Source organism: Streptomyces sp. NPDC047981 (assembly GCF_040653315.1).
In the GTDB taxonomy this organism is placed as follows: Bacteria; Actinomycetota; Actinomycetes; order Streptomycetales; family Streptomycetaceae; genus Streptomyces.
Genome location: NZ_JBEZNQ010000066.1, coordinates 1 through 43,689, shown reverse-complemented (window position 1 = coordinate 43,689; position 43,689 = coordinate 1). Strand labels below are relative to the sequence as shown.

Genomic DNA, 43,689 nt, shown 5'->3' with positions numbered 1-43,689 from the left:
GCGAGGCGGGCGACTTCCACGTGGGTGTGCTCGGTCTCGGCAGCGTTGCCGTGGCTGGTCATATCGGCCCGTAGCTGCTCGAGCTCGTGCGCGCTCCTGTGCCCGCCGCGCCCGTGTCCGCGGCCCCCGTGCACGCGCCCGTGTCCGCTGCCCCCGTGCACGCGTCCGTGCCCGCCGCGCCCGTGTCCGTACCGACCGGGGTCTGTCCCGAGCCGTTCGTGCCCGGTCCGTCCGTGTCGGTGGCCGACCTCGACCTCCGGGCGCCCGACGCGCCCGAGCCCGATGCCTCCGAGCCGGTGTCCCAGGCCTCCCCGGACCCGGCCCCGGACCCGGCCCCGGACGCGGACACCGACGCCGGCGCCGAGCCCGCGCCGCCCCGGACCCCCGCCGCGGTGCCGATAGCGGGCGGGGGACGGCGCGGGCCCGCCGACCCCGTCAAGGCGCTCATGCACCGTCACCGCGAGCTGTGCGAGCGGGCCGTCGACCCCCTGGAGATCGCGGCCGGGCTCGAAGCGCACGGCGTCACCGACCGGACCGCCGCGCGCTTCCGCCACCGGGACGTGTTCTCGCTCGCCGAAGAGTTGTACGCGCGCGTGCCGCGTGGCAACGGAGCGCCTCCCGCGCGCCCCGCGCACGAGCCGGAGGCGCGCGCCGGGTGGGCCGGCTGGACCCTGGCCGCCCTGGCGCCCGGCGCCGTCGCCGCCCTCGCCGTCACCGGACTCGCCCTCACCGAAGGGCCCGTGCGCCTCGCCGTCGGCGTGGCCGGGGCCCTCGGCCTGGCCGCCGCACTCGCCGTCGCCGTCCGGCGCGGCCCGCTGCGCGCCGCCGGTCGCACCGTCCCCGCCGCCCGCGTCTGGACCCTCTGGCTCCTCGCGTACGCGCTCGGCGGGGACGGTCTCCTGGACGCCACGCTCACCGGAGGCCCCGAGGGGCCCTGGCCCGTCACGCCCGGGCCCCTCCTCGGGCTCGCGCTCGCCGTGGTCCCCGCCGCCTGGTGCGCCCGGCTCTTCGCCGGCCGGGCCCGCCGCAGGCTCGTCGCCAGCCGCGGCCTGGAGGACTTTGCGGCGGGCACCCGCCCCCTGCTCCTCGCCGCCGTCGCGCTCCACCTGGCCGCCCTCGCGGGCCTGCTGAGCCTGACCGGCTTCGCCGCCGGGGCGCTCGCCCTCGGCACCCTGCTCCTGGTCGCCCGGCTCCTGGCCGTCCACGGCTTCCCCGAGACCGCCGCCGCCGGTCTCGCCGCCGCCTGCGCGGGCGAGGCCCTCGCCCTCGCCTGCGTCCTCGCGGCCCGGGTCCCCGGCTGCGGCTTCCTCGGCGCCCCGGTCCGCGCCCTGACCGACACCTGGGGTCCCGGAGCCGTACCCACCCTCGTCTGCGGCGTCGCGGCGCTCGCCCTGCTCGCCCAGGCCACCGCCACGCTCTCGCGGGCCTCGGCCCACGCCCACCCCGTCGGTCGGCGGCCCGTCACACCGCGCGCCTCCCGCTGACCCCTTCCCTTCCGGACCCCGACACCTCCGAACACCCATGGACCCGGCGCACCCGCGGAGCCGACGCCGCGGGCGCGCCCACCCCGCAGGACCCCCCTTCCAAGGAGACGAAAGAGACATGACCTCGCTATCCCCCGCCACGGCCGGTCGGCACGAAGGGGCCGCACGATGAGGGTGCTGCTGCTCGGAGCCAACGGATTCCTCGGACGTTTCGTCGCCGACCGGCTGCTCGCCGACCCGGCCGTGCACCTCACCGCACTCGGGCGGGGCGACGACGCCGACGTGCGGTTCGACCTCGCCGGGGGCAGCCCCGGTGCGCTCACCCGCTTCCTGGACGCCGTCCACCCCGGAGTCGTCGTCAACTGCGCGGGCGCCACCCGCGGCGGCGCCCGCGAACTGACCCGGCACAACACCGTGGCCGTCGCCACCGTCTGCGAGGCCCTGAGGCGCAGCGGCTGCGGTGCCCGGCTCGTCCAGGTCGGCTGCGCCTCCGAGTACGGCCCCTCCCAGCCCGGCTCCTCCACCGCCGAGGACGCCGTGCCCCGCCCCGGCGGCCCGTACGGCGTCTCCAAGCTCGCCGCGACCGAGCTCGTCCTCGGCTCCGGGCTCGACGCGGTCGTCCTGCGGGTCTTCTCGCCGGTCGGCCCCGGCACCCCGGCGGGCTCCCCGCTCGGCCGGCTCGCCGAGGCCATGCGCCGCGCGATGCAGGCGGGCGACGGCGAGCTCAAGCTCAGCGGCCTCGGCGTCCAGCGCGACTTCGTCGACGTACGGGACGTCGCCCGCGCGGTCCACGCCGCCTCGCTCTCCGCCGCCCAGGGCGTCGTCAACATCGGCACCGGACGCGCCGTCAAGCTCCGCGACGCCGCCGCCGTCCTGGCCAGGGTCGCCGGCTACGCGGGCACCCTGCACGAGCTCGACGGGCCGCCCCCGCGGCCGGTCATCGGCGCCCCGCGCACCGAGACCATCGCCGAACAGCTGGCCGCCGCGCCCTACCCGTACCCCGACGGCTGCGGCAGCTGGCAGCAGGCCGACGTGCGCACCGCGCGCGACCGGCTCGGCTGGCGCCCCCGGATCAACCTCGAGGAATCCCTCGCCGACATCTGGATGGAGGCGGCATGCCGCATCTGACCACGACCGAAGCCGCGGAAGCCGTTCAGGAGATGGGCTTCGGCGTCCCCGGCTACGCCCATCCGCTGCTCGCCCCGGTCGAGTGGGCCGAGCTGACCCGTCCCGGCACCCCGCTGCACTGGGCCGTGCTCGATGTCGCCCAGGGGCCGGGGGACCGGCCCGACCCGCACTGCCTGGAGGCCGCGGGCCGGCTCAAGAACGCGGGGGTCAGGGTGCTCGGGCACCTCGACCTCCGGCACGGTTCGCGCGACTTCGGCGAGATCGTCTCGGACGCCCACCGCTTCCTCGACTGGTACAAGGTCGAGGGCTTCTACCTGGACCGCTGTCCCACCGACCGGGCCGACCTGCCGGAGGTGCGGCGCGTCGCGGCCACCCTGGAGGCGGTCCTCGACGGCGAGGCCCACCTCGTCCTCGGCCAGGGCGCCCACCCGTACCCGGGCTACGCCGAGACGGCGGACCAGCTGGTCACCTTCTGCGGGCCGTGGACCGACTACCGCTGGTCGCAGGTGGCCGAGTGGACCGCCGAGTACCCGCCGGAGAAGTTCGTCCACCTCGTCCACGGGGTGCCGCGCAGCCATCTGGAGGAGGCGATGCGGATCGCCCGCTGGCAGGGCGCGGGCACGATCTTCTTCACCGACCGGACGGGCCGACCGGACCACAACGGACGGATCGGTGCTTTCCAGGCGCTGCCCGGCTACTGGGACGAAATCGTCTCGCGCCTTGGACCGGGTGTCTCGGAATGAGAAGGGCCGTGGCAGTGTTACGGGGAGAACAACCGTACTGACATACCGACCAACGGAGCCCCCGTGTCGCTGCCACCCCTGGTCGAGCCGGCTGCCGAGCTCACCGTAGACGAGGTCCGCAGGTACTCCCGCCACCTGATCATCCCGGATGTGGGGATGGACGGGCAGAAGCGGCTGAAGAACGCCAAGGTGCTCTGTGTGGGCGCCGGTGGCCTCGGTTCGCCGGCCCTGATGTACCTGGCCGCGGCCGGTGTGGGCACGCTCGGCATCGTGGAGTTCGACGAGGTCGACGAGTCGAACCTGCAGCGCCAGATCATCCACAGCCAGGCGGACATCGGCCGCTCCAAGGCGGAGTCCGCCAAGGACTCGGTCCTCGGCATCAACCCGTACGTGAACGTGATCCTCCACGAAGAGCGGCTCGAGGCCGAGAACGTGATGGACATCTTCAGCCAGTACGACCTGATCGTCGACGGCACGGACAACTTCGCGACGCGCTACCTCGTCAACGACGCGTGCGTGCTGCTCAACAAGCCGTACGTCTGGGGCTCGATCTACCGCTTCGACGGCCAGGCGTCCGTCTTCTGGTCCGAGTACGGTCCCTGCTACCGCTGCCTCTACCCGGAGCCCCCGCCGCCGGGCATGGTCCCCTCCTGCGCCGAGGGCGGCGTCCTGGGCGTGCTCTGCGCGTCCATCGGCTCCATCCAGGTCACCGAGGCGATCAAGGTCCTGGCCGGCGTGGGCGACCCGCTGGTCGGCCGGCTGATGATCTACGACGCCCTGGAGATGCAGTACCGCCAGGTGAAGGTCCGCAAGGACCCGAACTGCGCGGTCTGCGGCGAGAACCCGACCGTCACCGAGCTCATCGACTACGAGGCCTTCTGCGGCGTCGTGTCCGAGGAGGCCCAGGAGGCGGCGCTCGGCTCGACGATCACTCCCAAGCAGCTCAAGGAGTGGATCGACGACGGCGAGAACATCGACATCATCGACGTCCGAGAGATCAACGAGTACGAGATCGTCTCGATCCCCGGCGCGCGACTGATCCCGAAGAACGAGTTCCTGATGGGCACCGCCCTGCAGGACCTGCCCCAGGACAAGCGGATCGTCCTGCACTGCAAGACGGGTGTCCGCAGTGCGGAAGTCCTCGCCGTGCTCAAGTCCGCGGGCTTCGCGGACGCGGTGCACGTCGGCGGCGGCGTGATCGGCTGGGTCCACCAGATCGAGCCCGAGAAGCCGGTCTACTAGCAGTGCCGACGAGGAGGGCCCGGACCTGGCAGCAGGTCCGGGCCCTCCTCGTATGTCCTGCGGTCCTGCCTCAGGAGCAGCGCGTGCCGTACGCCGGGACCTTGCCGTCCAGGAGGTACGCGTCGATCGTCCGCGTCACGCACGCCGCCGTGCCGTACGCGCCGTGCCCCTCGCCCTCGTTGCTCACCAGGACGCCCACGCCCGCGCCCAGCTCCTTCGCCATCCGCTCGGCGCCCTCGTACGGGGTCGCCGGGTCGCCGGTCGTGCCGACGACCAGGATCGGGGCAGCGCCGGGCGCGCTCGCCGCCGGGTCGGCCCGCAGCCCCTTCACCGGCCACTCGGCGCACCAGCCGGCCGTGTCCCAGGCCAGGAACGCGCCGAAGACGGGCGAGGCCTTCTCGAACTCCGGCAGCACCGCCTTGACCTGCGCGGCCGTCGGGCGCGAACTGGAGTCGGCGCAGGAGATCGCCCGCTGGGAGTGGGACTGGGTGCCGTAGTGACCCGACTCGTCACGGTCGTTGTAGGCGTCGGCGAGCCGCAGCAGGCCCGATCCGTCGCCGGACTCGGCCTTCCCGAGGGCGGAGGTCAGCAGCGGCCAGCTGTCCTTGGAGTAGAGCGTGATCGCGATGCCGGTGAGCGCCAGGCCCTCGGTCAGCTTCCGGTCGCCGACCCGCAACGGCTCCCGGTCGAGCCGCTCCAGGAGACGCACGATCCGGGCGTTGCCCCGGGCGGGCGCCTCGCCGGTGCTCCGGAGGTAGTTGTCGAGGGCCCGCTGGAAGCCGATCGCCTGGTTGCGGGCGTGGCCGGTGGCGTCGGCCGTCGGGTCGACCACCGCGTCCAGGACGGTCCGGCCGACGCGGGCCGGGTAGAGGTGCGCGTAGGTGCCGCCGAGTTCGGTGCCGTAGGAGATGCCGAAGTAGTTCAGCTTCGCGTCGCCGAGAACGTGTCGGATCAGGTCCAGGTCGCGCGCGGTGTTCTCGGTGGTGGTGTGCGGGATGACCGCGCCGGAGCGGCGCGCGCACCCGGCGCCGAACGCGGCGCCGTCGGCGAGGTACGCCGCCTCCTCGGCCGCCGTGTCCGGGGTGACGTCCGTGCCGGCCTCGGCGGCGGCCAGCTCCTTGTCGTCGCGGCAGACCACGCCGGAGCTGCGGGAGACACCGCGCGGGTCGAAGGAGACCAGGTCGTAGCGGCTGTTCAGGTCGGTGTACTCCTGCGCCGCGAGGGGGAGGTAGTCGACGCCCGAGGCGCCGGGGCCGCCGAAGTTGAAGAGCAGCGAGCCGATCCGGCGGTCCTTGTCGCGGGCCTCCTTGCGGATCAGCGCGATGGTGAGGGTCTCGCCGCCGGGCTTGGTGTGGTCGAGCGGGACGCGGACCCCGGCGCAGCGCCAGTCGCCGCCCGGCCGTTCACCGCCCCTGGGCGCGTCGCAGCGCTCCCAGTCGAGGCGCTGCCCGGTGAGCGAGGCGGGGAGCGCGGGGGCACCGGGCCCCTTGGCGTCCGTGGAGGTACCGCCGCCGTCCGGCGCGGTGCCGGCGGGTGTCTCGGCGGTCGCGCAGCCCGCGACCAGCAGCCCGGTGACGGCCAGGGCCGCCACCCGTATCCGTATGGACAAAGCACAACCCCCGTGAGCCGGACCGGAAGCCGCCATCCTAGCCAGGCGCCCGGTCCCTGCTACGTGGCGGAGCGCTACTTGCAGACGGTGCCGGAGGCCGGGACCTTGCCGTCGAGGAAGTAGGCGTTGACGGTGTCCTGCACGCACGTGTTGCCGCTGTTGTACGCGCCGTGGCCCTCGCCCTCGTAGGTCAGCTCCACGCCGACGCCGTCGCCGAGGGCCTCCACCATCGCCCGCGTGCCCGCGTACGGCGTCGCCGGGTCACCGGTCGTGCCCAGCACGAGGATGGGGGCGGAGCCGGGCGCGGAGACGTCGGGGTGCTCCCAGGTGCCGGGGACCGGCCACTGCGAGCAGCTCGAAAGGGCCCACGCCATGTAGGGGCCGAAGACGGCCGAGGTCTGCTCGAACTCGGGGAGCCGCTCCTTGGCCTGGCCCAGGGTGTAGCGCTCCTTGTAGTCCACGCAGTTGATGGCCGCGTTGGCGGCCTGGATGTTGCTGTAACTGCCGTTCTGGTCGCGTCCGTTCATGGAGTCGGAGAGCGCGAGGAGGAGCCCGCCGTCGCCCCCGTCGGCCGCGTCGAGGCCCTGCTCCAGGTACTGCCAGAACTCCTTGGAGTACAGCGACTGCGCGATGCCGTTGAGGGCCTGTGTCTGGGTGAGCTTGCGGTCACCGATGCCGGGGATCGGCTTCTTGTCGAGCTGGGCGAGCAGGTCGAGGATGTAGGCCTCGATCTCGGCGACCGTCGAGCCGGGCAGCGTGCACTCGTCGCCGCGCGCCACGCAGTCCTTGGCGAAGTTGTCCAGGGCGAGCTGGAAGCCCTTGGCCTGGCCGAGGGCGCCCTCCTCGGTGCCTGCGTTCGGGTCGACGACCGCGTCGAAGAGGGCGCGGCCGACGTTCTCCGGGAACATGTGGGCGTACACGCCGCCGAGTTCGGTGCCGTACGAGATGCCGAAGTAGTGGAGCTTGTCGTCGCCGAGGACCTGGCGCATCAGGTCCATGTCGCGGGCGGCGTTCTCGGTGCCGACGTGGGGGAGGACCTCCCCGGACTCGTCCTCGCAGCCGGTGGCGTACTTCTTCTGCGCGTCGGAGAGGGTCCGTTCCTCGGCGGCGTCGTCCGGGGTGAAGTCCAGGGCGTAGTAGGCGTCCAGCTCCTTGTCGTCGAGGCAGTTGACGTCCGCGCTGCGGCCGACCCCGCGCGGGTCGAAGGAGACCAGGTCGTAGCGGGTGCGGAGCTTCTCGTAGTCGGGGGCGAAGGACGGCAGTCCGGTGACGCCGGAGCCGCCGGGGCCGCCGAAGTTGTAGATCATCGAGCCGATCCGCCGCTGCTGGTCACTGGCCTTGGCGCGGATCAGGGCCAGCTCGATCGTCTCGCCGCCGGGGTCGTCGTAGTCGAGCGGGGCGTCCATGAAGGAGCACTCCCAGGGGGTGCCGCCGGGGAGCGGGGAGGGCGCGGGGCCGCCGCCTTCGGCGGCGGAGGGCGGCGGGCAGGGTGCCCACTCCAGCTGCTGCGCCGCGAGGCCGGCGAGGTCCGTGGGCCGGTCCGACGCCTCGTCGTTGTCTCCGCCGTCCGAGCATCCGGCGGCGAGCAGCACGGTGGTCGCGGTGAAGAGGGCGGCGCGCTGCGCGGCGGAGATCGGCATAGGGCCATGGTCCGCCGGACCCCCGTCCCCCGCGCGGGCGAGTGGGCCAGCCGGGGGAGGGTCGGGCGGGTCGTACGGGCGCTACGCGGCGTGGACCAGCTGGATCAGGTTGCCGCAGGTGTCGTCGAAGACGGCCGTCGTGACGTTGCCCATGGCCAGCGGGTCCTGGGTGAACCGCACACCGCGCGCGGTCAGCCGGTCGAACTCGGCCTGTACGTCGTCGACGGCGAAGGAGGCCAGCGGAATGCCGTCGTTGAACAGCGCCTCGCGGTACGGCTGCACGGCGGGGTGTCCCTGGGAGGGCTCCAGGAGCAGCTCGGTCCCCTCCGGGTGCTCGGGGGAGACCACGGTCAGCCACAGGGCGGTGCCCAGGGGGATCTCGTGCTTCAGCTGGAAGCCGAGCACGTCGGTGTAGAAGGCCTGTGCCTTCTTCTGGTCGTCGACGTAGATCGGGGTGAGGTGGATCCTCATGGGGTGCTCTCCGGTGTCTCGGGGGTGCCCGGCCTGAGCCACCGGGTCACGATGCGCTCGAGGGGGCCGGTCTGGAGGTCGTGGAACTTGTAGCGGCCTTCGCGCCGCGTCAGCACCAGGCCCGCCGATTCCAGTACGGCCAGGTGCTGGCTGATCGCCTGACGCGACAGTCCCACGTCGTGCTTGGTCACCAGCCGGGTGCATATCTCGAAAAGGGTCTGGCCGTCCCGGTCCACCAGCTCGTCGAGGATGAGCCGGCGGGTGGGGTCGGCCAGCGCCTTGAAGACATCATCAGCCATGACCCCCACGATAGGCAAGTGATGACTTGCCTATCAACCGGAGGCCGGCCGGCGCACCCGGGCCCGCCCTGCCCGTACGGGCTGTACGGCTCGTACGGGCAGGGCCGCCCGTACGGCCTGACCTGCCTTTACGGCCTGTACGGCTCGTACGGCGCCCCTAAAGCACCCCCTACAGCGCTCCCCGCTTCGTCAGCCAGTTGAAACAGAGCCAGCCCGGCAGCACCGGCAGCCACAGCGTCAGGAGCCGGTAGAGCAGCACCGCCGGGGTCGCGACCTCGATCGGGAGGCCGACCGCGACCAGGCCGAGGGTCAGCGCGGTCTCGACCGCGCCGACACCGCCGGGGGTCGGCGCCGCCGAGCCGAGGGCGTTGCCCGCGAGGAAGACGACGGCCACGCTGGCGTAGCTCAGGCCCTGCGCGTCATGGCCGAAGGCGCGGATCGAGGCGTCCAGGCAGAGCACGAACACACCGGTCAGGAGCAGCATGCCGCCGATGCCCGTGAGCAGCTTCAGCGGACGCTGGAGCACGTCCAGCATGCGCGGCACGACGCCCGCGAACAGCGAGCGCAGCCGCGTCGAGACGAACTTCCGCATGAACGGGATCGCGGTCACGACGAGCACGAGCACGGCCACCGTCAACAGTCCCGCGATCACCGTCCGGGAGGGCGTGAACGACTGCGACTTCTCCGTACCCGTCAGATAGCCGAAGGCGAGCAGGAGCAGGATGTGCGCGCCGAGCCCGAAGAGCTGCGACGCGCCGACGCTCGCCACCGCGAGCCCCGGCCGCACCCCCGAGCGCTGGAGGAACCGGGTGTTCAGCGCGACGCCGCCGACCGCCGCGGGGGCGACGATCTTCACGAACGACCCGGCCACCTGGGCGACCACCGTGCGCCAGAACCCGACCCGCTCCGGGACGAAACCGAGCAGGCTCATCGCGGCCGCGACATAGCTCAGCGCCGAGAACAGCACGGCCGCCGCCACCCAGCGCCAGTCCGCCGAACTGATCGTCGACAGCGGCGTCCGGGCGATCTGCGAGAGCAGGAAGTAGGCGGCCACGGCTCCGGCGATGAGGCTGATGAGCGTGCGCGGCTTGATCCGCTCCAGACGGACCGGCTCGACCGGCGCCTGCGGCCGGATCAGCAGCACCTGACGGCGGATCTGCGCCAGCAGATCCTCCTCGCGGGCGTCGTCGAGCGCCTCGTCGAGGGCCCGCTTCTCGGCCTGCTTCTCCGCCTTCTCCAGCTTCCGGTCGGACTTGCGGTCGATCTTGGACTCGACCGCTCCGGCCGGGGTCTCGGCCGCGGCGGCCTCGACCCGGGCCCGCTTCGCCGCCTCCGAGGCCTCGAGGACGGCCTCGCGTTCCCGCTTGGACCGCTCGCGGGCCAGTCTCCTGAGCGTCGCGCGCGTGGAGCGGCTCAGCGCGATCGGCTGGAGAAGCGGCAGACAGTCGGCGATGGCGTCCGGGCCGAGCACGGCGACGGCCCCGGCCACCGCGCGCTCGGCGCCCACCCGCAGACCCAGGGTGGTGAGCAGCTGGGCGATGTCCATCCGCAGGATCAGGTCGCCCGCGGCGATCTCGCCGCCCCGCAGATCGGTCAGGATGACCTTGCCGGAACGATCCACCAGAATCGCGTCCCCCGCGAGCCTCCGGTGCGCGATCCGGCGCGACTGGAGCGCCCGCACCTGACGCCAGGCGCTGCGCACCAGCTCGTCGGTGATCTCCGCGTCGTCCAGCGAGTCCAGGGTCCGGCCGCCCAGGTGCTCGTAGACGAGCATCACGGCGTCCGGACCGAGCTCCGAGGTGGCGATCAGCTTGGGCGCGTTCGCCCCGGCGGCGATCGCCGCGTACGCGAGCAGCGCCTCCTGCTCCAGTGCCTGGCGCAGCGAGACGATCGAGCGTCGGGTGGTGATCGCCCGCAGGGTCAGCCTGCGCCACGCGCGGTAGAAGAAGCCGTGCGCCTGCTGCTCGCGGTCCACGACCGTGACGTCGAGCGGAGGCCCCTCCTCCAGGGTGACGATGTACCGGCGGCCCCGGTCCCCGCTGTCGGCGGCCTCCGGCACGCCCGCGCCCTCCGCGCGCAGCGCCGTGACCGGCTTGAAGCCGACCCGGCGTAGCCCGGCGAGCAGGGTCTGCCCGGTGGGGCGGACGTTGGGGGAGCCGACCGCGTAGAGCGTGCCGTACGCGACGGTCCAGCCGATCAGCACGGTCAGGATGATCGAGAACGCGGTGGTGTACCCGGCGACCAGCATCGTGAACGCGTCGAGCAGCAGCACCGCCCACAGGCTCACCCGCCAGCGCGGCCGGCGGGCCATGCCGACGGCCGTCATGTACGCGATGACGGGCGCGAGGTAGTTGTGCACCGGGTCGGTGAGACCGCCCCCGGTCGCGGGCTGGGTCAGCGCGTCCTGGATGGTGCCGGGCGCCGCCTTGGCGACCCAGAGGTCGGTGGCGAGGGTGACGCCGTGGGCGAGGACGGCGGCGAGGACTCCGTCGGCGATCCGCAGACCGTCGCGCTTGATCAGCCGTTCGATGGCGAAGGCGACCGGTACGAGCAGGACGGCGATGGAGGAGACGAGTCCGGCGATCTTGACGAAGACGTCGGGGGCCCCGCCCGCGCCCTTGTTGATGTCCTCCTCGAGACCGGAGGTCGTGCCGTGGGCGAAAGCGGCGATGGCGATGACCAGGGCGATGGCGAGGACGCCGATGAGCAGCCGCATCAGGTCCGAGGGCCGGTGCACACGGGCGGCGAGCAGGGGCTCGTCCTGGGAGACCCGCTCGCTCGGCTCGCCCTCGGGGACCGAGTCCGGGACGAGCTCGGGGGAGGGGCCGTGACCGAGGCCGAGACCGTGCGTCCGCGCGCCGTGGGCGGGCGGGCCGGGGGTCGGTGTGCCGGGGGCGGGCGTGCCGGGGCGCGCCTCCTCCTCAGGAGGCTGAGCGTCGTGCCCCATCACCATGTCCGTCTCTGCCTGTGTCGTACGCACCGCTTGTACCGACTGTTTGTCGTCCTGTTCGAATTGTTGTTCTTCTTGTTCGTCTTGTCGCTCTTGATCTCGTATCACCAGTCACCGCCCGCACGATGGTGGCATGAAGCGGAGCCCGACGGAGGCAACAGGGCGTTGTCGGTGGGGTGAGGCAGGATGGGGCGGATGAGCGTGGAGGAGCTTCCGGAGTACGCGGAACGGGTCCTGGAGGTCGCGGAGCTGATCCCGCCCGGCCGCGTGATGACGTACGGAGACGTGGCCGAGTGGCTCGGCGAGGGCGGCCCGCGTCAGGTCGGCCGGGTGATGGCCCTCTACGGCGGGGCGGTGCCGTGGTGGCGCGTGGTGCGCGCGGACGGCGCGCTGCTGCCGGGCCACGAGCTGCGTGCCCTCGGCCACTACCGCGACGAGGGCACGCCCCTGCGGCAGGCCGGGCGGTCCGCCGAGGGGCATGTGCCCAAGCTCGACATGCGGCGGGCGCGCTGGGACGGGGAAGGCGGCGGGACCGGCGGCTCGGCCGAAGGACCGGGCCTCGGCGCGGGCGGTGGCGCGGGCGGTGGCTCGGGCGGGCGTGCGGGAACTCACACGTGACAGCTTTGCCCATGGCCGGCCGGGCCGGACGGTCCGATGACGGTACGGAGGCCCGTACGGAGTACGGCACGGGTGCCCTCCGTATCCCGTAACGTCGTCGTTCGCCCCGTACACGTCCCCACCTCTCCACCACTTCGCTCAGGACCGGTCGATCCACGTGAGTACCTCCTCCACCACCCGGCGCACGCCGTACCAGGGGCGGACCACGGGCGCGTACCGACTGGTGCGCACCGCGCCGGCCCAGGCGGATCCCCCTGTCCTTGACGCAACACAGCGCGAAGTGGTTGACCACACCGGCGGACCGCTGCTCGTCCTCGCCGGACCTGGCACAGGGAAGACGACGACGCTGGTGGAGGCGGTCGCCGCCCGGATCGAGAAGGGCGCGGACCCGGAGCGGATCCTCGTCCTCACCTTCAGCCGCAAGGCGGCGGTCGAACTGCGCGACCGGATGGCGGCCAGGCTCGGCGGGAGCAGGCCGCCGCAGGCGACCACCTTCCACTCGTACTGCTACGCCCTGATCCGCGCCCACCAGGACGCGGAGCTGTTCGCCGAGCCGCTGCGGCTGCTGTCGGGTCCGGAGCAGGACCTCGCCGTACGGGAGCTCCTCGCCGGCCAGATCGACCTGGCGGAGGCGGGGCTCGCGCAGGTGCGGTGGCCCGACGAACTGCGGGCCTGTCTGACGACCCGGGGCTTCGCCGACGAGGTACGGGCGGTCCTCGCGCGCTCGCGTGAGCTGGGGCTCGGGCCGAGGGCGCTCGCCGAGTTCGCCCAGCGGGTGGGGCGGCCGGACTGGAAGGCGGCGGCCGGCTTCCTCGCGGAGTACCTGGACGTCCTGGACCTCCAGGGGGTCCTCGACTACACGGAGCTGGTGCACCGGGCGGTGCTGCTGGCCGAGCGGGTCACGTTGCCCGTGTACGACGCGGTCTTCGTGGACGAGTACCAGGACACGGACCCGGCGCAGGTCAGGCTGCTGCGGGCGCTGGTGGGGCAACCGGCAGGGGCCGCCCGCGGGGCGTCCGCGAGGGGCGGTGGCCGGGCGACGGGCGGGAGCACGGTGGTCGCCTTCGGCGACCCGGACCAGTCGATCTACGCCTTCCGGGGTGCCGACGTGAACGGCATCCTCGACTTCCCCGACACCTTCGCGGGCCCCGACGGGAGTCCGGCGCAGGTCCGGGTCCTGACCCGGTCCCGGCGCTCGGGCGCCGGTCTGCTCGCCGCCACCCGCGAACTCACCCGGCGCATGCCGCTGCCCCGGCTGCCCGCCGACAAGGTCCGCGCCCACCGCGACCTGGCTCCGGTGCGCGACGGCGGCCGTGTCGAGGTCTTCACGTACGCGACGGCCTCCACGGAGGCCGACAACATCGCCGACCTCCTGCGCCGCGCGCACCTGGAGGACGGGGTCCCCTGGCACGACATGGCGGTCCTCGTCCGCGCGACCTCCACCGTCCCCGGCCTCCGCCGCGCCCTCACCGCCGCCGGGGTCCCCCTGGAGACCGACACCGCCGACACCCCCCTGCGCCACGAACCCGCGGTGGCCCCCCTGCTCCTGGCCCTGCGGGCGGCGGCGGGGGCGGGGGCACCCGCCGGTGCGGAGACCGACGCGCCCGAGGGAGGCGACGCCGCCGACGCTGCGGAGGTCCCCGAGGACGGACCGCATGCCGCCGACGCTGCGGAGGTCCCCGAGGACGGACCGCACGCCACCGAACCCGCCACCGCGCGCGCGGCCGACCCCGCCACCGAACCCGTGGCCGCCTGGCTCGACACCGAGACCGCGCTCTCGCTGCTCGCCTCGCCGCTCGCCGCGATGGACCCCGCCGACCTGCGGCGGCTCGGGCGGGCGCTGCGGGACGAGGAGCGGGCCGGGGGCACCAAGGTGCCGCCGCCCTCCGACGTCCTGCTCGCCCGCGCACTCGCCGAGCCCGAGCGGCTCGTCGCGCACGACCAGTCGTACGCCCGGGGCGCCAAGCGGCTCGGCGAGCTGCTCCGGCAGGCACGCAACCGCCTCGCCGCGGGCGGCACCGCCGAAGAGGCCCTCTGGCTGCTCTGGAACGGCACCCCCTGGCCGGGCCGCCTGGAGCGGGCCGCGCTGCGGGGCGGCCCGGCCGGCCGTAACGCCGACCGCGACCTCGACGCCGTCTGCGCGCTCTTCGAGACGGCCGCCCGTGCCGAGGACCGCGTCGGCGGCCGGGGCGCCCTGAACTTCCTGGAGGAGCTCGACGCCCAGGACATCGCCGCCGACACCCTGTCCCGGCGGCAGGCCCGCCCGGACGCGGTCCGCCTCATGACCGCCCACCGCTCCAAGGGCCTCGAATGGGGTCTCGTCGTCGTGGCCGGGGTCCAGGAGGGCCTCTGGCCCGACCTGCGTCGCCGCGGCTCCCTCCTGGAAGCCGACCGCATCGGCCGCGACGGCATCGCCGAACCCCTCACCCCCGGCGCGCTCCTCGCCGAGGAACGCAGGCTCTTCTACGTCGCCGTCACCCGCGCCCGCGACCGGCTCGTCGTCACCGCCGTGAAGACCCCCGCCGACGACGGCGACCAGCCCTCCCGCTTCCTCACCGAACTCGGCCCCGAACCGAAGGACGTCACCGGACGCCCCCGCCGACCGCTCGCCGTCGCCGCGCTCGTCGCCGAACTGCGCGCCACGACGGTCGACCCGGCCGCGTCCGAAGCCCTCCGCGAGGCCGCCGCGCAGCGCCTCGCGCAGCTCGCCGGGCTCAGTGACGACGAGGGGCAGCCGCTCGTGCCCGCCGCGCACCCGGACCGCTGGTGGGGCCTGTTCGAGCCGACCCGCAGCCAGGTGCCGCTCCGCGACCGCGACCACCCGGTCGCCCTCTCCGGATCGGCCCTCGACCAGCTCGCCAACACCTGCGCCCTGCAGTGGTTCCTCGGCCGTGAGGTGAAGGCCGCCGCCCCCGCGACCGCCGCGCAGGGCTTCGGTAACGTCGTCCACGTCCTCGCGGACGAGGTCGCCTCCGGCCGTACCCCCGCCGACCTCGACGTCCTCATGGCCCGGCTCGACTCGGTCTGGGACGGTCTCGCCTTCGACGCCCCCTGGAAGTCCGCCCAGGAGAAGGCCCACGCGCGCGTGGCGCTGGAGCGCTTCCTGCGCTGGCACGTCATGGACCGGGGTGGCCGCACCGCCGCCGCCACCGAGCACGACTTCGACGTGACCCTCGAAGCGGGCGCGTACGAGGTACGGATCCGCGGCTCCATGGACCGCGTCGAGACCGACGAGCACGGCCGCGCGTACGTCGTCGACTTCAAGACCGGCAAGTCCGCGCCCACCAAGGACGAGGTGGCCCACCACCCCCAGCTCGCCGTCTACCAGCTCGCGGTGCGCGAGGGAGCCGTGGACGAGGTCTTCGACGGCCGCCGCCCCGACCCCGGCGGCGCCGAACTCGTCCAGCTCCGCCAGCCCGCTCCCAAGAAGGAGGGCGGGGACACCCTGCCGAAGGTCCAGGCGCAGGAGCCCCTCGCCGGCGAGTGGGTCGGGGACCTCCTCGCCACCGCCGCCGGCCGGGTCCTGGACGAGCGCTTCACCCCGAGCACGGGCCAGCACTGCACCCACTGCACCTTCCGCTCCGCGTGCAGCGCCCAACCGGAGGGCCGCCACATCGTGGAGTGACGGCAGGCGCGGTACGCCCCCGGAGTCGCGGGCGCGCGCCTCCGGGCTCACCCTGGTGGGTGAACGGGGAAAGCCGAGGAGGCTCGCCATGGCGCCGTCGACCCACCACAGGGCCCGTACCGCGGCGGCCGCCGTCTGCACGGCGGCGGCGGTCGCGACTGCCGGGTTCGCCGCGCCCGCCGCGTGGGCACAGCCGGTACCCGTGGCCGTCTCGGCGGCCGTCGCCGCCCCCACGCCCGACCCCTTCGCGGACCTCACCCCCGACGCCATCGCCGACCGTGCCGTCGACGCCACGCAGTCCGCGAGCTCGCTCCGGATGACCGGGCGGGTCGTGTCCGAGGGCCAGGCCCTCGACATCGACATCGCCCTCGACGACAAGAACAACTGCACCGGGGTGATGAAGGTCGAGGGCGGCACCGCCGAGCTGCGCCAGGCCGACCGCATCACGTACCTGAAGGGCGACGAGAAGTTCTGGCGCGCCTCCATGACCTCCCAGGGCGTGCCCCCGCCCCAGATCGACGCCACCATCGAACTCGTCAAGGGACGCTGGCTGAAGATCACGCCGGGGCAGGCAGGCAGCAGCGACCTGAGCGGGGTCTGCGACCTCGACGCGCTGCTCGCCGACCTCGGCGACGACAAGGGCCAACGCACAGGGCTGACCCGCGGGCCGGACGCCGAGGTCGACGGGACGCCCGTCGCGACCCTTGTGAAGAAGAAGCCGGGTGGTGAGACGAACACGGTCTCCGTGGCGCTCGAGGGCAAGCCGTACATCCTCAAGATGGTCAAGACCGGCGGCGAGGAACCCGGCTCGGTCGAGTTCTCCGACTACGACAAGCCCGTCGAGGTCGTCGTACCGCCGGCCGACGAGACCGTGGACCTGACCAAGCTGGACCCGGGCACGCGCGCGTGAGGCAGGTCCCGCCGCCGGCGCGGGTCGGCGCTGTCGGTGGTGCCGGTTAGCCTCTCTGGGGTGACCGCACGCATCACCGACCCCGAGCAGCTCAAGGAGCTTCTCGGCATCCCGTTCACCCCGGAGCAGACGGCCTGCATCATCGCGCCGCCCGCCCCGCAGGTCATCGTGGCCGGAGCCGGTTCCGGCAAGACGACGGTGATGGCGGCCCGGGTGGTCTGGCTGGTCGGCACGGGCCAGGTCGCGCCGGAACAGGTCCTCGGTCTGACCTTCACCAACAAGGCCGCCGGCGAACTCGCCGAACGCGTCCGCACCGCCCTCGTACGGGCCGGGGTGACCGACCCCGACGTCATCGACCCGGAGAACCCCCCGGGCGAGCCCCGTATCTCCACGTACCACGCCTTCGCCGGGCAGCTCCTGACCGACCACGGGCTGCGCATCGGCCTGGAGCCCACCTCCCGCCTGCTCGCCGACGCCACCCGCTACCAGCTCGCCGCGCGCGTGCTGCGCGAGGCGCCCGGACCGTACCCCGCGCTCACCAAGTCCTTCCCGACCCTCGTCAGCGACCTCCTCGCCCTCGACGCCGAACTGGCCGAACACCTCGTGCGGCCCGAGGACCTGAGGGCGTACGACTCCGAGCTCCTCGACACGCTCTCCCGGGCCAAGCTCACCAACGCCGACCTGCGCAAGGTCCCCGAGGCCGCCGCCGCCCGCCGCGAACTGCTCGACCTCGTCGTCCGCTACCGCGCCGCCAAGCGCTCCCGGGACCTGCTCGACTTCGGCGACCAGATCGCCCTCTCCGCCGAACTCGCCACCACGCGCGCGGAGGTCGGCGCGATCCTGCGCGACGAGTTCAGGGTCGTGCTCCTGGACGAGTACCAGGACACGTCCGTCGCCCAGCGGCTGCTGCTCTCCGGCCTGTTCGGCGGGGGTACGGGCCACGCGGTCACCGCCGTCGGCGACCCCTGCCAGGCGATCTACGGCTGGCGCGGCGCCTCCGTCGCCAACCTGGACGACTTCCCCGCCCACTTCCCGTACGCGGACGGCACCCCGGCCACCCGGCACGCGCTCTCCGAGAACCGGCGCAGCGGCGGTCGCCTCCTCGACCTCGCCAACGGGCTCGCCACGCCCCTGCGCGCCATGCACGCGGGCGTGGAGGCCCTGCGCCCCGCCCCGGGCGCGGAGCGCGACGGCTCGGTGCGGATCGCCCTGCTGCCGACCCACGCCGAGGAGATCGACTGGCTCGCCGACTCCCTCGCCCACCTGGTCCGCACCGGCAAGGAGCCAGGCGAGATCGCCGTCCTGTGCCGCACGGCGACCGACTTCCCCGCCATCCAGGCCGCACTCGTCGCCCGTGACGTGCCCGTCGAGGTCGTCGGGCTCTCCGGGCTGCTGCACCTCCCGGAGATCGCCGACCTCGTCGCCGTCTGCGAGGTCCTCCAGGACCCCGGCGCCAACGCCTCCCTGGTCCGCCTCCTGACCGGCCCCCGCTGGCGCGTCGGCCCCCGCGACCTCGCGCTGCTCGGCCGTCGCGCCCGGCTCCTCGTCCACCGTGAGCGCGCCGGGGACGACGGCGCCGACGAGCGGCTCGCGGCGGCGGTCGAGGGCGTCGACCCGGCCGAGGTCGTCTCGCTCGCCGACGCGCTCGACACCTTCCTGGACTCGGGCGGCGAGGACGACGGCCTGCCGTTCTCCGGCGAGGCCCGGGTCCGCTTCGCCCGCCTCGCCGCCGAGCTGCGCTCCCTGCGCTCCTCGCTCGCCGACCCCCTGATGGACGTCCTGCACCGGGTCCTCGCCACCACGGGCCTCGAGGTCGAGCTCTCCGCCTCGCCGCACGCGCTCGCCGCCCGGCGCCGCGAGACCCTGTCGAACTTCCTCGACATAGCCGCCGGCTTCGCCTCCCTCGACGGCGAGGCGACCCTGCTGGCCTTCCTCGGCTTCCTGCGCACGGCCGCGCAGTACGAGAAGGGCCTCGACAACGCGCTCCCGGGCGGCGAGAACACGGTCAAGGTCCTCACCGCGCACAAGTCCAAGGGCCTGGAGTGGGACGTCGTCGCGGTGCCAGGACTGGTCACCTCGCAGTTCCCGAGCACCAGGTCCCGCGAGTCGTGGACCTCCCAGCCGCAGGTCCTGCCGCACGCCCTGCGTGGTGACGCGGCGACGCTGCCGGGGATCGACACCTGGGACGCGGCCTCCCTGAAGACCTTCAAGGAGGCGATGCGCGACCACCAGCACACCGAGGAGCTCCGCCTCGGCTACGTGACCTTCACCCGCCCCCGCTCCCTCCTCCTCGCCTCCGCCCACTGGTGGGGCCCGTCCCAGAAGAAGCCCCGCGGCCCGTCGGCCTTCCTGCACGCCCTGTACGACCACTGCGCGGCGGGCTTCGGCGAGATCGAGGCCTGGGCGGACGAGCCGGAGAAGGACGCCGAGAACCCCACGCTCCAGGAACACACCCAGGACGAGGCCTGGCCCCTCCCGCTCGACGAGGAGTCCTTCGTACGGCGCCGCAGGGCCGCTGAGCACGTCCTCGCGGCGCTGCGAGTCCTTGCTCCGGGGGAGGCGCTGCCCGGGCAAGGGCCCGTGCCCCACGACCCCGAGGACCTGTGGCCCGACGAGGAGCCGCTCTGGGAGGAGGAGCCTCCGTGGGACGAGGACCCCTTCCGGGACGACGAGCCGCCCCGGGACGACGAGCCGCCCCGGGACCACGAGCACGACGCGATCCCGGCCCCCCGCGCACCCGAGCAGGCCCTCTCCCTGGAGGACCAGAAGGCGATCGCCTCCTGGGACCGCGACCTCGCCTCCCTCACCACCGAACTCCGCCGCACCCGCGCCACCACCCGCGACGTCCTCCTGCCCGCCTACCTCTCCGCCTCCCAGGTCCTCCGCCTCGCCGAGGACCCCGACGGCTTCGCCCAGGAGCTGGCCCGGCCCATGCCCCGGCCCCCGCAGCCCGCCGCCCGGCGCGGGACGCGGTTCCACGCCTGGGTGGAGTCCCGGTTCGACGAGCTGCCGCTCCCCATGCTCGGCCCGGACGAGCTGCCCGGCGGCGAGGAGTTCGCCGGAGAGCCGGAGATCGCGGACGAGCGTGACCTGGAAGCCCTCAAGGAGGCCTTCGCCGCCACGGCGTACGCCCGGCGCACCCCGTATCGCGTCGAGGTCCCCGTGCACCTGTCCCTCGCGGGCCGGGTCGTCCGGGGCAGGATCGACGCCGTCTACCGCGACCCGGACACCGGCGCCTTCGAGATCGTCGACTGGAAGACCAGCCACCTCCGCACCGCCGACCCTCTCCAGCTGGCGATCTACCGGCTCGCCTGGGCCGAGCAGCACGGCCTGGACCCCGACGAGGTCACCGCCGCCTTCGTGTACATCCGGACGGGCGAGGTGGTGCGCCCGCGGGCGCTCCCCGGCCGCACGGAGCTGGAGGGGATCCTGCTGGGCCGGCGCACCTCCGGCGCCGGATAGGCTCAGGAGCATGAGCGAGACCCCGGACAGCGCCGTCCAGACCGTACGCACCCAGGCCGTGCGCGCGTACATCGAGCAGCACCGCGCCGCCTTCCTCGACGACCTCGTCGACTGGCTGCGCATCCCCTCCGTGTCGGCGCAGCCCGCCCACGCCGAGGACGTCCGGCGCAGCGCGCGGTGGCTCGCGGACAAGCTGTCCGAGACGGGGTTCACGACGGTCGAGGTCTGGGAGACCGCGGGCGCGCCCGCGGTCTTCGCCGAGTGGCCCTCGGACGACCCGGACGCCCCGACCGTGCTGGTCTACGGACACCACGACGTCCAGCCCGCCGCCCGCGAGGACGGCTGGCACACCGACCCGTTCGAGCCGCACGTCACCGACGGCCGGATGTACGCGCGCGGTGCCGCCGACGACAAGGGTCAGGTCTTCTTCCACACCCTCGGGGTCCGCGCCCACCTCGCCGCTACCGGGCGCACCGCGCCCGCCGTCAACCTGAAGCTGATCGTCGAGGGTGAGGAGGAGTCCGGTTCGCCGCACTTCCGCGCCCTCGTCGAGGACCGCGCGGACCGGCTGGCCGCCGACGCGGTGATCGTCTCCGACACCGGCATGTGGTCCGAGACCACCCCGACGGTCTGCACCGGCATGCGCGGCGTCGCGGACTGCGAGATCGAGCTGTACGGCCCCGACCAGGACATCCACTCCGGTTCCTTCGGCGGCGCCGTGCCGAACCCGGCCACCGTCGCCGGCCGCCTGGTCGCCGCCCTGCACGACGAGGACGAGCGGGTCGCCATCCCCGGCTTCTACGAGGGCGTCACCGAGCTCTCCGACGCCGAGCGGGCCCTCGTCGGCGAGCTGCCCTTCGACGAGGCGGCCTGGCTGGCCACGGCCAAGTCCCACGGCACCCTCGGCGAGGCGGGCTTCTCCACCCTGGAGCGGGTCTGGGCCCGACCCACCGCCGAGGTCAACGGCATCGGCGGCGGCTACCAGGGCCCGGGCGGCAAGACGATCGTCCCCGCCTCCGCCCAGCTGAAGCTCTCGTTCCGGCTGGTCGCGGGACAGGACCCGGACAAGATCGAACTGGCCGTACGGGACTGGCTCGCCGCCCGCGTCCCGGCCGGCATCCGGTACGAGATCGTCTTCGGCGCCCCGACCCGGCCCTGCCTCACCCCGCTCGACCACCCGGCCCTCAAGGCCGTCGCGGGTGCGATGAGCCGGGCGTTCGACGGCGCCAAGGTCCGCTACACCCGCGAGGGCGGCTCGGGCCCCGCCGCCGACCTCCAGGACGTCCTGGGCGCGCCGGTGCTGTTCCTCGGCGTCTCGGTGCCGTCCGACGGCTGGCACGCGCCCAACGAGAAGATCGAACTGGACCTGCTCGTCAAGGGCGTCGAGACCGCCGCCCACCTGTGGGGCGACCTGCCCGCCGCCCTGCGGACCGCCGCGCGATGAACCCACACAACGATCCGGGGGAGTTGGAAGTACCTGTGTCCACCTTGAACAGCAGGTTCGCGGACCGGCCGATCTCGCTCACCGCCCCGAGCGGCATCGACCGAGCCGCCCACCACCGCCTCGACGAGGCCTGGCTCGCGGCGGCCTGGAGCCACCCCACGACCCGGGTCTTCGTGGTGTCCGGCGGTCAGGTGCTGATCGACGAACCCGCGGACAGCACCGACGGGCGGACGGAGCTCGTGATGACCCCGGCCTTCGAGGCCCCGGTCACCGAGACGCACCGCTACTTCCTGGGGACGGACGACGACGGCGTCTCGTACTTCGCCCTGCAGAAGGACGCCCTGCCCGGTCGCATGGACCAGTCCGCCCGCCCGGCGGGGCTGCGCGAGGCGGGTCTGCTGCTCTCGCCGCGCGACGCGGGCCTCATGGTGCACGCCGTGGCCCTGGAGAACTGGCAGCGGCTGCACCGCTTCTGTTCCCGCTGCGGCGAGCGCACGGTCATCGCGGCCGCCGGGCACATCCGCCGCTGCCAGGCCTGTGGCGCGGAGCACTACCCGCGGACCGACCCCGCCGTGATCATGGCGGTGACGGACGCGGAGGACCGGATCCTCCTCGGCCGCCAGGTGCACTGGCCGGAGGGGCGGTTCTCCACCCTCGCCGGCTTCGTCGAGCCCGGCGAGTCGATCGAGCAGGCCGTGGTGCGCGAGGTCTTCGAGGAGGCCGGTGTCACGGTCGGCGAGGTCGAGTACATCGCCAGCCAGCCCTGGCCGTTCCCGTCCAGCCTGATGCTGGGCTTCTTCGCGCGCGCCACGTCGTCGGAGATAGACGTGGACGGCGAGGAGATCGAGGAGGCCCGCTGGTTCTCCCGCGAGGAGCTGGCCGCCGCCTTCGAGTCGGGCGAGGTGATGCCCCCGTACGGCATCTCGATCGCCTCCCGGCTGATCGAGCTCTGGTACGGCAAGCCGCTGCCGAAGCCGGGCGACGTCGTCTGACCGGCCCCGTGCCACGAAACAGCCCCCGTCCGGGACTCCGGACGGGGGCTGTTTTCAGCCAGGCGGGCTCGGGCGCTCAGACGCCGACCTTCTGCTTGACCTGCGCGAGCGAGGGGTTCGTCAGCGTCGAGCCGTCGGCGAAGAGGACGGTCGGCACGGTCTGGTTGCCCCCGTTGGCCTTCTCGACGAACGCGGCGGACTCGGGGTCCTGCTCGATGTTGATCTCCGTGTACGCGATGCCCTCGCGGTCGAGCTGGCTCTTCAGCCGACGGCAGTAGCCGCACCACGTGGTGCTGTACATCGTCACAGTGCCCTGCATCTCCTGGCGCTCCTCTGTTCGCGGGGTGGGTGCCGAGGAAAAGAACGTACGCGGTGCGGCCCGCATTCCCGAATTCGTATGACCGGAGCCCCCGGCCTGTGGACAACCCGCCGCATCCACCCCCGGCGACCTGGCAGCATGGCGGAGTGACAGCAGCAACGCACTCCACTCTCTTCCCGCAGGTCCCCGAGTCGGCCGACGCGGTGCTCGACGGGCTCGACCCGGAGCAGCGCGAGGTCGCCCTCGCCCTGCACGGTCCGGTGTGCGTGCTGGCGGGAGCCGGCACGGGCAAGACGCGGGCGATCACGCACCGCATCGCCTACGGGGTGCGGGCGGGGATACTCCAGCCCGGCAGTGTGCTGGCCGTCACGTTCACCAACCGGGCCGCCGGGGAGATGCGCGGGCGGCTCCGGCAGCTCGGCGCGGGCGGCGTACAGGCCCGCACCTTCCACTCCGCGGCCCTCCGCCAGCTCCAGTACTTCTGGCCGAAAGCAGTCGGTGGCGATCTTCCCCGGCTCCTGGAGCGCAAGGTCCAGCTCGTCGCCGAGGCCGCCGCGCGCTGCCGCGTCCGGCTCGACCGGAACGAGCTGCGGGACGTGACCGGCGAGATCGAGTGGGCCAAGGTCACCCAGACCGTCCCCGCCGACTATCCGGCCGTCGTCGCCAAGTCCGTCCGTGAGGCGCCCCGCGACCCGGCCGAGATCGGGCAGATCTACGGGATGTACGAGCAGCTCAAGCGCGACCGCTCGGTGATCGACTTCGAGGACGTGCTGCTGCTCACGGTCGCCATCCTCCAGGACCGGCACGACATCGCCGACCAGATCCGCCGCCAGTACCACCACTTCGTGGTCGACGAGTACCAGGACGTCTCCCCGCTCCAGCAGCGCCTCCTCGACCTCTGGCTCGGCGACCGCGACAGCCTCTGTGTCGTCGGCGACGCCAGCCAGACGATCTACTCCTTCACCGGCGCCACCCCCGACCACCTGCTGAACTTCCGCACCCGGCACCCCGAGGCCACGGTGGTCAAGCTCGTCCGCGACTACCGCTCCACACCCCAGGTGGTGCACCTCGCCAACGGCCTGCTGAGCCAGGCCCGCGGCCGGGCCGCCGAGCACCGCCTGGAGCTGGTCTCCCAGCGCGAGCCGGGCCCCGAGCCCGCCTACACCGAGTACGCCGACGAGCCCGCCGAGGCCGAGGGAACCGCCCGGCGGATCCGCGACCTGATCGCGGCCGGCGTCCCGGCGGGCGAGATCGCCGTGCTCTACCGGATCAACGCCCAGTCGGAGGTCTACGAACAGGCCCTCGCCGACGCGGGCGTGCCCTACCAGCTGCGCGGCGCCGAGCGCTTCTTCGAGCGCCAGGAGGTGCGGGAGGCCGGCATCGCCCTGCGCGGCGCCGCCCGCGCCGGGGGGAACGACTCCCTGCTCGACGACGCCGAGGGCCTGCCCGCCCAGGTCCGCGCGGTGCTCTCCACCAAGGGGTGGACCACCGAGCCGCCCGCCGGTTCCGGTGCCGTCCGCGACCGCTGGGAGTCTCTGGCCGCCCTGGTCCGGCTCGCCGAGGACTTCGCCCGCGCCAAGTCCGATGCCACCCTCTCCGACCTGGTCGCCGAGCTCGACGAGCGGGCCGCGGCCCAGCACGCCCCGACCGTCCAGGGCGTCACCCTCGCCTCGCTGCACGCGGCGAAGGGCCTGGAGTGGGACGCCGTCTTCCTGGTCGGCCTCACCGAGGGCATGATGCCGATCACGTACGCCAAGACCGACGAGCAGGTCGAGGAGGAGCGTCGCCTGCTGTACGTCGGAGTGACCCGTGCCCGGCTCCATCTCTCGCTCTCCTGGGCGCTCTCCCGCTCGCCGGGCGGCCGTGCCTCCCGCCGGCCGACGCGTTTCCTGCAGGGGCTGCGCCCCGGCTCCGGCGGCCTCGGCGCGAGCGGCGGCGCGGTGCGCGGCGGCTCGGTCGAGCGCGCCACGGGCGGCGTCGGTGGCGTCCGGCGCAAGCATCGGGGCCCGGTGCGCTGCCGTGTCTGCGGCGCGACGCTCACCGAGGCAGGTGAGATGAAGCTGATGCGCTGCGAGGACTGCCCCTTCGACATGGACGAGGGTCTCTACGAGCGGCTGCGCGACTGGCGCTCCGAGCAGGCCAGGGAGCTCGGCCAGCCGGCGTACTGCGTGTTCACCGACAAGACCCTGATGGCGATCGCCGAGCGGGTGCCGACCACCGACGGGGAACTCGTCGGAATCTCCGGAGTGGGCGCGCGCAAGCTGGGCCGGTACGGCGCCGACGTTCTCGCCCTCTGCGCGGGCGAAGTGCCAGGTGGGACGGGTGGAGGAGTCGACGAGGAGAGCTGAGGAAAACTCGTCGGAAAAATAGTTTGCGCCTGCCCCGGCAAGCCCCATAGGTTCTTAACCACGGAAACAGCGGCTTCTTCGAAGCCCTGTCTTCGTGCTGTACTTGTCCAAGTGAACATGAGGGTCCGGCTCACACCGAGCCCTCCGAGACGCCGAGAGGAGGCGATTCCAGTGATCAGCAACATCAACAGCACCACCGTCAGCTTCGTCAGCACCGACAAAATGACCGATCGCTCGGTCGTCTCCGCCTGCTCGCTCGGCCTCTCCGCCTCGGCGTTCTTTGGCAATGGTCTGCGTGGCACCGGTCTGTCCGGCGCCATTTCGGCCCCCGCCGCTTCCCTGCGGCCGGCCGCCGATCTTGCGGGTCTTCCTGTCATGGAGCGCAGCGAGCGACCGACCGAGGCACTGGAAGCAGGAGTAGCGGCAGGCAAGGCCAAGGCCTATGCCTTCGCGGCGACCGGTGCCGGACACCAGACGAAGCAGACGCAGCAGCACCACACGATGTGGGCCTTCCGTGGGCTCGAACCCTGGAGTGATCCAGCCTGACCTGATCAGGCCGGCGCCTTCAGGGCCGCGGAACCCCACCCGGGATCCGCGGCCCTTCTGTTTGTCCCCGAACGGGGGCGACGGAACGAAGGGGCCTCGGAACCAGCACCACCGGTACCAGCCGACACACCGGCCAACAGGCCGGAACGACCAGACGAGGAAACACCACCGTGCAACTCGAAGCGCACGCCCCGTCCGTACCGCCTTCCGAAACGATCATCCCGCCCGGCCTCACGAAGGACTCCACCTTGACCCCCCTCACCGCGCTCACCGCGCTCGACGACGCCATCGAGAACCTCGGCGTACCCGTCCCCTGCCGTTCGTACGACCCGGAGGTCTTCTTCGCCGAGTCCCCGGCGGACGTCGAGTACGCCAAGTCCCTCTGCCGTACCTGCCCGCTGATGGAGGCCTGCCTCGCCGGTGCGCAGGAGCGTCGTGAGCCGTGGGGCGTCTGGGGCGGCGAGCTGTTCGTCCAGGGCGTGGTCGTCGCCCGCAAGCGGCCGCGTGGTCGCCCGCGCAAGAACCCGGTCGCGGCATGAACGTCAGCGGCACCATCGACCGACCCCTCACGCACGATCCCCAGAAGCAGGCCCCGATGACCTCTTCCACCAGCGAGCCCTCCGGCTCCGCGACCCCAGACGTCACCATCACCGGCGCGAACGCCTCGCGTCAGAACAGGACCCGTGAGATGCAACTCATTCCAGAAGCCCTGGCTCGTGCGCATATGCACGACCGCCGGCGGGAAGCCGAAGCGGAACGCCAGGCCGTGCGCCTGGTCGCCGCTCGGCGCATGCAGCGGCGCGCCGAGCGCGTGTCGCTGCGCGCCCGCCGCGCGCTGGCCATGGCCGTCATGCACTGATCCGAGAGATCCCCGCGGGGGCCGGTCCGAACGGACCGGCCCCCGCGGTGCGTTGCGGCGCGCACCGGCCCTTGTCGGACTATCGTCAGAGAGATGAACGACGCCCGGCATCCCGAGGAGCCCATCGTCTGCGCCCGCTGCGGCACGACCGCGGAGACGCTCCCGGTGACCTGGACCTGCTCGGTCGAGAACGGCAGCCGCGAGTACATCTGCGACCGCTGCGCCCGCGAGAACATCCGCTCCATCGAGGGCAGGCTCGACTCCACCTGGTGGTGACGGCCGGCCGGCCCTCGCCTCACTCCGCTTCGAGCTCGGCCTCTGCCTCCGCCTCTGCCTTCGCTTCCGCCTGCGCTTCGACGAAGCCCGGCAGCCACTCCTCCAGCTCGTCCCGCAGCCGCACCGTGGCGTTCAGCTGACAGAGCACGCCGATCGTGCTCAGCGTCACACGGTGTATCAGCAGGTACGAGGGCGGCAGATTCAACTGCCTGCCCAGCTGGTGCGCGGGGGAGCGGGGATCGGCGATCCGGGCGGCCTGGGTCCGCATCCAGCCGCGCGCGAAACCGAACGCCGCGACCTCGGCCGGCTCGATGATCGGGAGCAGGTACTCCAGCACGGCGTCCGGGTCGAGGTCGATCGACTCCTTGACGAAGCCCTCCTCGCGCAGCAGCTCGTAGACCGTCTCGGCGTCGCCCTCCAGGGTCAGCCGCAGACACGTGCCGATCGTCTCCGGCAGCCCGCCCGGCAGCCGGTCCACCGTGCCGAAGTCGAGGACGCCGAGCCGCCAGCTCTCCGGACCGTCCTCCTCGTCCCCGCCGACCGGCAGCAGCCGGAAGTTGCCCGGGTGCGGATCCGCGTGCAGGAGCCCGGTGCGGGCCGGACCGGAGAAGAGGAAGCGGGCCAGGAGCTGACCCGCCCGGTCCCGCTGCTCCTGCGTGCCGTCCGCGATCACCTCCGAGAGCGGGATCCCGTCGATCCACTCGGTCACGAGGACCTGCTCGCTCTGGTGCACCACGCGCGGCACCACGACATCGGGATCGTCCGCGAACACGTCCGCGTGGCTCTGCTGGGCGTGCGCCTCCAGGGCGTAGTCCAGCTCCTCGGAGACCCGGTCGCGCATCTCCGTGATCAGCGGCTTGATGTCCATGCCCGGGATCAGCGGGCCGAGCAGCCGGGCGAACCGGCTGAGCTGGGTCAGGTCCGACAGCAGGGCCTCGCCCGCCCCCGGGTACTGGACCTTCACCGCGACCTCGCGGCCGTCGTGCCACACCGCCCGGTGCACCTGACCGATGGAGGCGGCCGCCGCCGGCTTGTCCTCGAACTCCAGGAACAGCTCGCGCCACTCCTCACCGAGCCGTTCCTCGAGGACCGCGTGGACCGTGCGGGTCGGCATCGGGGGAGCCGCGTCCTGAAGCTTGGTCAGTGCCGCCCGGTAGGGCCCGGCGACCTCCTCGGGGAGGGCCGACTCGAAGACGGACAGCGCCTGCCCGAACTTCATCGCCCCGCCCTTGAGTTCCCCGAGCACCTTGAACAGCTGCTCGGCCGTGCGCTGTTGCAGTTCGCGGGCGACCAGCTCCGCGGACTTGCCGCCGATCCGCTTGCCCAGGCCCCAGGTGGCACGTCCGGCGAAGCCGAGGGGCAACGCGGCCAACCTTGCGGTCCGGGTGACCGCCTTCCGGGGAAGATCAGACATACGCCCCTCCAAATCCCAGACTGCCGTGCCACACAGGACCGTTACCCCGCCATTGTGTCCTGCGGCGTTCCGGCCCCCGAGGCATGCTCCCCCTCTCCGCGGCGTCCGGCGCCGCACGGACACGCCGGGTGCGGCCTCATCCGCTCCACGCGCCACTCCAGCAGCGGCAGCGACACCTCCCAACGGGCTCCCGTGCTCGACGGCAGCTCGCCGTCCAGGAAGGCCAGCACATGGGCCGCGGCAAGCCCGGCGACCGTCGCCGCGAGACCCAGATCACAGGCCGGCACCTGCGCGGGCGGGCCCGAGCGCCACTGCGCGAGCATGCGGGGCCAGGCAGGCTCGCGGTCCGTCCGCTCCTCCTGCGCGCACCGGGCGCAGGCCGTCCCGCCGGGCAGTACCAACGGCCCGACCACTCCCGTGGCCTCCACCACCCCCGCGTACAGGTGCGGGGTGCCCGTCGCGATCCAGCCCTCGGCGGGGACCGGGTCGGGGAGATAGGCGGCGAGGCCGTCCCGGGGCGTCACCACGACGAGGGAGAGTCCCGGCTCCCGGCCGAGCTCACCCGTGACCCGCCGGAGTGGCCGGGGCGGCCGCCCCCCGGGCGCCGAGCGCGCCACGAGACGGTGCGCCGCCGCGGCCCTGCGCTCGCCCACCGCCTCGGCGGGCAGTCCGCCCGGCGCCACCTCCCAGGGCCGGACCGCGCCGGAGTCCAGCACGTCCACCCGGCCCACGCCCGAGGCCGAGAGCAGCGCGGCGACCATCGCGCCGACCCGTCCCGTGCCCCGGACCTGGACCCGTGCCGCCCGCCGCGCGGTCACCCGCCGCAACGCCCCGTCCGGCTCGGGATGGGCCACGGAGAGTGAGGCGAGGTCGGCGCGGAGCGGGTCGAGCGGGTCGTCCGGGGAGGCGGCGGCGCCGGTCATGCCCGGCCTGCCCGCCGAGGCGTCCGCGATCAGCCCCGCCCGGGCGAGCCGCCCGAGCAGCTCCTCCAGCACGCCGTCCCGCAGCCCGAGGGCCCTGGCCTCGGCGCGCAGCAGCTCGACCCCACGGGTGCCGTCGAGGAGCCCGAGCAGGCTGCCCGTGGCCGTGTCGATCGGCCCCACCACGACCGCGTGCGCGGACGTGGCTCCGAACTGCACGCTCCGCAGATCGCGCCAGGCCCTGCGCAGCGCGGGTTTCAGCATCGGATGCATTTCCGCCCCCGTGATCTTGATCGTCGATTCATTCGCCCGAGCGACAGATTGCCCGGGCGTCGAACCGGATGCGGAAAGTTGTCCACAGGGGCGGGGAGCTAATCATTCAAATGGTGCAGGGTGTGACCGGATCGCCGCCGAACCGTCCCGGAGGCAGGACTTCCCCCGCTGACAGCGGGTAACGTCGGGGCCGTGCCCGCCGACCCACAGCGCAGCGTGACCAACAAGCCGCCCCGCGGTTCGGGGACGAGTGCCGTCGAGGTCCGCAGAAGCTCCCGGCGGAGCAGAACCGTCTCCGCCTACCGCGAGGGCGACCGGACCATCGTGCTCATCCCGGCCCGGATGTCCGAGGCGGAGGAACAGCGCTGGGTGACGGTCATGCTGGACAAGCTCGCCGCCCAGGAGAGCAAGCGGCTCCTCGGGGACAGCGAGCTCACCGAACGCGCCGAGCGCCTGTCGGACCAGTATTTCGGCGGCCGGGCACGGCCGGCGTCCGTGCGCTGGGTGACCAACCAGAACACCCGCTGGGGCTCCTGCACCCCCTCCGAGGGCAGCATCCGCCTCTCGCACCGGCTCCAGGGCATGCCCGAGTACGTCGTCGACTACGTCCTCGTCCACGAGCTGGCCCACCTCCTGGTCCCCGGCCACGGACCCCGGTTCTGGCGGCTCCTGGAGGCCTACCCGCGCACCGAGCGTGCCCGGGGCTACCTCGAAGGGGTCGTCGCCGCGGACCGCCTGCCCCACCTCCCCGCCGCGCGCGGAGAGTAGCGGCGGACCCGCGCGGGTCCTGTACCGAATTCGTACCGGCTTGGCTCAATGTCGTTCACAGCCGATAGCCTGACGCGACGCAGCCACATTTCGGGATGGGGGACGGTCGTTACGCATGGCCAGGGAATTCCAACGCGGCCACAAGGCCAAGATCAGTGATCTGACACCGGGCACGGACCTGTACGTGGGCGTACAGATCAGCGCGCCCGGACTGACCTTCGACATCAGCTGTTTCGGTCTCGACGCGAACGAGCAGCTCTCGGACGACCGGTACTTCATCTTCTTCAATCAGCCGAAGTCCCCGGAGGAGTCCATCCAGCTGCTCGGCGCCCAGTCGGGCGACACCGAGTCCTTCCGGGTCACGCTGGACCGGATCCCGGCGAACATCCACAAGCTGTCGTTCACCGCGACCATCGACGGCGCCGGCCAGATGTCGCAGATCGGCCCCGGCTACATCCGGATCGTGGCCGGCGGCGAAGAGGTCGTCCGCTACCCGTTCACGGGCACGGAGTTCTCCACGGAGCGCGCCGTCATGCTCGGCGACTTCTACCTGAAGGACGTCTGGCGGTTCGCGGCGATCGGCCAGGGCTTCGACGGCGGCCTGGACGCGCTGCTGCGGAACTTCGGCGGCGAGGTCGCCGAGGAGCAGCCCGCCGCGCAGCCCGCGCAGGCCGCCCCCGGGTTCGCCCCGCCGGCGCAGGCCGCCGCGCCGCCCGCGTTCGGCGCGCCCGCCGCGCCCCAGGTGCCCCAGCCGGCCCCGCAGTTCGGCGCCCCGCCGGCCGCACCGGCTCCGGCACCGCACGCCCCGGTCCAGCCCATGCACGCGGCGCCCACCATGGCCGCCCCGATGGCCCCGCCCGCCCCGGCGCCGGCGCCCGCGCCGTACGGCCAGCCGCCCCAGGCGCCGCAGTTCGGCCAGGTCCCGGGCCAGGTACCCGGCCAGGTCCCGGGCCAGGCTCCGTACGGGCAGCCCCCGGCCCCGCAGTTCGGTCAGGCCCCCGGCCAGGCCCCGTACGGACAGCCGGCAGGCGTCCCGCAGGGTGTTCCGGCCACGGGCGCCGGGCTCGCCGCCGCGCTCCAGCCGTACAAGGAGACGCCGACGGGCTCCCGTTGGACCCCGCAGAACCAGCAGCTCATGCGGGTCGACCTGCAGATGGGCGGCAACCCCGTCCTCGCCCGCCAGGGCAGCATGGTCATGTACCAGGGCAAGGTCGACTTCAGCCACAAGGGGGCCGGGTTCACCGGCCGCATCGTCGGCAACGCGACCGGCCAGGAGATGCAGCTGATGCGCTGCACCGGCCGCGGCCAGGTCTTCCTCGCCGAGGAAGGCGCCCACCTGCACCCGATCGAGCTCCAGGGCGACGGCATCTGCGTCTCCGCGGAGAACGTGCTCGCCTTCGACGAGTCCCTCCAGTACGAAGTACGGAGGATCGAGGGCCACGGCATCCCCGGCGGCGCCCTGTTCACCATGCAGTTCCAGGGCACCGGCACCGTCGTCGTCAAGACGCACGGCGTCCCCGTCGTCCTGCCCGTCACGCCGACCACCTTCGCCGACTGCAACGCGGTCGTCGCCTGGTCGTCCGCGGCCCAGGTGATCCTCTCCAGCCAGGTCCGGCTCCGCCGCAACGCGTACCCCGGACACAGCGGAGAGACCGTCAACCTCCAGTTCCGGGGCGCTCCCGGCAACTTCATCGTCGTCCAGCCCTACGAGGTCTGAGGGAGCCCGAAGAAATGAACCAGCAACTCGCGGGCTTCGCCCCGACCCCGATGGCGGCCAGGATGGAGAACCACGGCCGCGCGATGCTCAAGGTCGCCATGGCCTCCGGCCAGGACCTCTACGCGCGCACCGGCTCGATGGTCTCCTACGAGGGCTTCGTCACCTACGAGCCCAACCCGCCCGCCGCCCGCCAGGTCGCCCAGCAGTGGATGACCGGCGAGGGCGCGCCCATCATGAAGTGCTCCGGCGACGGACTGCTCTACCTCGCCGACTACGGCGCGGACGTCGTCGTGATCAACCTCCAGAACGACTCGCTCTCGGTCAACGGCACCAACCTGCTCGCCTTCGACGCGCACCTCCAGTGGGGCGTCGAGAAGGTCAAGGGCCTCGCCAAGTTCGCCGGACAGGGCCTGTTCAACGTCGAGATCGCCGGCACCGGCTGGGTCGCCCTGACCTCGCGCGGCACGCCGATCGTCGTCGACTGCGGCCGCGGCGAGGACGAGACGTACGTCGACCCCGACGCGCTCGTCGCCTGGTCGCCGGCGCTCAAGGTCAAGGGCAAGCGCAGCTTCAAGGCCTCCTCCCTGATCGGGCGGGGCAGCGGCGAGGCGTACCAGATGGCCTTCTCCGGCCAGGGCATCGTCGTCGTACAGCCGAGCGAGGACAGCACCGACCGCCTGCGGATCCGGGGCTGAGGGGGAGCGAGAACACACCATGCAGAGCCCGCTTTTCAACTACGCCGAGCAGCAGAGCCAGGATCGGTACGTCATCCAGAACCCGCAGATGCTGCGGGTCTCCCTCACGGGGTCGGACGACGTCCTCGCCCGCAAGGGCGCCATGGTCGCCTACCAGGGACTCCTCGACTTCGACGGGGAGTACAAGACGCCCAGCCAGCGCCGCGCCCAGGCCCGCACCGGTGAGGGCCTTGACCTCATGCGCTGCTCGGGACAGGGCACGGTCTACTTCGCCAACCTCGCCCAGTACATCCACGTCGTGGAGGTCGAGCAGGAGGGGCTGACCGTCGACAGCTCCTACGTCCTGGCGCTCGACTCGACCCTGCACACCGAGGTCATCGCCGTGGACAGCCAGTACGGCGTCTCCGGCACCGGCAAGTACCAGCTCAACATCTCCGGCCGCGGCAAGGTCGCCCTGATGACCTCCGGTCAGCCGCTGATGATGCACGTCACGCCGGACAAGTACGTCAACGTCGACGCGGACGCGATCGTCGCCTGGTCCACCGGGCTGCGGGTGCAGATGCAGTCGCAGACGACGAACTCCAGCGTCCGCCGCCGGCGCGGCAACACCGGCGAGGGCTGGGAGCTCAACTTCCTCGGGCAGGGCTTCGCCCTGGTCCAGCCGAGCGAGGTCATGCCGCCGCAGAACGCCGCCATCGGGCAGGGCCTCGCCGCCCAGTTCGGCGCCGGCCAGCACGGCTCGCACGCCCAGAACCAGAACAACGCCTGGAACTGAGCGGCCGCACGACGGCACAGGTAAGGGGCGGTCGCCCGGGCGACCGCCCCTTACCGCTGTCCGCAGCAGCCGATCACAGCCGCGCGCGGGTGGCCTCCATCAGCCGCACGACGGAGGTGTCGGCCACCGCCGCCACCTCGTCGTACGCGTACCAGCGCAGGTCGAGGGACTCCTCGCTGATCGCCTCCACCGCCCCGGCCGGTGCCAGCGCCGCGTACTGCACGTCCAGGTGCCAGTTGCACGGCGCCGGAATCGGATGGCGGTCGAGCCGCACCGGGCCACCCGGCAGCAGCGTCAGACCGGGGATCCCGGACTCCTCCGTCGCCTCCCGCAGGGCCGCCTCCGTCAGCGTCGCGTCACCCGGCTCGCAGTGACCGCCCATCTGCAGCCACAGGCCCAGCTTCTTGTGCAGCGTCAGGAGCACCCGGCCGCGCTCCGGATCCACCACCAGCGCGCTGGCCGTCAGATGACCGGCCTCGCACGCCTTCCACATGGCGTCCGGGTACGCCGCCAGGTGGTCCAGATAGACCCCGCGCAGCTCCTCCTGGTCCCCGTACTCCTTCAGGACCAGGACCGCGTCGTCGTGCAGGCTCACTTCTCGCCGTCGCTCTCGTCGTCGCCCTCCGGCTTCGGGGTGGTGCCCCCGGCCGCCTCGCCCAGCATCTTGTCGAGCTCCGAGAAGTCCAGCTGCTCCCGGTGGACGAAGCCGTCCGGGTCGTCCAGGTCGGACGCCGTCGGCAGCATGTCCGGGTGCTCCCACAGGTGGTCGCGGCCGTCGACACCCCGCGCGTCCGTGAGCGAGGCCCACAGCCGCGAGGCGTCCCGCAGCCGGCGCGGACGCAGCTCGAGCCCGATCAGCGTGGCGAAGGTCTGCTCGGCGGGACCGCCGCTCGCCCGGCGTCGGCGCAGCGTCTCACGCAGCGCGTCCGCCGAGGTCAGCCGGGACTTCGCGGCCTCGTGCACCACCGCGTCCACCCAGCCCTCGACCAGCGCGAGCGCCGTCTCCAGACGGGCGAGCGCGGCCTTCTGCTCCGGGGTGTCCTCGGGCTGGAACATGCCCTGCTGGAGCGCCTCCTGCAGCTGCTCCGGGTGCGTCGGGTCCAGCTGGCCGACGGCCTCCTCCAGCTTCGAGGTGTCGACCTTGATCCCGCGCGCGTATCCCTCGACCGCGCCGAACAGGTGCGAGCGCAGCCACGGGACGTGGGCGAAGAGCCGCTGGTGGGCGGCCTCCCGCAGGGCCAGGTAGAGCCGCACCTCGTCCTTGGGGACGCCGAGGTCCTTGCCGAAGCTCTCGATGTTCAGCGGCAGCAGCGCCGCCTTGCCGGCCGGACCCAGCGGCAGACCGACGTCCGTGGAACCGACGACCTCACCCGCGAGCGCGCCGATGGCCTGCCCGATCTGCTGGCCGAACATGGCGCCGCCCATCGACCGCATCATGCCGATCAGCGGGCCCGCCATGGCCTGCATCTCCTCGGGCAGCACATCGCCCATGGCCGTGCCGACCCGCTCGGCGACCGGGTCGACCAGCTGCTGCCAGGCAGGCTGCGTCGCCTCGACCCACTCCGCGCGGCTCCACGCCACGGCCGTGCTCGCGCCGGAGGGCAGCGAGGTCACGCCGTCCAGCCACAGGTCCGCCAGCCGCACGGCCTCCTCGACGGCGGCCTTCTCCGCCGGACCCACACTGGCGTCCTTGACGCCGTCGGGCGTGCCCTGCGCGACCACCTGGCGGGCGATCTGCTTGGCCATGTCCCAGTTCACCGGGCCGCCCTCGTACGAGAGCATCTGGCCGAGCTGCTGGAAGGCCGCGCCCAGGTCGTTGGGGTTCAGCGAGCCGAACATCGCGGCGAAGGGATTGTCCGCGCCGCCCGGTCCGCCCATGCCCGGCAGACCGCCGAAGCCGAACGGATTGGCCCCGAACGGGTTGCCGCCGCCCTGGCCACCGGACCCCTGGCCACCTCCGGCGGGGTCCTTCTTCTTGCCCTCGTCGCCGTTGTCCGGCTCCTCCGGCGGAAGGCCGAATCCGAATGGGGTGTCACTCACAGGTTTCCTCGGCTCGTAGGGCCGCCGGCTTCCTGCCGACGGCGGCTTTCCTGGCGCGGCTCGATGCCCGACTCCACACCACCAGCGTAGACATCCGGGCCGGATCTGGGCTCGGTGCTCCGCCGGGCCGTGGCCTGCGGCAGGATGGACGCCACCTGGTACGTACGCGTCATTCGGGTACGTACTGAAGACAACCGCTGGAGACGCCCGGTGAGTTCCCCAGATCCTCAGGTTCGCGCACCGCGAAACATGTCAACCCGGTCCGCCGGGCGCGGCCCCGTGGTCGCGGTCACCGGCGCCGCCTCCGGGGTCGGTGACCTGCTGACCAGGCGCCTCGCCGCGTCCGAGGAGATCAAGCAGGTCATCGCCATCGACGAGCGCCGCGGCGAGGTCTCCGAGGCGCAGTGGCACATCCTCGACGTCCGCGACCCGGCCATCGCCGAGAAGCTGCGCGGCGCCGACGTGGTCGTGCACCTCGCGCTCGACCTCGACCTGGAGTCGGACGCCGCCGCCCGAACGGCCTACAACGTGCGCGGCGCGCAGACCGTCCTGACCGCCGCCGCGGCGGCCGGCGTGCACCGGGTGGTGCTCTGCACCTCCGCGATGGTCTACGGCGCGCTGCCCGACAACGACATCCCGCTCTCCGAGGACGCCGAGCTGCGGGCGACCGCCGAGGCCACCGGCGTCGGCGACATGCTGGAGATCGAGCGGCTCGGCCGCCGCGCGCCCCGCGCCCACCCCGGTCTCCAGGTCACCGTCGTCCGGCCGGCCGTCCTGGTCGGCGGCACGGACACGGCCCTGACCCGCTACTTCGAGTCGCCCCGGCTGCTCGTGGTGGCCGGGTCCCGCCCCACCTGGCAGTTCTGCCACGTCGACGACCTGGTCAGTGCCCTGGAGTACGCGGCCCTGGAGAAGGTCGAGGGGGAGTTCGCGGTCGGCTGCGAGGGCTGGCTGGAGCAGGAGGAGGTCGAGGAGCTCTCCGGGATCCGGCGCATGGAGCTGCCCTCCGCCGTCGCCCTCGGCGCCGCGGCCCGGCTCCACCGGATCGGGCTCACGCCCTCCCCGGCCGGGGACCTCGCGTACACGATGCACCCCTGGGTGGTCAGCGTCGGACGGCTGCACGACGCGGGCTGGCGGCCCAAGTGGACCAACGAGGAGGTGCTCGCCGCGCTCCTGGAGGAGGTCGAGGGCCGGCACACGGTGGCGGGCCGCAGGCTCGGCCGCAAGGACGCCACGGCGGCCGGCGCGGCCGGCGCGACGGTGGCGCTGCTCGGCACGGCGGCGCTGGTCCGCCAGATGCGGAAGCGGCGCGGGATGTAGCGCAGAGCCACTGGGCCGGACTGTAGGACCCTCCTACGGAGGGGTGGGTCCACCGGTCGAAAACGCTATTCCACGATGTCCGTCCGGTGCGGCACCATGGGCTCCATGGCACGCACCCACGACCACCCCGGCGAGCAGACGGCGGCCGACCCGATCAAGCTGCTCGCGATCCGCGACACCCCGCTCTCGCTCGACGAGGTCTTCCGGGCCGTCGGCGACGACGCGGCCGGCGGCACGACGCTCTTCGTGGGCACGGTGCGCAACCACGACGGCGGGGCGGACGTCGACGAGCTGGGGTACTCCTGCCACCCCTCCGCCCTCGACGAGCTGCGCAAGGTCGCCGAGAAGGTCGTCGCCGACCATCCGGTCCGCGCCCTGGCCGCCGTCCACCGCGTGGGCGACCTCCAGGTCGGCGACATCGCGGTCGTCGTGGCCGTCTCCTGCCCCCACCGGGGCGAGGCCTTCGCGGCCAGCCGCAAGCTCATCGACGACCTCAAGCACCAGGTCCCCATCTGGAAGCACCAGCGGTTCTCCGACGGCACCGAGGAGTGGGTCGGCGCCTGTTAGCAAGGCGCCGCGCCGACGCGTTGTAGTCGAACGCCCGATTTGCGTAACCGGCCCCCTGGCAGCAGCGTTGATGCTGCAGATCGTTACTCTGCTGATCGACCGGTTCCGGTCGGTTGCGGTCGCTCATTGGGGATGGGAGGTCGGGATGGCAGCGCTCGCGTGGTTGCTGATTCCGCTTTTCGCAGTCGTCGGCGCGGCGATATGGGGAAGCTGGGCCCAGAGGAGCAAGACCATCGGAGACGTGGCCGAGCTCGCCGGCTACGCACGGTTCAGGGACGCCATGGAGCGCTCCCACGCCGGCATCGACGGTGCCGCCCGCGAGCTGACCCCCGAGATCGAGATGGCCCCGGCCGCGGCCGCGCCCCCGTCCGCCGTACGCAGTAGCCACGTCTCCGGCTGAGCCCCGCTCGCCGGCCCGCCTCGTACGGACCCGCCCCACGGGTGCACTCACAGGCCGGTCCCGTACTGTCGTTCCATGCCACGCCGCACCGCGACGATGCTCGCCTCCACTCTGGTCCTGATCACCCTGCTCTGTGTGGGCGTCCTGGTCCCGGTCCCGTACGCGGAGATGAGCCCCGGTCCGACGGTCAACACCCTCGGGGAGGCCCGCGGCGAGCCGGTGCTCCAGATCTCCGGTCACAAGACGTACCCCACCGACGGGCACCTCAACATGACGACCGTCCGCGTCACCAGCGCGGACTACCGGATGAACGCGGTCGAGGCGGTCTACGGCTGGCTCGCCCACGACAACGTGGTCGTCCCCAAGGAGACCCTCTACCCGGACGGGAAGACGGAGGAGGAGTCGAGCCAGGAGAACGCCGAGGAGTTCAGCCAGTCCCAGGAGAGCGCCAAGGTCGCCGCCCTCGGAGAGCTGGGCATCCCGGTGACCACGCGGGTCGTCGTCGCCTCCGTGGTCAAGGACAGCCCCGCCCAGGGCGCCCTGCACGCCGGGGACGTGATCAAGGCCGTGGACGGTGTCCCGGTCAAGGAGCCCGGCGACGTCGCCAAGCAGGTCACCACGCACAAGCCCGGCGAGAAGGTCGAGTTCACGATCGTCCCCACCAAGGAGGCGGCCGCGGCCGAGAAGGCCGGCAAGGAGCCCACCGCCACCCAGAAGGTCACCGTCACGACCGTGAAGTCGCCGGAGGGCGACCGGGCGATCGTCGGCATCCAGGCGGGCACCGACCACGTCTTCCCGTTCACGATCGACATCAAGCTCGCGGACGTCGGCGGACCCAGCGCCGGTCTGATGTTCGCGCTCGGCATCGTCGACAAGCTGACCCCGGAGAGCCTCACCGACGGCAAGTTCATCGCCGGTACCGGAACCATCGACGACAAGGGCAAGGTCGGCCCGATCGGCGGCATCCAGATGAAGCTCGTCGGCGCCCGCAACGCCGGCGCCGAGTACTTCCTCACCCCGGCCGACAACTGCGAGACCGCCGCCTCCGACATCCCCGACGGCCTCACCCTCGTCAAGGTGGACACCATCGACGACGCGACGAAGTCGCTGGAGAAGATCCGCAAGGGCGACACGAAGAACCTGCCCAGCTGCTCGAAGAGCTGAGAAGGCCGACGAGAAGGCCTGACGGGCAGGCCCGACGAGAAGGCCTGACGAGAAGGCCGTACGAGAAGGCGACGAGAGGGGCGCCCCGGTCCGGTGACCGGGGCGCCCCTCTCACGTCCGCACGCGGCTCAGGACTCGAAGGTCGCCGCCAGGGCCTCCGCGAGGCCCGGGACCAGGTCGGCCCCCGTGAGGACCTCGTTCGGCGAGTCCTTCGCGCGCAGCCGGATCGCCGCCTCCCGAGCGCCGTTGCGGAGCACGGCCACCGTCATCCGGACCTCCTGGCGGTCGGGGTGCCTGGCCACCCACTTCGCCAGGGCGGCCTCGTTCAGGCCCTCGGGCACGGAGGCCTCGGCCGACGGCGGGAGCATCAGCCGCTCCACGGTCAGCGCGCAGCCGGCCACCGCGTCGGGCCAGGCGATGGTGCCGAGGAAGTCGTCGAGGGGCTTCCCCTTCGGCAGTTCGTCCTGCTCGATGGGGGTGTAGGCGGCCGCCTCCGCGCCTTCGAGGCCGAGCTGGGAGGCGAGCCCCGGCTCCTGGGCGCGCAGTCGGGCGGTGTCGACCAGTGCGAAGAGCCGGGCCGGACGGTCCCAGCCGAGACCGGAGGCGTACTCGTCGATCTCGAGCACCGCGCGGGTGAGGGGGCTGGCGGCCATGGGGGTGCCGGAGGGGGAAACGTTGGACATGGACAACATCCTGCCTCCTCCGCCCCCGAAGACGGGAACTAGGTAAAGCCTCAGTAAGTTGCATCAGTGGGCTCTACGATCGCGGGGCCTGCTTATCGACGCATCAACCCGAGGGGCGCACGTTGGCTTTCCAGATGCCGGACCGCGGAGGCGGCGGAGGTCCGTCCGGGCCAAGGATCAGAGTCGGCCGGCCGTCCCGGCGCGCCCGCACGCTGCTCATGACCCTGGGCGTGCTCGCCGTCCTGGCCATGGTCTTCGTCATGTTCGCCGGGTTCTGGACCGACTGGCTCTGGTACCGCTCGGTCCAGTACTCGTCCGTGTTCACCACCACGCTGTGGACCAAGATCGGCCTCTTCGCCGTCTTCGGTCTGCTGATGGCGCTCGCCGTCGGGCTGAACATCTGGCTCGCGCACCGGCTGCGGCCGCCGCTGAGCGCGATGTCGCTGGAGCAGCAGAGCCTCGACCGGTACCGGATGGGCCTCGCGCCGTACAAGAAGTGGGTGCTCCTCGCGATCACCGCCCTGGTGGGCCTGATCGCGGGCGCCTCGGCCTCCGGCCAGTGGCGTACCTGGCTCATGTGGGTCAACGGCGTGTCGTTCGGCCAGAAGGACCCGCAGTTCGGGCTCGACGTGGCGTTCTACGCCTTCGACCTGCCCTGGTACCGCTTCCTGCTGGCCTTCGGCTTCGCCGCCACGATCCTGTCGCTGATCGCCGCCGCCCTCACGCACTACCTGTACGGCGGGCTGCGCGTCACGAGCCCCGGCGCCCGCGCCACCGCCGCGGCGACCGGGCACCTCTCGGTGCTCCTCGGTGTCTTCGTCTCCCTGAAGGCCGTCGCGTACTGGCTCGACCGGTACGGCCTCGCCGTGAAGTCCAGCGACTTCAAGGCGGCCGGGAACTGGACGGGCCTGCGGTACGTCGACGCCAACGCCTATCTGCCGGCGAAGACGATCCTCTTCTGCATCGCCGCGATCTGCGCCGTGCTCTTCTTCGCGACGCTCTGGCGCCGCACCTGGCAGCTGCCGGTGATCGGCTTCGGCCTGATGGTCCTCTCGGCGATCCTGATCGGCGGCCTGTACCCGGCCATCGTGCAGAAGTTCCAGGTGCAGCCGAACGAGCAGGCCAAGGAAGCGCCGTACATCCAGAAGAACATCGACGCGACCCGCAAGGCGTACGCCATCGACTCGACCAAGCCGGAGAACTACTCCGGCAAGTCGACGACGAAGAACAAGGACACGCTGCGCGCCGACGCGGACACGGCGGCGAAGTACCGCCTGCTCGACCCGAACATCGTGTCGCCGACGTTCCAGCAGCTGGAGCAGAAGCGGAAGTACTACCAGTTCCCGACGACCCTCGACGTCGACCGCTACCAGGGCCAGGACACCGTCGTCGGCCTGCGTGAGCTGAACATCAAGGGCATCCCGAAGCGGAACTGGATCAACGACCACTTCACGTACACGCACGGCTACGGCGCGATCATGGCCACGGGTACGCAGACGGACGCCAACGGCTCGCCCATCTTCACCGAGGCCGGACTGCCGACCACGGGCCAGCTCGGCCCGTACGAGCAGCGGATCTACTACGGCGAGAAGACCGACCAGTACTCGATCGTCGGCGGCCCGCAGAAGGAGCTCGACTACGAGGACAACGGCGAGAAGACCACCAGCTACAAGGGCGACAGCGGGGTCAACCTCTCCAACACCTTCAACCGCGCCGCGTACGCGGTGGCGTTCAGCGAGCCGCAGATCCTCTACTCGGGGGCCATCGGCGAGGGCTCGCGGATCCTCTACAACCGCACGCCCAAGGAGCGCGTCGAGGCGGTCGCACCCTGGCTGACCATCGACGGCGACGCCTACCCGGCGGTCGTCGACGGCCGGATCCAGTGGATCGTCGACGCGTACACGACCACCAACGGGTACCCGTACGCCTCGCGCACCACGCTGGGGGAGACCACGGCCGACGCGCTGACGGTCGGCAACCAGCAGCGCGCGGTGGTCGCCCAGCAGAACCAGGTCAACTACATCCGCAACTCGGTGAAGGCCACCGTCGACGCCTACGACGGCACGGTGAAGCTCTACGAGTGGGACACCAAGGACCCGGTCCTCAAGACCTGGATGAAGGCGTTCCCGGACACCGTGGAGCCGCGCGAGGCGATCAAGGACAGCCTCATGCAGCACCTGCGGTACCCGCAGGACATGTTCAAGGTCCAGCGTGAGCTGCTGACCCGGTACCACGTCACCAACCCGGCGCAGTTCTACAGTGGTTCGGACGCCTGGCAGGTGCCGGACGACCCGACCAACAAGGACGGCAACGCGGTTCCGCCGTACTACCTGAGCCTGAAGATGCCCGGGGACAGCCAGCAGCGCTTCTCGCTGACGACGACGTTCACCCCGAACGGGCGGCCCAACCTGGGCGGCTTCATGGCGGTCGACGCCGACGCCAAGAGCAAGGACTACGGGCGGATAGAGCTGCTGCGCGTGACCTCCGACGTCCCCGGTCCCGCGCAGGTGCAGAGCAAGCTCAACGGCCTCCCGGACGTTGCCCAGTTCGTCCGGGACATGAAGGGCGCGGACTCCGACATCCAGTACGGAAACCTGCTCACGGTCCCGCTCGACGGCGGCTTCCTCTACGTCGAGCCGGTCTACGCCCAGGGTCGCAACGCGCTCTACCCGCTGCTGAAGAAGGTCGCCGTCTCGTACGTCGACGCGGACCAGCCGGAAGGTGACACGACCAAGGACACCACCGTGTTCAAGGACAACCTCACCGACGCGCTGAACGCCGTCTTCGGGGTGGAGGGCACCACGCCTCCGCAGCCGGAGCAGCCGGGCACCAAGCCGCCGACGACGCCGACGACGAACGACGCCGCGCTGAAGCAGGCCATCGCCGACGCCCAGAAGGCGATGGACGACGGTGAGGCGGCGCTGCAGAAGGGTGACTGGGCCGCCTACGGCAAGGCCCAGGAAGCCCTGCAGGAGGCGCTCCAGAAGGCGGCGGAGGCCGGCGCGAAGCTCACGCCGTCCGACCAGAAGCCGGGCGACCAGAAGCCGGGCGGTGACGCGCCGAAGCCCGGGGCGACGCCGTCCACGAGCCCGCCGAGCGCGAACCCGTCGACCAGCCCGTCGACGAGCCCCCCGAGCGGCTGACCCGTCCGTTCGGGCCCCACTCCGCGTCGTGATACCTTTAAGGAACCGACGCGGGGTGGAGCAGCTCGGTAGCTCGCTGGGCTCATAACCCAGAGGTCGCAGGTTCAAATCCTGTCCCCGCTACTGCGAACAAGGGCCCGGATCCTTCAGGATCCGGGCCCTTGTCGTTGTGTCACGGGGTCGCGCGACGCCCCGAAGAGCGGTGGAGAGGGGGTGAGTTGGGGCCAGACGTGTTTGACTTGTCTCTCTGTGGGCATGTCGACAAAACGCTGAAGTGACCTCACTGGCTGCGGTATACCAGGTGTACGCGCGTTGCGGGTGGTGCGACGATGGTTTTTATGGGGGACAGGGCAACTCTGTTGGAGACAGGGCGGTTTGTGCAGCGGCATGCCCGACGGGCCGCGGACGACATCATCGAGGCCGCGGAGGCCGTCGATGCGGCCGTCGACACCACCACCGCCGAGAGCGAGACGGAGACCGAGACCGAGGCACGTCACCGGCGCGCCGCCGAGAACGGCGACGCCGCTTCGATGAGCGTGCTCGGCGCGCTGCTGCTGCGCCGCGGTGACCTCGACGGCGCCGAGCCCTACCTGCGTGGCGCCACCGCCGAGGGCGACCGCGCCGCCGCCAACAACCTGGGCGTCCTGCTGCACCAGCGGGGATATGCGGAGGAGGCCGCCGGCTGGTGGCGGGTGGCCGCCGTCGCGGGCTCCGCGCCCGCCGCCCACGCGCTCGGCCGCCACCACCGCGAGCGCGGCGACGAGCCCGCCGCCGAGTACTGGCTGCGCCAGTCCGCGGAGCAGGGCCACGCCCTCGGCGCGTACGCCCTCGCCGACCTCCTGGAG

General features: G+C 72.5%; 36 protein-coding genes and 1 tRNA gene. 26 read left to right on the top strand and 11 right to left on the bottom strand.

The window, feature by feature from the left end:
• The first annotated feature begins 392 nt into the window (after nt 1-392).
• From AB0E14_RS30140 to moeZ, 4 genes are all read left to right on the top strand, one after another.
• The gene (locus tag AB0E14_RS30140) at nt 393-1,484 is read left to right on the top strand and encodes a hypothetical protein (RefSeq protein ID WP_362425126.1); all 1,092 of its coding nucleotides are present in this window, start codon (nt 393-395) and stop codon (nt 1,482-1,484) included.
• Between the two features lie 168 nt (nt 1,485-1,652).
• Nucleotides 1,653-2,612: an NAD-dependent epimerase/dehydratase family protein gene (locus AB0E14_RS30135; protein WP_362425117.1), complete on the top strand. Its 960-nt coding sequence runs from the start codon at nt 1,653-1,655 to the stop codon at nt 2,610-2,612.
• The gene (locus AB0E14_RS30130; protein WP_362425115.1) at nt 2,600-3,355 is read left to right on the top strand and encodes a spherulation-specific family 4 protein; all 756 of its coding nucleotides are present in this window, start codon (nt 2,600-2,602) and stop codon (nt 3,353-3,355) included. The genes AB0E14_RS30135 and AB0E14_RS30130 overlap by 13 nt, the downstream gene beginning before the upstream one ends.
• 63 nt (nt 3,356-3,418) lie before the next feature.
• On the top strand, nt 3,419-4,597 hold the full coding sequence (gene moeZ / locus AB0E14_RS30125) for an adenylyltransferase/sulfurtransferase MoeZ (RefSeq protein WP_362425113.1): 1,179 nt from the start codon (nt 3,419-3,421) through the stop codon (nt 4,595-4,597).
• 70 nt (nt 4,598-4,667) lie between these two features.
• On the opposite strand, the gene AB0E14_RS30120 is transcribed toward moeZ, so the two are convergent.
• From AB0E14_RS30120 to AB0E14_RS30100, 5 genes are all read right to left on the bottom strand, one after another.
• Nucleotides 4,668-6,206: an alpha/beta hydrolase gene (locus tag AB0E14_RS30120; protein ID WP_362425111.1), complete on the bottom strand. Its 1,539-nt coding sequence runs from the start codon at nt 6,204-6,206 to the stop codon at nt 4,668-4,670.
• Nucleotides 6,207-6,280: 74 nt separating this feature from the next.
• Complete coding sequence (locus AB0E14_RS30115; RefSeq protein ID WP_362425108.1) at nt 6,281-7,846, bottom strand: alpha/beta hydrolase; 1,566 nt, start codon at nt 7,844-7,846, stop codon at nt 6,281-6,283.
• Between the two features lie 81 nt (nt 7,847-7,927).
• Nucleotides 7,928-8,317 (bottom strand): VOC family protein, encoded by a 390-nt coding sequence (locus AB0E14_RS30110; protein WP_362425106.1) that lies wholly within the window; start codon nt 8,315-8,317, stop codon nt 7,928-7,930.
• Nucleotides 8,314-8,616, bottom strand: coding sequence for a metalloregulator ArsR/SmtB family transcription factor (locus AB0E14_RS30105; protein WP_362425103.1), 303 nt, complete (start codon nt 8,614-8,616; stop codon nt 8,314-8,316). Before AB0E14_RS30105 ends, AB0E14_RS30110 begins: the two co-directional genes overlap by 4 nt.
• Nucleotides 8,617-8,785: 169 nt before the next feature.
• On the bottom strand, nt 8,786-11,332 hold the full coding sequence (locus AB0E14_RS30100; RefSeq protein WP_362425123.1) for a lysylphosphatidylglycerol synthase transmembrane domain-containing protein: 2,547 nt from the start codon (nt 11,330-11,332) through the stop codon (nt 8,786-8,788).
• A 429-nt stretch (nt 11,333-11,761) separates the two neighbouring features.
• Here AB0E14_RS30100 and AB0E14_RS30095 point away from each other — a divergent pair, with 429 nt between their 5' ends.
• The 6 genes from AB0E14_RS30095 (at nt 11,762) to nudC (ending at nt 22,617) form a co-directional block, all read left to right on the top strand.
• A complete protein-coding gene (locus tag AB0E14_RS30095; protein ID WP_362425100.1) occupies nt 11,762-12,184 on the top strand; it encodes an MGMT family protein in 423 nt (140 codons plus the stop codon).
• 157 nt (nt 12,185-12,341) lie between these two features.
• Complete coding sequence (locus AB0E14_RS30090; protein ID WP_362425097.1) at nt 12,342-15,809, top strand: ATP-dependent DNA helicase; 3,468 nt, start codon at nt 12,342-12,344, stop codon at nt 15,807-15,809.
• A gap of 88 nt (nt 15,810-15,897) precedes the next feature.
• Nucleotides 15,898-16,719 carry a hypothetical protein gene (locus AB0E14_RS30085; protein ID WP_362425094.1) on the top strand — a complete coding sequence of 274 codons (822 nt, stop codon included), beginning with the start codon at nt 15,898-15,900 and terminating at the stop codon, nt 16,717-16,719.
• Between the two features lie 60 nt (nt 16,720-16,779).
• Nucleotides 16,780-20,181 (top strand): ATP-dependent DNA helicase, encoded by a 3,402-nt coding sequence (locus AB0E14_RS30080; protein ID WP_362425091.1) that lies wholly within the window; start codon nt 16,780-16,782, stop codon nt 20,179-20,181.
• Between the two features lie 10 nt (nt 20,182-20,191).
• Nucleotides 20,192-21,625 (top strand): dipeptidase, encoded by a 1,434-nt coding sequence (locus AB0E14_RS30075; protein ID WP_362425088.1) that lies wholly within the window; start codon nt 20,192-20,194, stop codon nt 21,623-21,625.
• A 35-nt stretch (nt 21,626-21,660) separates the two neighbouring features.
• Entirely contained in the window at nt 21,661-22,617 is a 957-nt protein-coding gene (gene nudC, locus AB0E14_RS30070) for an NAD(+) diphosphatase (protein ID WP_362425085.1), read from the top strand.
• Between the two features lie 76 nt (nt 22,618-22,693).
• Here the strand turns inward: nudC and AB0E14_RS30065 are convergent, their stop codons facing one another.
• Nucleotides 22,694-22,936 (bottom strand): mycoredoxin, encoded by a 243-nt coding sequence (locus AB0E14_RS30065; protein ID WP_037937849.1) that lies wholly within the window; start codon nt 22,934-22,936, stop codon nt 22,694-22,696.
• A 146-nt stretch (nt 22,937-23,082) separates the two neighbouring features.
• Here AB0E14_RS30065 and AB0E14_RS30060 point away from each other — a divergent pair, with 146 nt between their 5' ends.
• The 5 genes from AB0E14_RS30060 to AB0E14_RS30040 all read left to right on the top strand — a co-directional run bounded on the left by AB0E14_RS30060 (nt 23,083) and on the right by AB0E14_RS30040 (nt 26,965).
• Entirely contained in the window at nt 23,083-25,284 is a 2,202-nt protein-coding gene (locus tag AB0E14_RS30060) for an ATP-dependent DNA helicase UvrD2 (RefSeq protein ID WP_362425081.1), read from the top strand.
• Between the two features lie 171 nt (nt 25,285-25,455).
• Nucleotides 25,456-25,830 carry a hypothetical protein gene (locus AB0E14_RS30055; RefSeq protein ID WP_362425078.1) on the top strand — a complete coding sequence of 125 codons (375 nt, stop codon included), beginning with the start codon at nt 25,456-25,458 and terminating at the stop codon, nt 25,828-25,830.
• A 170-nt stretch (nt 25,831-26,000) separates the two neighbouring features.
• On the top strand, nt 26,001-26,369 hold the full coding sequence (locus AB0E14_RS30050; protein WP_362425075.1) for a WhiB family transcriptional regulator: 369 nt from the start codon (nt 26,001-26,003) through the stop codon (nt 26,367-26,369).
• A complete protein-coding gene (locus tag AB0E14_RS30045) occupies nt 26,366-26,689 on the top strand; it encodes a hypothetical protein (protein WP_362425072.1) in 324 nt (107 codons plus the stop codon). The genes AB0E14_RS30050 and AB0E14_RS30045 overlap by 4 nt, the downstream gene beginning before the upstream one ends.
• 93 nt (nt 26,690-26,782) lie before the next feature.
• On the top strand, nt 26,783-26,965 hold the full coding sequence (locus AB0E14_RS30040; protein WP_362425069.1) for a hypothetical protein: 183 nt from the start codon (nt 26,783-26,785) through the stop codon (nt 26,963-26,965).
• A 19-nt stretch (nt 26,966-26,984) separates the two neighbouring features.
• On the opposite strand, the gene AB0E14_RS30035 is transcribed toward AB0E14_RS30040, so the two are convergent.
• Entirely contained in the window at nt 26,985-28,379 is a 1,395-nt protein-coding gene (locus tag AB0E14_RS30035) for an AarF/ABC1/UbiB kinase family protein (protein WP_362425066.1), read from the bottom strand.
• Nucleotides 28,380-28,420: 41 nt separating this feature from the next.
• The gene (locus AB0E14_RS30030) at nt 28,421-29,572 is read right to left on the bottom strand and encodes a TOMM precursor leader peptide-binding protein (protein ID WP_362425062.1); all 1,152 of its coding nucleotides are present in this window, start codon (nt 29,570-29,572) and stop codon (nt 28,421-28,423) included.
• A gap of 192 nt (nt 29,573-29,764) precedes the next feature.
• Between AB0E14_RS30030 and AB0E14_RS30025 the strand changes: the two genes are divergently transcribed.
• The 4 genes from AB0E14_RS30025 (at nt 29,765) to AB0E14_RS30010 (ending at nt 33,527) form a co-directional block, all read left to right on the top strand.
• Nucleotides 29,765-30,340 carry a M48 family metallopeptidase gene (locus AB0E14_RS30025; RefSeq protein WP_362425059.1) on the top strand — a complete coding sequence of 192 codons (576 nt, stop codon included), beginning with the start codon at nt 29,765-29,767 and terminating at the stop codon, nt 30,338-30,340.
• Nucleotides 30,341-30,455: 115 nt separating this feature from the next.
• A complete protein-coding gene (locus AB0E14_RS30020; RefSeq protein WP_362425056.1) occupies nt 30,456-32,057 on the top strand; it encodes a TerD family protein in 1,602 nt (533 codons plus the stop codon).
• 14 nt (nt 32,058-32,071) lie between these two features.
• Nucleotides 32,072-32,752 (top strand): AIM24 family protein, encoded by a 681-nt coding sequence (locus AB0E14_RS30015; RefSeq protein WP_362425052.1) that lies wholly within the window; start codon nt 32,072-32,074, stop codon nt 32,750-32,752.
• A 19-nt stretch (nt 32,753-32,771) separates the two neighbouring features.
• Complete coding sequence (locus AB0E14_RS30010) at nt 32,772-33,527, top strand: AIM24 family protein (RefSeq protein WP_362425049.1); 756 nt, start codon at nt 32,772-32,774, stop codon at nt 33,525-33,527.
• 73 nt (nt 33,528-33,600) lie between these two features.
• Here AB0E14_RS30010 and AB0E14_RS30005 read toward each other — a convergent pair whose 3' ends face one another.
• Nucleotides 33,601-34,122, bottom strand: a complete 522-nt coding sequence (locus AB0E14_RS30005) for an NUDIX hydrolase (RefSeq protein WP_362425046.1) — start codon at nt 34,120-34,122, stop codon at nt 33,601-33,603.
• Nucleotides 34,119-35,567 (bottom strand): zinc-dependent metalloprotease, encoded by a 1,449-nt coding sequence (locus AB0E14_RS30000; protein ID WP_362425043.1) that lies wholly within the window; start codon nt 35,565-35,567, stop codon nt 34,119-34,121. Before AB0E14_RS30000 ends, AB0E14_RS30005 begins: the two co-directional genes overlap by 4 nt.
• A gap of 210 nt (nt 35,568-35,777) precedes the next feature.
• Here AB0E14_RS30000 and AB0E14_RS29995 point away from each other — a divergent pair, with 210 nt between their 5' ends.
• The 4 genes from AB0E14_RS29995 (at nt 35,778) to AB0E14_RS29980 (ending at nt 39,018) form a co-directional block, all read left to right on the top strand.
• Complete coding sequence (locus AB0E14_RS29995; protein ID WP_362425040.1) at nt 35,778-36,887, top strand: SDR family oxidoreductase; 1,110 nt, start codon at nt 35,778-35,780, stop codon at nt 36,885-36,887.
• Between the two features lie 105 nt (nt 36,888-36,992).
• Nucleotides 36,993-37,454 (top strand): molybdenum cofactor biosynthesis protein MoaE, encoded by a 462-nt coding sequence (locus tag AB0E14_RS29990; protein ID WP_362425037.1) that lies wholly within the window; start codon nt 36,993-36,995, stop codon nt 37,452-37,454.
• 145 nt (nt 37,455-37,599) lie between these two features.
• Entirely contained in the window at nt 37,600-37,854 is a 255-nt protein-coding gene (locus AB0E14_RS29985; protein WP_362425120.1) for a hypothetical protein, read from the top strand.
• A 75-nt stretch (nt 37,855-37,929) separates the two neighbouring features.
• Nucleotides 37,930-39,018 (top strand): PDZ domain-containing protein, encoded by a 1,089-nt coding sequence (locus AB0E14_RS29980; protein ID WP_362425034.1) that lies wholly within the window; start codon nt 37,930-37,932, stop codon nt 39,016-39,018.
• Between the two features lie 128 nt (nt 39,019-39,146).
• Here AB0E14_RS29980 and AB0E14_RS29975 read toward each other — a convergent pair whose 3' ends face one another.
• Nucleotides 39,147-39,701 (bottom strand): PPA1309 family protein, encoded by a 555-nt coding sequence (locus AB0E14_RS29975; protein WP_362425031.1) that lies wholly within the window; start codon nt 39,699-39,701, stop codon nt 39,147-39,149.
• A gap of 134 nt (nt 39,702-39,835) precedes the next feature.
• On the opposite strand from AB0E14_RS29975, the gene AB0E14_RS29970 reads away from it, so the two are divergent.
• The 3 genes from AB0E14_RS29970 to AB0E14_RS29960 all read left to right on the top strand — a co-directional run.
• Nucleotides 39,836-42,844 carry a UPF0182 family protein gene (locus AB0E14_RS29970; RefSeq protein WP_362425028.1) on the top strand — a complete coding sequence of 1,003 codons (3,009 nt, stop codon included), beginning with the start codon at nt 39,836-39,838 and terminating at the stop codon, nt 42,842-42,844.
• A 49-nt stretch (nt 42,845-42,893) separates the two neighbouring features.
• A tRNA-Met gene (locus AB0E14_RS29965) sits at nt 42,894-42,967 on the top strand.
• A gap of 206 nt (nt 42,968-43,173) precedes the next feature.
• Nucleotides 43,174-43,689 (top strand): tetratricopeptide repeat protein (locus AB0E14_RS29960; RefSeq protein ID WP_362425025.1); only part of this gene is annotated, 516 nt, incomplete at its 3' end.

Excerpts from the sequence above, each read along its gene's own strand:
- AB0E14_RS29985 (WP_362425120.1), top strand. The coding sequence starts at position 37,600 with ATGGCAGCGCTCGCGTGGTTGCTGATTCCGCTTTTCGCAGTCGTCGGC.
- AB0E14_RS30030 (WP_362425062.1), bottom strand. The coding sequence starts at position 29,572 with ATGCATCCGATGCTGAAACCCGCGCTGCGCAGGGCCTGGCGCGATCTG.
- AB0E14_RS30135 (WP_362425117.1), top strand. The coding sequence starts at position 1,653 with ATGAGGGTGCTGCTGCTCGGAGCCAACGGATTCCTCGGACGTTTCGTC.
- AB0E14_RS30110 (WP_362425106.1), bottom strand. The coding sequence starts at position 8,317 with ATGAGGATCCACCTCACCCCGATCTACGTCGACGACCAGAAGAAGGCA.
- AB0E14_RS30065 (WP_037937849.1), bottom strand. The coding sequence starts at position 22,936 with ATGCAGGGCACTGTGACGATGTACAGCACCACGTGGTGCGGCTACTGC.
- AB0E14_RS30115 (WP_362425108.1), bottom strand. The coding sequence starts at position 7,846 with ATGCCGATCTCCGCCGCGCAGCGCGCCGCCCTCTTCACCGCGACCACC.
- AB0E14_RS30010 (WP_362425049.1), top strand. The coding sequence starts at position 32,772 with ATGCAGAGCCCGCTTTTCAACTACGCCGAGCAGCAGAGCCAGGATCGG.
- AB0E14_RS30035 (WP_362425066.1), bottom strand. The coding sequence starts at position 28,379 with ATGTCTGATCTTCCCCGGAAGGCGGTCACCCGGACCGCAAGGTTGGCC.
- AB0E14_RS30085 (WP_362425094.1), top strand. The coding sequence starts at position 15,898 with ATGGCGCCGTCGACCCACCACAGGGCCCGTACCGCGGCGGCCGCCGTC.
- AB0E14_RS30095 (WP_362425100.1), top strand. The coding sequence starts at position 11,762 with ATGAGCGTGGAGGAGCTTCCGGAGTACGCGGAACGGGTCCTGGAGGTC.
- AB0E14_RS29980 (WP_362425034.1), top strand. The coding sequence starts at position 37,930 with ATGCCACGCCGCACCGCGACGATGCTCGCCTCCACTCTGGTCCTGATC.
- AB0E14_RS29990 (WP_362425037.1), top strand. The coding sequence starts at position 36,993 with ATGGCACGCACCCACGACCACCCCGGCGAGCAGACGGCGGCCGACCCG.
- AB0E14_RS30100 (WP_362425123.1), bottom strand. The coding sequence starts at position 11,332 with ATGCGGCTGCTCATCGGCGTCCTCGCCATCGCCCTGGTCATCGCCATC.
- AB0E14_RS30040 (WP_362425069.1), top strand. The coding sequence starts at position 26,783 with ATGAACGACGCCCGGCATCCCGAGGAGCCCATCGTCTGCGCCCGCTGC.
- AB0E14_RS30015 (WP_362425052.1), top strand. The coding sequence starts at position 32,072 with ATGAACCAGCAACTCGCGGGCTTCGCCCCGACCCCGATGGCGGCCAGG.
- AB0E14_RS29970 (WP_362425028.1), top strand. The coding sequence starts at position 39,836 with ATGCCGGACCGCGGAGGCGGCGGAGGTCCGTCCGGGCCAAGGATCAGA.
- AB0E14_RS30075 (WP_362425088.1), top strand. The coding sequence starts at position 20,192 with ATGAGCGAGACCCCGGACAGCGCCGTCCAGACCGTACGCACCCAGGCC.
- AB0E14_RS29975 (WP_362425031.1), bottom strand. The coding sequence starts at position 39,701 with ATGTCCAACGTTTCCCCCTCCGGCACCCCCATGGCCGCCAGCCCCCTC.
- AB0E14_RS30105 (WP_362425103.1), bottom strand. The coding sequence starts at position 8,616 with ATGGCTGATGATGTCTTCAAGGCGCTGGCCGACCCCACCCGCCGGCTC.
- AB0E14_RS30130 (WP_362425115.1), top strand. The coding sequence starts at position 2,600 with ATGCCGCATCTGACCACGACCGAAGCCGCGGAAGCCGTTCAGGAGATG.
- AB0E14_RS30020 (WP_362425056.1), top strand. The coding sequence starts at position 30,456 with ATGGCCAGGGAATTCCAACGCGGCCACAAGGCCAAGATCAGTGATCTG.
- AB0E14_RS30045 (WP_362425072.1), top strand. The coding sequence starts at position 26,366 with ATGAACGTCAGCGGCACCATCGACCGACCCCTCACGCACGATCCCCAG.